Source organism: Dactylosporangium salmoneum (genome assembly GCF_039532525.1).
Taxonomy (GTDB): Bacteria; Actinomycetota; Actinomycetes; order Mycobacteriales; family Micromonosporaceae; genus Dactylosporangium; species Dactylosporangium salmoneum.
In genome coordinates this window covers 200,122-250,435 of record NZ_BAAARV010000025.1, presented here as the reverse complement: position 1 = coordinate 250,435, position 50,314 = coordinate 200,122, and the positions used below count along the sequence as shown (strand labels likewise).

81 protein-coding genes, 1 tRNA gene and 1 pseudogene (2 of these 83 running past the window's edge) are annotated in these 50,314 nt (G+C 70.1%); 12 read left to right on the top strand and 71 right to left on the bottom strand.

Going from position 1 to position 50,314, the window contains the following annotated elements; genetic code table 11:
* The 38 genes from ABD352_RS16995 to ABD352_RS16810 form a co-directional block, all read right to left on the bottom strand.
* Positions 1-349: the beginning of a hypothetical protein gene (locus tag ABD352_RS16995; RefSeq protein WP_344613339.1), read on the bottom strand. It extends 1,538 nt beyond the left edge of the window; 349 of the gene's 1,887 nt are visible here — the first part of the coding sequence; it begins with the start codon at positions 347-349; its stop codon lies beyond the left edge, outside the window.
* A gap of 21 nt (positions 350-370) precedes the next feature.
* Positions 371-2,878 carry a phage terminase large subunit gene (terL, locus tag ABD352_RS16990; RefSeq protein ID WP_344613338.1) on the bottom strand — a complete coding sequence of 836 codons (2,508 nt, stop codon included), beginning with the start codon at positions 2,876-2,878 and terminating at the stop codon, positions 371-373.
* 178 nt (positions 2,879-3,056) lie between these two features.
* Positions 3,057-3,386 carry a hypothetical protein gene (locus ABD352_RS16985; protein WP_344613337.1) on the bottom strand — a complete coding sequence of 110 codons (330 nt, stop codon included), beginning with the start codon at positions 3,384-3,386 and terminating at the stop codon, positions 3,057-3,059.
* Positions 3,387-3,702: 316 nt separating this feature from the next.
* A complete protein-coding gene (locus ABD352_RS16980; RefSeq protein WP_344613336.1) occupies positions 3,703-3,933 on the bottom strand; it encodes a hypothetical protein in 231 nt (76 codons plus the stop codon).
* Positions 3,930-4,742, bottom strand: coding sequence for a hypothetical protein (locus ABD352_RS16975; RefSeq protein ID WP_344613335.1), 813 nt, complete (start codon positions 4,740-4,742; stop codon positions 3,930-3,932). The genes ABD352_RS16980 and ABD352_RS16975 overlap by 4 nt, the downstream gene beginning before the upstream one ends.
* 162 nt (positions 4,743-4,904) lie before the next feature.
* Positions 4,905-5,126, bottom strand: a complete 222-nt coding sequence (locus tag ABD352_RS16970; RefSeq protein ID WP_344613334.1) for a hypothetical protein — start codon at positions 5,124-5,126, stop codon at positions 4,905-4,907.
* Positions 5,123-5,296, bottom strand: a complete 174-nt coding sequence (locus ABD352_RS16965) for a hypothetical protein (RefSeq protein WP_344613333.1) — start codon at positions 5,294-5,296, stop codon at positions 5,123-5,125. The genes ABD352_RS16970 and ABD352_RS16965 overlap by 4 nt, the downstream gene beginning before the upstream one ends.
* 56 nt (positions 5,297-5,352) lie before the next feature.
* Entirely contained in the window at positions 5,353-5,586 is a 234-nt protein-coding gene (locus tag ABD352_RS16960; protein ID WP_344613332.1) for a hypothetical protein, read from the bottom strand.
* Entirely contained in the window at positions 5,583-6,206 is a 624-nt protein-coding gene (locus ABD352_RS16955) for a hypothetical protein (protein ID WP_344613331.1), read from the bottom strand. The genes ABD352_RS16960 and ABD352_RS16955 overlap by 4 nt, the downstream gene beginning before the upstream one ends.
* On the bottom strand, positions 6,199-6,417 hold the full coding sequence (locus ABD352_RS16950; RefSeq protein ID WP_344613330.1) for a hypothetical protein: 219 nt from the start codon (positions 6,415-6,417) through the stop codon (positions 6,199-6,201). Before ABD352_RS16950 ends, ABD352_RS16955 begins: the two co-directional genes overlap by 8 nt.
* Positions 6,410-6,712, bottom strand: coding sequence for a hypothetical protein (locus ABD352_RS16945; protein ID WP_344613329.1), 303 nt, complete (start codon positions 6,710-6,712; stop codon positions 6,410-6,412). Before ABD352_RS16945 ends, ABD352_RS16950 begins: the two co-directional genes overlap by 8 nt.
* Positions 6,705-7,448, bottom strand: coding sequence for a hypothetical protein (locus ABD352_RS16940; RefSeq protein ID WP_344613328.1), 744 nt, complete (start codon positions 7,446-7,448; stop codon positions 6,705-6,707). The genes ABD352_RS16945 and ABD352_RS16940 overlap by 8 nt, the downstream gene beginning before the upstream one ends.
* A gap of 457 nt (positions 7,449-7,905) precedes the next feature.
* The gene (locus tag ABD352_RS16935; RefSeq protein ID WP_344613327.1) at positions 7,906-8,580 is read right to left on the bottom strand and encodes a hypothetical protein; all 675 of its coding nucleotides are present in this window, start codon (positions 8,578-8,580) and stop codon (positions 7,906-7,908) included.
* On the bottom strand, positions 8,577-9,380 hold the full coding sequence (locus tag ABD352_RS16930) for a hypothetical protein (protein WP_344613326.1): 804 nt from the start codon (positions 9,378-9,380) through the stop codon (positions 8,577-8,579). Before ABD352_RS16930 ends, ABD352_RS16935 begins: the two co-directional genes overlap by 4 nt.
* On the bottom strand, positions 9,377-9,748 hold the full coding sequence (locus ABD352_RS16925) for a hypothetical protein (RefSeq protein ID WP_344613325.1): 372 nt from the start codon (positions 9,746-9,748) through the stop codon (positions 9,377-9,379). Before ABD352_RS16925 ends, ABD352_RS16930 begins: the two co-directional genes overlap by 4 nt.
* Positions 9,745-9,984, bottom strand: a complete 240-nt coding sequence (locus ABD352_RS16920; protein ID WP_344613324.1) for a hypothetical protein — start codon at positions 9,982-9,984, stop codon at positions 9,745-9,747. Before ABD352_RS16920 ends, ABD352_RS16925 begins: the two co-directional genes overlap by 4 nt.
* The gene (locus ABD352_RS16915; RefSeq protein ID WP_344613323.1) at positions 9,984-10,991 is read right to left on the bottom strand and encodes a DnaB-like helicase C-terminal domain-containing protein; all 1,008 of its coding nucleotides are present in this window, start codon (positions 10,989-10,991) and stop codon (positions 9,984-9,986) included. The genes ABD352_RS16920 and ABD352_RS16915 overlap by 1 nt, the downstream gene beginning before the upstream one ends.
* On the bottom strand, positions 10,988-11,638 hold the full coding sequence (locus tag ABD352_RS16910) for an ATP-binding protein (protein ID WP_344613322.1): 651 nt from the start codon (positions 11,636-11,638) through the stop codon (positions 10,988-10,990). The genes ABD352_RS16915 and ABD352_RS16910 overlap by 4 nt, the downstream gene beginning before the upstream one ends.
* Positions 11,628-12,641, bottom strand: coding sequence for a hypothetical protein (locus tag ABD352_RS16905; protein WP_344613321.1), 1,014 nt, complete (start codon positions 12,639-12,641; stop codon positions 11,628-11,630). Before ABD352_RS16905 ends, ABD352_RS16910 begins: the two co-directional genes overlap by 11 nt.
* Entirely contained in the window at positions 12,641-13,165 is a 525-nt protein-coding gene (locus ABD352_RS16900; RefSeq protein WP_344613320.1) for a hypothetical protein, read from the bottom strand. Before ABD352_RS16900 ends, ABD352_RS16905 begins: the two co-directional genes overlap by 1 nt.
* Complete coding sequence (locus ABD352_RS16895; RefSeq protein WP_344613319.1) at positions 13,162-13,428, bottom strand: hypothetical protein; 267 nt, start codon at positions 13,426-13,428, stop codon at positions 13,162-13,164. The genes ABD352_RS16900 and ABD352_RS16895 overlap by 4 nt, the downstream gene beginning before the upstream one ends.
* Complete coding sequence (locus ABD352_RS16890; RefSeq protein ID WP_344613318.1) at positions 13,425-14,015, bottom strand: hypothetical protein; 591 nt, start codon at positions 14,013-14,015, stop codon at positions 13,425-13,427. Before ABD352_RS16890 ends, ABD352_RS16895 begins: the two co-directional genes overlap by 4 nt.
* A 139-nt stretch (positions 14,016-14,154) precedes the next feature.
* Positions 14,155-14,406, bottom strand: a complete 252-nt coding sequence (locus ABD352_RS16885; protein WP_344613317.1) for a hypothetical protein — start codon at positions 14,404-14,406, stop codon at positions 14,155-14,157.
* 614 nt (positions 14,407-15,020) lie between these two features.
* A complete protein-coding gene (gene dcd / locus ABD352_RS16880; RefSeq protein ID WP_344613316.1) occupies positions 15,021-15,524 on the bottom strand; it encodes a dCTP deaminase in 504 nt (167 codons plus the stop codon).
* A complete protein-coding gene (gene thyX, locus ABD352_RS16875) occupies positions 15,521-16,282 on the bottom strand; it encodes an FAD-dependent thymidylate synthase (protein WP_344613315.1) in 762 nt (253 codons plus the stop codon). The genes dcd and thyX overlap by 4 nt, the downstream gene beginning before the upstream one ends.
* A complete protein-coding gene (locus ABD352_RS16870; protein WP_344613314.1) occupies positions 16,279-16,833 on the bottom strand; it encodes a WhiB family transcriptional regulator in 555 nt (184 codons plus the stop codon). Before ABD352_RS16870 ends, thyX begins: the two co-directional genes overlap by 4 nt.
* Before the next feature lie 71 nt (positions 16,834-16,904).
* A complete protein-coding gene (gene ssb / locus ABD352_RS16865; RefSeq protein WP_344613313.1) occupies positions 16,905-17,387 on the bottom strand; it encodes a single-stranded DNA-binding protein in 483 nt (160 codons plus the stop codon).
* Positions 17,384-17,974, bottom strand: a complete 591-nt coding sequence (locus ABD352_RS16860) for an HNH endonuclease signature motif containing protein (protein ID WP_344613312.1) — start codon at positions 17,972-17,974, stop codon at positions 17,384-17,386. Before ABD352_RS16860 ends, ssb begins: the two co-directional genes overlap by 4 nt.
* 7 nt (positions 17,975-17,981) lie before the next feature.
* Positions 17,982-18,461, bottom strand: a complete 480-nt coding sequence (locus ABD352_RS16855) for a hypothetical protein (RefSeq protein ID WP_344613311.1) — start codon at positions 18,459-18,461, stop codon at positions 17,982-17,984.
* Entirely contained in the window at positions 18,458-18,763 is a 306-nt protein-coding gene (locus ABD352_RS16850) for a DUF4326 domain-containing protein (protein WP_344613310.1), read from the bottom strand. Before ABD352_RS16850 ends, ABD352_RS16855 begins: the two co-directional genes overlap by 4 nt.
* On the bottom strand, positions 18,763-19,050 hold the full coding sequence (locus tag ABD352_RS16845; RefSeq protein WP_344613309.1) for a hypothetical protein: 288 nt from the start codon (positions 19,048-19,050) through the stop codon (positions 18,763-18,765). The genes ABD352_RS16850 and ABD352_RS16845 overlap by 1 nt, the downstream gene beginning before the upstream one ends.
* Complete coding sequence (locus ABD352_RS16840) at positions 19,047-19,556, bottom strand: ASCH domain-containing protein (protein ID WP_344613308.1); 510 nt, start codon at positions 19,554-19,556, stop codon at positions 19,047-19,049. Before ABD352_RS16840 ends, ABD352_RS16845 begins: the two co-directional genes overlap by 4 nt.
* A complete protein-coding gene (locus tag ABD352_RS16835) occupies positions 19,553-19,807 on the bottom strand; it encodes a hypothetical protein (RefSeq protein WP_344613307.1) in 255 nt (84 codons plus the stop codon). The genes ABD352_RS16840 and ABD352_RS16835 overlap by 4 nt, the downstream gene beginning before the upstream one ends.
* On the bottom strand, positions 19,804-20,751 hold the full coding sequence (locus ABD352_RS16830) for a DUF5131 family protein (protein WP_344613306.1): 948 nt from the start codon (positions 20,749-20,751) through the stop codon (positions 19,804-19,806). The genes ABD352_RS16835 and ABD352_RS16830 overlap by 4 nt, the downstream gene beginning before the upstream one ends.
* Positions 20,752-20,764: 13 nt before the next feature.
* Complete coding sequence (locus ABD352_RS16825; protein WP_344613305.1) at positions 20,765-21,865, bottom strand: DNA polymerase III subunit beta; 1,101 nt, start codon at positions 21,863-21,865, stop codon at positions 20,765-20,767.
* Positions 21,862-22,500, bottom strand: a complete 639-nt coding sequence (locus ABD352_RS16820) for a hypothetical protein (RefSeq protein WP_344613304.1) — start codon at positions 22,498-22,500, stop codon at positions 21,862-21,864. The genes ABD352_RS16825 and ABD352_RS16820 overlap by 4 nt, the downstream gene beginning before the upstream one ends.
* Complete coding sequence (locus ABD352_RS16815; protein ID WP_344613303.1) at positions 22,497-22,955, bottom strand: hypothetical protein; 459 nt, start codon at positions 22,953-22,955, stop codon at positions 22,497-22,499. Before ABD352_RS16815 ends, ABD352_RS16820 begins: the two co-directional genes overlap by 4 nt.
* A gap of 43 nt (positions 22,956-22,998) precedes the next feature.
* Positions 22,999-23,622 carry an endonuclease domain-containing protein gene (locus tag ABD352_RS16810; RefSeq protein ID WP_344613302.1) on the bottom strand — a complete coding sequence of 208 codons (624 nt, stop codon included), beginning with the start codon at positions 23,620-23,622 and terminating at the stop codon, positions 22,999-23,001.
* Between the two features lie 72 nt (positions 23,623-23,694).
* Between ABD352_RS16810 and ABD352_RS16805 the strand changes: the two genes are divergently transcribed.
* Positions 23,695-23,964, top strand: coding sequence for a helix-turn-helix transcriptional regulator (locus ABD352_RS16805; protein ID WP_344613301.1), 270 nt, complete (start codon positions 23,695-23,697; stop codon positions 23,962-23,964).
* A gap of 5 nt (positions 23,965-23,969) precedes the next feature.
* On the opposite strand, the gene ABD352_RS16800 is transcribed toward ABD352_RS16805, so the two are convergent.
* The 26 genes from ABD352_RS16800 to ABD352_RS16675 form a co-directional block, all read right to left on the bottom strand.
* Positions 23,970-24,173 (bottom strand): helix-turn-helix domain-containing protein, encoded by a 204-nt coding sequence (locus ABD352_RS16800; RefSeq protein ID WP_344613300.1) that lies wholly within the window; start codon positions 24,171-24,173, stop codon positions 23,970-23,972.
* Entirely contained in the window at positions 24,170-24,559 is a 390-nt protein-coding gene (locus tag ABD352_RS16795) for a response regulator transcription factor (protein ID WP_344613299.1), read from the bottom strand. Before ABD352_RS16795 ends, ABD352_RS16800 begins: the two co-directional genes overlap by 4 nt.
* Entirely contained in the window at positions 24,556-25,035 is a 480-nt protein-coding gene (locus tag ABD352_RS16790) for a protein-tyrosine phosphatase family protein (RefSeq protein WP_344613298.1), read from the bottom strand. The genes ABD352_RS16795 and ABD352_RS16790 overlap by 4 nt, the downstream gene beginning before the upstream one ends.
* A complete protein-coding gene (locus tag ABD352_RS16785) occupies positions 25,035-25,634 on the bottom strand; it encodes a hypothetical protein (RefSeq protein ID WP_344613297.1) in 600 nt (199 codons plus the stop codon). The genes ABD352_RS16790 and ABD352_RS16785 overlap by 1 nt, the downstream gene beginning before the upstream one ends.
* A complete protein-coding gene (locus tag ABD352_RS16780) occupies positions 25,631-25,945 on the bottom strand; it encodes a hypothetical protein (protein WP_344613296.1) in 315 nt (104 codons plus the stop codon). Before ABD352_RS16780 ends, ABD352_RS16785 begins: the two co-directional genes overlap by 4 nt.
* Entirely contained in the window at positions 25,942-26,070 is a 129-nt protein-coding gene (locus tag ABD352_RS16775; protein WP_344613295.1) for a hypothetical protein, read from the bottom strand. The genes ABD352_RS16780 and ABD352_RS16775 overlap by 4 nt, the downstream gene beginning before the upstream one ends.
* Positions 26,067-26,516: a hypothetical protein gene (locus ABD352_RS16770; RefSeq protein WP_344613294.1), complete on the bottom strand. Its 450-nt coding sequence runs from the start codon at positions 26,514-26,516 to the stop codon at positions 26,067-26,069. Before ABD352_RS16770 ends, ABD352_RS16775 begins: the two co-directional genes overlap by 4 nt.
* Positions 26,513-27,040, bottom strand: coding sequence for a hypothetical protein (locus tag ABD352_RS16765; protein ID WP_344613293.1), 528 nt, complete (start codon positions 27,038-27,040; stop codon positions 26,513-26,515). The genes ABD352_RS16770 and ABD352_RS16765 overlap by 4 nt, the downstream gene beginning before the upstream one ends.
* Positions 27,040-27,495 (bottom strand): hypothetical protein, encoded by a 456-nt coding sequence (locus tag ABD352_RS16760; protein ID WP_344613292.1) that lies wholly within the window; start codon positions 27,493-27,495, stop codon positions 27,040-27,042. Before ABD352_RS16760 ends, ABD352_RS16765 begins: the two co-directional genes overlap by 1 nt.
* Positions 27,492-28,442 (bottom strand): hypothetical protein, encoded by a 951-nt coding sequence (locus ABD352_RS16755; RefSeq protein ID WP_344613291.1) that lies wholly within the window; start codon positions 28,440-28,442, stop codon positions 27,492-27,494. Before ABD352_RS16755 ends, ABD352_RS16760 begins: the two co-directional genes overlap by 4 nt.
* 38 nt (positions 28,443-28,480) lie before the next feature.
* Positions 28,481-29,317, bottom strand: a complete 837-nt coding sequence (locus ABD352_RS16750) for a PD-(D/E)XK nuclease-like domain-containing protein (protein ID WP_344613290.1) — start codon at positions 29,315-29,317, stop codon at positions 28,481-28,483.
* The gene (locus ABD352_RS16745; RefSeq protein WP_344613289.1) at positions 29,314-29,472 is read right to left on the bottom strand and encodes a hypothetical protein; all 159 of its coding nucleotides are present in this window, start codon (positions 29,470-29,472) and stop codon (positions 29,314-29,316) included. The genes ABD352_RS16750 and ABD352_RS16745 overlap by 4 nt, the downstream gene beginning before the upstream one ends.
* Positions 29,469-29,843, bottom strand: coding sequence for a hypothetical protein (locus ABD352_RS16740; protein WP_344613288.1), 375 nt, complete (start codon positions 29,841-29,843; stop codon positions 29,469-29,471). The genes ABD352_RS16745 and ABD352_RS16740 overlap by 4 nt, the downstream gene beginning before the upstream one ends.
* A complete protein-coding gene (locus tag ABD352_RS16735; RefSeq protein ID WP_344613287.1) occupies positions 29,840-30,127 on the bottom strand; it encodes a hypothetical protein in 288 nt (95 codons plus the stop codon). The genes ABD352_RS16740 and ABD352_RS16735 overlap by 4 nt, the downstream gene beginning before the upstream one ends.
* Entirely contained in the window at positions 30,124-30,378 is a 255-nt protein-coding gene (locus tag ABD352_RS16730) for a hypothetical protein (RefSeq protein ID WP_344613286.1), read from the bottom strand. The genes ABD352_RS16735 and ABD352_RS16730 overlap by 4 nt, the downstream gene beginning before the upstream one ends.
* Positions 30,378-30,587: a hypothetical protein gene (locus tag ABD352_RS16725; protein WP_344613285.1), complete on the bottom strand. Its 210-nt coding sequence runs from the start codon at positions 30,585-30,587 to the stop codon at positions 30,378-30,380. The genes ABD352_RS16730 and ABD352_RS16725 overlap by 1 nt, the downstream gene beginning before the upstream one ends.
* Entirely contained in the window at positions 30,584-30,889 is a 306-nt protein-coding gene (locus ABD352_RS16720; protein ID WP_344613284.1) for a hypothetical protein, read from the bottom strand. Before ABD352_RS16720 ends, ABD352_RS16725 begins: the two co-directional genes overlap by 4 nt.
* Positions 30,886-31,311: a hypothetical protein gene (locus ABD352_RS16715; RefSeq protein ID WP_344613283.1), complete on the bottom strand. Its 426-nt coding sequence runs from the start codon at positions 31,309-31,311 to the stop codon at positions 30,886-30,888. The genes ABD352_RS16720 and ABD352_RS16715 overlap by 4 nt, the downstream gene beginning before the upstream one ends.
* A complete protein-coding gene (locus tag ABD352_RS16710; protein ID WP_344613282.1) occupies positions 31,308-31,607 on the bottom strand; it encodes a hypothetical protein in 300 nt (99 codons plus the stop codon). Before ABD352_RS16710 ends, ABD352_RS16715 begins: the two co-directional genes overlap by 4 nt.
* Positions 31,604-31,972: an SsgA family sporulation/cell division regulator gene (locus ABD352_RS16705; RefSeq protein WP_344613281.1), complete on the bottom strand. Its 369-nt coding sequence runs from the start codon at positions 31,970-31,972 to the stop codon at positions 31,604-31,606. The genes ABD352_RS16710 and ABD352_RS16705 overlap by 4 nt, the downstream gene beginning before the upstream one ends.
* Positions 31,969-32,301 (bottom strand): helix-turn-helix domain-containing protein, encoded by a 333-nt coding sequence (locus tag ABD352_RS16700; protein ID WP_344613280.1) that lies wholly within the window; start codon positions 32,299-32,301, stop codon positions 31,969-31,971. The genes ABD352_RS16705 and ABD352_RS16700 overlap by 4 nt, the downstream gene beginning before the upstream one ends.
* Positions 32,298-32,675 carry a hypothetical protein gene (locus ABD352_RS16695; RefSeq protein WP_344613279.1) on the bottom strand — a complete coding sequence of 126 codons (378 nt, stop codon included), beginning with the start codon at positions 32,673-32,675 and terminating at the stop codon, positions 32,298-32,300. Before ABD352_RS16695 ends, ABD352_RS16700 begins: the two co-directional genes overlap by 4 nt.
* Positions 32,672-32,869 (bottom strand): hypothetical protein, encoded by a 198-nt coding sequence (locus tag ABD352_RS16690; protein WP_344613278.1) that lies wholly within the window; start codon positions 32,867-32,869, stop codon positions 32,672-32,674. The genes ABD352_RS16695 and ABD352_RS16690 overlap by 4 nt, the downstream gene beginning before the upstream one ends.
* A 71-nt stretch (positions 32,870-32,940) precedes the next feature.
* Positions 32,941-33,183, bottom strand: a complete 243-nt coding sequence (locus tag ABD352_RS16685) for a helix-turn-helix domain-containing protein (RefSeq protein ID WP_344613277.1) — start codon at positions 33,181-33,183, stop codon at positions 32,941-32,943.
* Positions 33,183-33,368: a hypothetical protein gene (locus ABD352_RS16680; protein WP_344613276.1), complete on the bottom strand. Its 186-nt coding sequence runs from the start codon at positions 33,366-33,368 to the stop codon at positions 33,183-33,185. Before ABD352_RS16680 ends, ABD352_RS16685 begins: the two co-directional genes overlap by 1 nt.
* Positions 33,343-33,696, bottom strand: a complete 354-nt coding sequence (locus ABD352_RS16675) for a hypothetical protein (protein ID WP_344613275.1) — start codon at positions 33,694-33,696, stop codon at positions 33,343-33,345. The genes ABD352_RS16680 and ABD352_RS16675 overlap by 26 nt, the downstream gene beginning before the upstream one ends.
* A gap of 100 nt (positions 33,697-33,796) precedes the next feature.
* On the opposite strand from ABD352_RS16675, the gene ABD352_RS16670 reads away from it, so the two are divergent.
* From ABD352_RS16670 to ABD352_RS16650, 5 genes are all read left to right on the top strand, one after another.
* Positions 33,797-34,342, top strand: coding sequence for a helix-turn-helix domain-containing protein (locus ABD352_RS16670; protein ID WP_344613274.1), 546 nt, complete (start codon positions 33,797-33,799; stop codon positions 34,340-34,342).
* Between the two features lie 173 nt (positions 34,343-34,515).
* Positions 34,516-34,821: a hypothetical protein gene (locus ABD352_RS16665; protein WP_344613273.1), complete on the top strand. Its 306-nt coding sequence runs from the start codon at positions 34,516-34,518 to the stop codon at positions 34,819-34,821.
* Positions 34,821-36,302: a recombinase family protein gene (locus ABD352_RS16660; RefSeq protein ID WP_344613272.1), complete on the top strand. Its 1,482-nt coding sequence runs from the start codon at positions 34,821-34,823 to the stop codon at positions 36,300-36,302. Before ABD352_RS16665 ends, ABD352_RS16660 begins: the two co-directional genes overlap by 1 nt.
* 52 nt (positions 36,303-36,354) lie before the next feature.
* Complete coding sequence (locus tag ABD352_RS16655; protein ID WP_344613271.1) at positions 36,355-37,089, top strand: single-stranded DNA-binding protein; 735 nt, start codon at positions 36,355-36,357, stop codon at positions 37,087-37,089.
* 155 nt (positions 37,090-37,244) lie between these two features.
* Positions 37,245-37,320 (top strand) — tRNA-Arg (locus tag ABD352_RS16650).
* Positions 37,321-37,717: 397 nt separating this feature from the next.
* On the opposite strand, the gene ABD352_RS16645 is transcribed toward ABD352_RS16650, so the two are convergent.
* From ABD352_RS16645 to pdhA, 3 genes are read right to left on the bottom strand one after another with little or no spacing between them, the layout of a single operon-like run.
* Positions 37,718-38,956: a dihydrolipoamide acetyltransferase family protein gene (locus ABD352_RS16645; protein ID WP_344613270.1), complete on the bottom strand. Its 1,239-nt coding sequence runs from the start codon at positions 38,954-38,956 to the stop codon at positions 37,718-37,720.
* An 18-nt stretch (positions 38,957-38,974) separates the two neighbouring features.
* On the bottom strand, positions 38,975-39,967 hold the full coding sequence (locus ABD352_RS16640) for an alpha-ketoacid dehydrogenase subunit beta (protein WP_344613269.1): 993 nt from the start codon (positions 39,965-39,967) through the stop codon (positions 38,975-38,977).
* Complete coding sequence (pdhA, locus tag ABD352_RS16635; protein ID WP_344613268.1) at positions 39,964-41,064, bottom strand: pyruvate dehydrogenase (acetyl-transferring) E1 component subunit alpha; 1,101 nt, start codon at positions 41,062-41,064, stop codon at positions 39,964-39,966. Before pdhA ends, ABD352_RS16640 begins: the two co-directional genes overlap by 4 nt.
* Here pdhA and ABD352_RS16630 point away from each other — a divergent pair, their 5' ends adjacent.
* On the top strand, positions 41,065-41,853 hold the full coding sequence (locus tag ABD352_RS16630; RefSeq protein ID WP_344613267.1) for a TetR/AcrR family transcriptional regulator: 789 nt from the start codon (positions 41,065-41,067) through the stop codon (positions 41,851-41,853). It abuts the gene before it with no gap.
* Positions 41,850-42,521, top strand: a complete 672-nt coding sequence (gene thiE / locus ABD352_RS16625; RefSeq protein WP_344613266.1) for a thiamine phosphate synthase — start codon at positions 41,850-41,852, stop codon at positions 42,519-42,521. The genes ABD352_RS16630 and thiE overlap by 4 nt, the downstream gene beginning before the upstream one ends.
* On the opposite strand, the gene ABD352_RS16620 is transcribed toward thiE, so the two are convergent.
* From ABD352_RS16620 to ABD352_RS16610, 3 genes are read right to left on the bottom strand one after another with little or no spacing between them, the layout of a single operon-like run.
* Positions 42,501-44,015: an FtsX-like permease family protein gene (locus ABD352_RS16620; RefSeq protein ID WP_344613265.1), complete on the bottom strand. Its 1,515-nt coding sequence runs from the start codon at positions 44,013-44,015 to the stop codon at positions 42,501-42,503. The genes thiE and ABD352_RS16620 overlap by 21 nt on opposite strands.
* A gap of 11 nt (positions 44,016-44,026) precedes the next feature.
* Positions 44,027-44,716 (bottom strand): ABC transporter ATP-binding protein, encoded by a 690-nt coding sequence (locus ABD352_RS16615; protein WP_344613556.1) that lies wholly within the window; start codon positions 44,714-44,716, stop codon positions 44,027-44,029.
* Positions 44,717-44,727: 11 nt separating this feature from the next.
* Entirely contained in the window at positions 44,728-45,270 is a 543-nt protein-coding gene (locus tag ABD352_RS16610) for a PadR family transcriptional regulator (protein WP_344613264.1), read from the bottom strand.
* 211 nt (positions 45,271-45,481) lie between these two features.
* Between ABD352_RS16610 and ABD352_RS16605 the strand changes: the two are divergent.
* A pseudogene (locus ABD352_RS16605) lies at positions 45,482-45,805 on the top strand (SDR family oxidoreductase); the annotation flags it as partial.
* 130 nt (positions 45,806-45,935) lie between these two features.
* Here the strand turns inward: ABD352_RS16605 and ABD352_RS16600 are convergent.
* Entirely contained in the window at positions 45,936-46,952 is a 1,017-nt protein-coding gene (locus ABD352_RS16600) for an NAD(P)H-dependent flavin oxidoreductase (protein ID WP_344613263.1), read from the bottom strand.
* A 101-nt stretch (positions 46,953-47,053) separates the two neighbouring features.
* Here ABD352_RS16600 and ABD352_RS16595 point away from each other — a divergent pair, with 101 nt between their 5' ends.
* The 3 genes in view from ABD352_RS16595 to ABD352_RS16585 are tightly spaced (at most 57 nt apart) and all read left to right on the top strand, a layout consistent with a single transcriptional unit that may run on beyond the window.
* Positions 47,054-47,974, top strand: a complete 921-nt coding sequence (locus ABD352_RS16595) for an AraC-like ligand-binding domain-containing protein (protein WP_344613262.1) — start codon at positions 47,054-47,056, stop codon at positions 47,972-47,974.
* A 57-nt stretch (positions 47,975-48,031) separates the two neighbouring features.
* Positions 48,032-49,561 (top strand): alkaline phosphatase D family protein, encoded by a 1,530-nt coding sequence (locus tag ABD352_RS16590; protein ID WP_344613261.1) that lies wholly within the window; start codon positions 48,032-48,034, stop codon positions 49,559-49,561.
* 11 nt (positions 49,562-49,572) lie between these two features.
* On the top strand, positions 49,573-50,314 hold the 5' portion of the coding sequence (locus ABD352_RS16585) for a hypothetical protein (RefSeq protein WP_344613260.1). Its footprint extends 473 nt past the window's final position; only the first 742 of its 1,215 coding nucleotides appear in the window; its start codon is at positions 49,573-49,575; its stop codon lies beyond the right edge, outside the window.

The following is a 50,314-nucleotide window of genomic DNA, read 5'->3' as shown; positions in this document are numbered from 1 at the left end:
CGTGGCCCTTCCCGTTGGCGCGGGCGGTCCGCTGCATGCCCTTGCCGTGCACGTAGGCAGACCGAAGACCGACCCCGCGTTTCAGTAGGGGATTGGCGATCGTCGATAGACGGCATACGGCGCGCATCTGCCTCAGGCCGGCGTCGGTGAACTCCTGCTCGGTGAGCGCAACAAACCGCCGCCAGCCCGGGTCGAACAGCCGCTGCTCAAGCTCGGTCACCGACTCGCGGAGTGGCGCGCTGTCGAGCGCGCGACGTTCAGCCAGCTCAAGGTTGTTGAGGGCCACCTGCAGATCACTGCGCGACGGGCCCGACTCGGAGACAGTGACCTTGCGGCGGGAGCGGCCCACGTACGGCACCCCCGGACGGCGTCACCAGGGGCTGATACTGCCCTCTGCCTCGTATTGGTCGGGGTCTTCAATGATCTCGTCGTCGGCAAGCAGCGGCGACAGTAACAGCCGGTTGAGTCCTTGACTCATGGCATCCACGCGGTCATCGTGGGCCGCTCGCGGAAAGGTCTTTACCTCTTCGACGAGGTCGTCTACCCACGGCGCCATCTCGGGTGCCGGAAGGATGACGTTCCCGGCCTCGACGAACGGGGATACTGCAGCGGCGCGCGCCACCTTGGAACCCTGCGGTGTCTCGGCAACGAGGCCGTTTACCTTATGCGCGAGCGCCGACAAGACGGCCGGGCCGTTGGCTTTGTCCTCGACGAGCTTCAGGATCGCCTGCGGCCATTTCGCAGCGAGCATTCGTACGGCGAGGCAGGTCTCGACGAACGTCATCCGGTCGTGAACCTGGTCCAGGAGGAACACTTCGACACCACGGCGGCCCCACACCTGGCCGCACACGTAGTCGGTGCCGTCGGTGTCCTTGAACGTCATGTCCCACGAGGCGATGACCTCATCGAACGAGACCGCCCAGCGGGAGCCATCAGGCCGCTCAACCCACTGCGGCTGGTCGTAGTAGCGGAACCACGACGCGTGGAAGATATTGCCGGACGCTGGCGCCGGGCGGCCCTGGAAGAGCGCGTTCCAGGTGCGGGAACCGACTTCGATCTGGCGGCGTTCCCACTCTTCGACGGTGCGCCCGCGGGCGGATTCGAGGTATTCGCCGGGCTCGCGGCCGAGCGGGTCGACCTCGCCCTTGTTGGGATCGTGGTCGGCTTGGGCGGGAATGTTGATGACCCGCCAATGACCATCGGTGTCCTCGGCTTTGAGCCAGCCGGACAGGTCGTCGTCGCGCCAGCGGGTCTGGACGATGATGACGATGGCGCCGGGGCCGAGCCGGGGAACGGCGACTTCGGTCCAGAAGTCGCGGACGACTTCCTGCCAGGCTTCGGAGTCGGCTTGTTCGCCGTTTTTGTAGGGGTCGTCGATGATCAGCACGTCGACGGGTCTCGAGGTCAGGCTGCCGGCGATGCCGGTGGCGTACACCTCGCCGGCGTGTCCGGCGATGGCCCATTCGTTCGCGGCGGACGAGGTGGGGCTGACGGCGATGCCGAGCGGGCCGGAGTGCAGGGTGATGTCGTCGCGGATGGAGCGGGCGAGACGCCGGGCGACGCCGTGGGCGTAGGAGATGATCGCGATGCGCAGGTTGGGGTTGCGCATGAGCAGGAACTCGGGGAAGCGCCGCGAAACGCGAACACTGTTGTGCGTCGGGAGCAGCGACCGACCCGCCAGGAAGGTGTGATCGGGGCTGTCGACCTCGATGCACCGAGTCGGAACGCTCGGCACCTGCCGCGCCCACACGTACCGTGTCCGTGCAGTCTTCGCATCCTTGCACCGCTCGGCCTTGCGCGGCAGGTGCGCCGCATCGGCGAGATAAAACCGGACCCGGTACTTGGGCCCGCAGTCCTTCCCGTCGACCTCGGCCCTGCCTTCGATCAGCGTGGCCTTCGCGCCGAGGGTAAACACGAGGTGCTGAACCGCCAGGGCAAGCGCCTCGTTCGTCGAGCAGAATTCGACCTGACCCCGCGGACAGACGTAACCGTCCGTGTCGACCAGTCCTTGCAGGAGCGCCAGCCGCTGCTTGGTCGAGCTGCGCAGGTAGGCGACCGGAACATGCTTGTTGCCCCACACGCCGAGTTGTTGCAGAACCCGGCGGAACGGACTCGGGTTGTTCCGGGCCACGGGCCACCCGGGAGGGACCAGACTCCAGCCGTACTTCGTGCCGGTGTCGCGACGGACCGGCCAGCCCGAGTCGCGGATGCGCTCGATGATGGCTTCGTCCGAGTCCTGGCAGGTCAGGCGCGCAGCGAGGGAGTGCCCATCGCCGAGCCAGACGCCCAGAACGTACGGATCGAGCGGAAGGTCTGCGTCGGGCAGATTGAGGTCGGCAGGCCCGGTAATCTGGGCGTTCTTCGATCGAGGCACCGCAAGGTCTGTGGTCTCAACTCGACGTTCCGGTCCGCCGGCCCAGCGCACGACGTTCCATTCGTGCGCCGCATCTGCGACGATCCGATCGTCGTCGCCAGTGGTGACCTCGTAGCAGGGCCGGTCAGTCCAGGTTGGTGAAACCCAGGTGACGGTGCAGGGATCTCCATGCCGGTCGAATACCTGGTCGCCGACTTGCAGCGCACCCATGGTGGTCCAGCCGGACGGCGTTGCGATCGGGGTGTCGAGCGCGAGGGCCTTGCCCTCCTGAGGGGGCAAGGAGATCATCAGCCGATCGCATCGGCCCTCAGCCGCGTCCACGAGCGCCGAGTCGATCAGGTCAAGCGCTGCGGTCTGCACCGTCTTGGGGTCCAGCATCTTCGCCAGCTCACCTGGCGTCCGCGCATCCCTGACGGAGCGCTGCTCCTCGGTGAATCGCTTTACGGTTGCGCTGAGAATCGCCCGCTCAAATGAAGTGAGGGCAGGCTGAGTACTATTCGACATGTCGACTCCACAGGTCGGCCGGTCCCGGGGTGTTAGCCGCACCGCCGGGACACCTTATGTAGCAACGATTCTACCTGAATCGATCAACCAAAACCCTTACGCCCCAAGGATTCTGGCCGTTTATGGTCGGGCCCTGCCGGGTCTCGCGTGGGGGGAGGGTCGGCAGGGCCCGCCCGTTTCAGACGCCCGGCTGCTCCGGCTCGGCCGGCTCCCCGGTCGCGGGCTGCTCCGGGTCGGAGGCCTCGGCGCGGTCGTCGATGCCCTGCGCGATCGTCTTCAGCTCGGCGACGGCCTCGGAGACGGCGGTCAGGTCGTTGTTGGCGAGCGCCTGGTCGAGCTTGTCGGCGACCCGGCTGACGTCCTTGCCGGTTTCGACGAGGAGGGTCTTGACGTCGGCGATCTGGGCGAGGACCTCGTCCTTGCTGGTCATGATCTGCTCCTTGAGCTTGGCGTAGGCGATCCAGCAGGCGCCGGCGGCGGCGACCGCGGTGAGCAGGGTGCGGAGCATCGGGGCGCTCCTTCACGGGTTGGTGGCGGACCCGGCCCGACTTGCACGGGCGGCACTCGCGGGGCGTCACCGGTCGCTCCCTGGCGGCCGGGCCTGACCCGAGGTTTGGCGGGCCCACGACGTTGGGGTTGGCGGCCCGGCCACCCCTCAGAGCCGGGCCGCCGTCCGGGCGCATCAAGGCACGACGTCCCGAACCCCCGAGCGGGTACGGCGGCGGCGCTCCGGAGCACAAAAAAGAGCCCCGGTGTACACCGAGGCTTTGCTGACCGACACTGCGATCAGGATGACCAAGGTGTACGCCATAAAGGCCTCAACGTCAAGGCCCGTCACTCGTGCGGCGTGTCCGACGGTGCGGCGCCCGGGCCCGCACCGGGCGCATCACCTCCTCGGACATCTCCAGGTCGTACAGCTGCACCCCGGTCGCGGGGTCCACGGATTCGACCTGGCAGTGGTGGCGGATCGTCTGAATGGCGTAGCTGCGGCCGAAGTGCACGAACAGGGCGGCAGCGTCGACGAGGGTCCTGTCGTGCTGCACCCGGATGATCACGCGGCGGCCTGCAGCATGCGCCGGCCGAGCTTGAGCCACTGCGTCGACGGCCACTGGTGTTGCTCGTCGTGGTTGCACATGATCTGCGGTGGGAGTCGGTCACCGTCGCGGCGCATGATCGTCCACAGGTTGCCGGGGCAGGGCTCGTCACCGTTGTCGCCGGGCACGGTTTCGGGGCAGGCGAGGAAACGTTCACCGTCAAGGCCGGGCAATTCGAAGACGCGGGTGCCGGTGGGGAACGCGGTCCGGAACGCCTGCCGGGCGAGCTCGCCGAGCGCGGTCGAGTACTCGGCGGCCTGCTGGTGGGCGGCGAGCCAGTCGGCGGACCGGGCGACGAGCCTGGCGAGAGGCGGAACCCGGTAGGTGTGCCGGGTCCGGGTCGTGGCGGGCATGGGCCCGATGAACCCGTACGGCCGTTCGGCGACGCTGGTCAGGGTATCGGTGGGCCAGGCGAACCCGCGCTGGGAGCAGATGAGCCGGGCTAGCCGGTTGAGCAGGGCTTCGATGTCGCGGCGGACGGCGGCGGCGCGCAGGTTGAGGCTGATGTTGGGGTTTTTGTCGCCGCCGGAGGTGCGTTCCCCGCCGGGCTGGCCGGTGCCGGCGAGGGCGAGGCCGAGCTGCCGGTGTCGGGCGGCGAGGGTGAGCACGTCGGGGCCGATGCGGCGGGCGTGGTGGGTGCACAGGTTGAGGCCGTCGGCGGCGAGGCCGGGAAGGCAGCCACCGCACTTGGCCCGGTCGTCGCAGGATTCGACGTGCCGGTTGGGGATGAAGCACGGGTCGACGGCGCACAAAGGACGGGGGTTTCGCATTATCGGCTCCGTTCGTGCAGCTCAAGGCTATGATCGTCTGCTACGGAGCACTGGGCGGGCGGGAATCTGGCCGGTGTAGACGGCCCTCGATTTAGCGGATCGGGGGCCGTCGTTGTCTCAGGTGGCGGTCAGCCTGAACTCGCAGCTGTCGTCACCGCAGGATCATCGGGGTGTCCTCTCGTTGTGGGCGGCCTCAAGTGACCGGCCGAAGCACACGGCGCCGCCGAACGCCGCCAGCCCGGCAACGATCGACCCGCCAACCCACGGGCCGGACATGTCGAGCCGGAATCCCACGCCCGCGACGACGAGGGCGCCGGCGAGGACGGCGACGGCGAGCGCGGACCGGTTGGCGAACGTGCGGGACCGGGCGGTCACGTCGGTCACAGCGAGCTCGAAAACGCGGAGACGGTCACCAGGTCCCGCTCGTCCGGGTCGAACAGGCGGCGGATCACGCTGTCGAGGGTCGTCGGCGGCGTCCCCGGGGCGGGCTCAGCCAGCATCTGGTCGAGCCGCACCTGGGCGAGGTCGAGCAGCGGGTTGTCAACGTCGGGCATGGCGGCCGGCTCCTTCTGGTCGGTAGCGGTTGGGGCGGGCTGGCGAAGGTCAGCGGTCACGGCGCGCCTCCGGCGTCGTCGGTGAAGGTGCGGGCTGGGTACAGCCACCACGTCCGGCGCTGCCACGCCCACCCTGGGTCGGGCATGCGGCGGCGCATCACGGCGAGCCCGTAGCCCTGGTCGTCGCACACGTGGGCCTTGGCCGAACCGGCGGCTTCTCCCCAGTGGCCAGTCTTGATCCAGTACCGCTCGTGGGCGCGGCAGCGGCGCAGGCGGCGTGCGTGGCTCATGCCTCGGGCTCGCCGTACTGGTCGGGCTCTTCCATGCGCTGTGGCTTGAGTCCGGCCACGAATGCCTCGCACGACGGGCAGCCGGGCTGGTAGCTGTGCTGCGGCATGTTGGGCGGGCAGGTGCAGCCGATCGCCCGCGCGGGCTGGGGCTGCTCGGCGGGCTCCCACGGGCCGACGAGGCGGGAGACGGTTGCGCCGCCCTGGCTGTACCGCGTCACGTCACGAGCTGCCTTCTCGCTGCGCGCCGGATATGCCCATCCGTCGCCGACGGTGCCCCACTCGCGTTCCCAGCCCTCTGTGGCCTGGCTGTGGCCGTCGCCGAGGCCGTCCGCGTAGGCGCCCCGGGTCAGGGCGTCGATCTCGTCGGCGCGCAGGCGGCGGCCCTCGGCGATGCCCCGGGCGTGGATCTGCTCGGCGATGGCGTCGACGACCAGCGTCGCCGCCTGTTCGGCGGTCAACGGCAGGTGCCCGGCCGGGTCGGTGGCAGCGAAGCGCAGCAGGATGCGACGGGCGGCGTCGATGTCGGCGAGGCGCCCCCAGTCGATGACGTCCTGCAGCATGCCCTCGGCGTCGTCGGTGGGCGTGAACTGCGAGCGTTCGGGCGGAGTCGGGTCAGGCATGAACAGTCTCCTCACGGTCGTGCGGGTCCGAACGGTGCTGCTCGCAGGCGGTCCGGCCGCAGCCGCACACGTACCGGGTCCGGTCGTCGCGGCAGCCGCAGTCGAGACGCCGCCCGGCGTCGACCGCGTCGGCGAACTCGGTGAGCCAGCGGAGGGCGTGACGGAGGCGGGCGACGGGGGCGCCGCAACGGCAGGACGGGCGGTCAGGCATCGGCGAGCGCCTTGATTGCCTGCCGAACCAGCCGGTCAACCGCCTCGCCGTCGACCTCGTCGACGTAGCCGTCTTCGTCGAGCTGACCGGCCACCCACCCGGCTTCGATGAATGCCTTGTCGAAGTCGCCCTGCCAGCCGCTATTGCCGAACGGGCGCTTCCCCGAGAACCCCTCACCGTCATGCCAGATGGCAGCGAGTAGCGCGACGAGGTAGCCCCTGACGGTGTCAGCGCCAGAGTCGTTGTCGGGGTCGAGGCGCAGGTTGAGAATCTGCTGCGGGGTCGGGTCAGACATCGATGTTCTCCTTGTGGTTGCTGGGGCTGAATTCCTCGTCGAACACGACGCCGGCGCCGGTCAGGTGCCGCTCCCCGGGATGCCCGCCGGGCTGGGTGCACACCTCGGGCCGCCCATGGTTGATCCGGACGGCCGGGCACGGCGGCAGGTGGATGCCCGGTGGAATCCAGCGCATCTGACGGGTCAGCTGCGGGTCGCCGATCGCGGTGCCACCGGCGAGCAAGTCGAAGCGGGCCGAGTCCAGGTCGCCGCAGTGGCGGCAGGGCTCGGCGGCTTTGAGGTTGCTGGCGCCGCTGTCACTGGCCCCAAAGCCGGGACCGAAGCCGGGCTGGGCTTCGACCTTCGGCGGCGGCCCGTCAACCACAACGAACGCGCGACGGACCGCGATGTTGTTGTAGCGGTGCGGCTCGTCGGGGTCCTCGACGTAAGCGGTCACCATCTCAACAACGACATGGCCGGGTCGGGGCGGCCCTTCGAGGAGCGCCACCGGTTCAACGTTCGAACGGCAGCCACTCCACAGGCCGGGCACCTGAAGGCGGGCAGCGAACGCGGCCAGGTCCGGGGCGGGCCAGCCGTACGCGACAGCCCACTCGGCCATCGCCGGGGTGTCGCACCGCATCTCGAACCCGCTGCCGCCGAGTGGCACCCACGTCCCGGGCTCGGCGTAGTCAAGGCGTCCGGTCTCGCCTCGTGCGGCGCCGGCGGTGATCACCGCGCGGATGGTGTCGACGTTCACCGACCCTCCTCCCGTAGTTCGATCCGGCCCGGCCCCGCGCACGGTGCGACACCCCGCGGGCTGGCGCACCCGTGGTGGGCAACGAACCGGCAGCAGACCTTGCACGTCGTGTGGCCGGGCAGCAGTTCGGCGCCGGACTCTTCCGGCTGGTGGCTTGGGTGAACGGCGGGCTTCGGCGGATAGCCGTCGATTGCGGCGAACACGCGGCGCAGACCGTCCACGAGTTGCTCGTCGGTCCACCCGTCGACAGAGCCCGCGCAGGCGCCGGAGGACCACCCGCCGAAGGAGGCGTCCTCGTCGCCGCCCTCGACGCGAAGACGCTGACCGCCGCCTGCGCCACTCAGAGCCCTTGAATCAACCGGGGGGTCACTCGGGTATGCACCCGGCCCGTTTGTGGATCCTGAGACGGCGGCGGGCGCCTCAAATGACGTGTCCCGTCCGGTTGAGGTTCCCCCGGTCACGCCGCCACCCCCTCGATCACCGGACGGGCACCCGCGAACGCCGCGATCCGCGCCACCATCCGCGCCCGGAACACCACCGCAAGATCCGCACCCGGCTGCTCCGCCGCCAACGCCGCACACTCGCCCATCAACGCGTCCAACTCCACCTGCAGCCGCGACGCAAACCGGGTCGCCAACGCGTCCCCGGCCGTCTCCAGCCCGATCCGCACAATGTCGACACCCAACTTGGCGTACTCCCGCTGAACCCGGTCGAACTGCTCCAGCAGCGCATTCGGGCCCGCCTTCGACTTCCGCTCAAACTCGGCCGCCGCCCCCGTCCGCAGCCGCTCCCCGTCGACGTCCTCGTCCGGGTTGCGCCGATCCGTCTCCGACTCAACACCCCAAAACAGCGCCTCCTCCGGCAGCTCATTCACCTTCGCCTCCAGCCAGGCGACCTGGCCGGCGTAGCGGTGGTACTGCTCCAGCAGCCCCTCAACGGGGTGCACCTCGCGGGGCACCGAGTAGCGGGCCGCAGTCTCGGCGGCCATGCGACGCTCAGCGGCGAGCAGGTGTGTCGGCGTCATTCCGCCGTGCAGGCGGCAGCGGCCCGTCTTGTTCGGGGTACCCCAGCCTGCCGGCTTGCCACAGGTGCCGCCGCCAGACTTCTTGGCACCACAGGTTTCGCCGCTCATGACGCCTCCACGGCGGCGAGCGCCTCGAGCGCTTCGAGCGACCCATCAGCGCGCAGTGCCCGCTCGATGGTGGCCCAGTGCTTCGCGCTTAGCCACGCTGCCTTGCGGCGGTTGCTGATCTGCTCGCTCGGAGTGGCCCATCGGCAGTTCTCGGGCGTGTAGTCGCCGTCCACGTCGATCCGATCGAGGGTCTTACCCTCGGGCCTCACGCCCATGTCCTCAAGGAACGCCGCAAAGCTGCTGCGCCAGCGCTCGCACACCTGAATGCCTCGGCCGCCAAAGCTCTTGTAGCCGTTCGTCGAGGGGCGGTAGCACCGATCGTTCATCGCCTGCCACGAGTTGTAGGTCGGCGTGGCTACCGGGCGGCGGTGGCCATGACCTCGCTCGCGGTTCGCCTCCCCGACTGCCCTCCATCGCGCCGCCGACTGGCACCCACAGTGGTCCCAGCCCATCCCCTTGTTTTCAAGCACCCAGATGGTCAACACCTTCGTGCCGCCACAGTCACAGGTGGCCTGCACGCGGGCATTGCCGCTGCGCTCTTGCGGAGGAGCCCCGCCGGTGACGGTGAGCATGCCGAACTTCCGGCCCAGAAGCGGGGCTATCTTGGCGGCGTACTGCTCAGCCCTGGCGTCGATTCCGTGGCGCTTGATCGCGCGGTGAACCGAGCTTGATCCGCATCCGATCAAGGCGCCGATCTCGCGGACGCCGCGGCGCCCGACCTCCCGACGCAGCCATTCACTGTCATCGAGGTAATCACGCCATGTCCGAATTGCGGTACCTTCCGTGGCCATGGTCGTCACGCCCCGCCCCCGAGATCCAGCCGCCCGGCATCCTCAGCCCGTCGCTGCCGCCGCGCCTGCTCCCGCTCACGCAGCGACGCCGCAACTGCCCCCGGCTTCAGCAGGCCCAGCTCGGCCACCAGCTCGTCGTTGCGGCGCCGCCGCTCGTCCGCCTGCTCGCGGGCGATCCGCGCCACCTCCTCAGCCCGGCGACCCGGACACACGTCCGCCGGGTGCGACTGGCGCATCGTCTTGATTCCCGTGTGCTGTCTGCACGGCCCCCCGACCGCTTGCAGGCCGACTACAAGCCCGCACGGCGCCTTCGGGCACGGGCAGCCGTCCTCGATCTCCGTACCGGACCAGGCCCGGCCGATGTGCCACGCGCTCATCGGCCCGCCTCCTTGCCGGTCGTCTGCGCCGGCCACGTCTCGTGCCGGTCGGCGTTGAACGCCCGCTTGCAGGCGTCGGTGTGGGTCCAGCCGTGGCAGGTCAGGCCGCAGCCGTGGCGCTCGCAGTCGGGGCGGGGGGCTCGGGGGTCGGGCACGATCGGGTCTCCTTCGGGTTGGTGCCAGGCTTTGGTGGCGTAGACGGCGATGAGGGCGCCGAGGCGCTGAGGTTCGCCCATCACCGCCTCCGGCTGCACTGGCCGCATTTGGTTCCGGCCTGGCCGGGATGCGGGGCGTAGCAGGAGACGCAGGCGGTGAGCTCTTCAACGTCGAACTCGCGGAACCGCTGAAAGTGCATCTGCGCCGCGACCGTGACCGTGCCCTTCGGGCCGCCACGGTTCTTCTCGACAATGAAGTCCGCCTCGCCCTTCCGCTCCGACTTCGGGTCGTCGTAGTCGGGCCGGTGCACCAGGATCGCGATGTCCGCCTCGTGCTCGAGGGCCGCGGACTCGCGCATGTCGGAGAGCTTCGGCACGCCGCCGGTGCGCTTGTTCGCCTCCCGGTTGAGCTGCGCCCCGACCACCATCGGGATCTTGGCTTTGCGGCCGATCTCCTTCAGCCCGACCGCAATCTCGGCGACCTCACGCTCGCGGGTGCCAGCCTTGTGCCGGACGATCTGCGCGTAGTCGACGATCACCGACTGCCAGCCGTGCTGCTCGACGCCGGTCATGACGAGCGCGTCAACCTCGGCGAGGGTCATGCGCGGCTTGTCGCACACCCACGACGGGGCATCGTCGGTGTCACCAACCCAGCGGGCGAGCTTCGTCCAGTCGCTGTCGTCGAGCTGCCCGCCCTTGAGGCGTTTGTGGTCGATGCTGCACGCGGCGGACGCCTGCCGCAGCCACACCTCGTCGCGGGTCATTTCGAGCGTGACGAGCGACGACGGGATTTTGAGGGTCATCCAGGTGCGGAACAGGTCGCCGAGGAGCACCGACTTCCCGGCGCCGGTGAGCCCGCCGACAACAACGAACTGGCCGGGCCGCAGCCCTTGGAGCATGTCGTCGAGGGCGACGAACCCGGTGGGGAGCCCGCCGAGGCCCTGCTGCTCCCCGGCGGCTTCGAGCGCGGCGAGGTTGGTTTCGGCGAGGGTGTTCCAGCGGACGCAGGACGGGTCGAGGCCGAGGGTGCTGAGGTCGTCGGGGATGGGTTCGTCGAGTTCGGGCCAGTCGTGTTCGTAGTCGCTCATGCCGTCCACCGCCGGTCGGTGCCGGTGAGGGTGACGCGGGTGGTGTCGCCGAGCCGGGAGTACACCCGGTCGCCGACGGCGGCTCGGAGCTGGTCGGGCGGCAGGTTGGTGGTGTAGATGGTGGCCATGCGGCGGGTCCAGCGCCGGTCGACGAGACGTTGGACGCAGTCGGTCATCCACGGTGTGGTCATGCCGGCGCCGAGGTCGTCGAGGAGGAGTAGGTCGGCGTTGAGGTACCGGTCGAGGGCGTGTTCGTGGCTGTCGTCGCTGCGTGGCCGCAGTTCGTCGCCGAGGTCGGGGTGGGTGGTGGCCGCCCACGTGTAGGGGCCGCCGAACCGGCTGGAGGCGATGACACGGGCGGCGGCGACGGCTTGGTGGGTTTTGCCGGAGCCGGTGGTGCCGCTGAGGAACAGCGCCGGGTGGCCGGTGGGGTTGGCGAGGTGCTGGCCGATCCAGGTGTTGACGCGGGGTTCGGGTTGGGCGTGGTCGTAGCGCCCGGCCCACCGTTCGTGGATGACGGCGGCGAGTTGTTCGGTTTGGAAGGCGCGCCGGGTGAGGGGCTCCCACGGGAGCCGTTCGGCGGGCTGGATGCCGCGTTCGGCGCAGACGCGCTGGATGGTGGCGTGGAGGCTGGTGTCACGCAGCATCGGGGCCGCCTTTCATCTCGTAGCCGGCGTAGGCGTCGGGGGTGTCGGGGTTGCGGTAGATGTGGCTTCTGCCCGGCTGGGATGCCTGGGGGCGGCTGGGTTCGTCGAGCCATCGGTCGGCGTTGAGCCAGCTGGCCGGGTGTGCGGTGTAGGCGGGGTCCTGCCCGGCACGCTCGGCCGCGTACCGGGTGGCACCGGCGGTGATCTCCGCGGGGCTGGCCCGCTTGATCGCCTTGGTCCAGGCGGTAAGGGCGCGGGCTCGTCCGACCCGCTTCGGGTAGGCGGCGTAGAAGGCGTCGAAGTCGGGGTCGCCGGTCGTCTTGTTCGCGGCCTTGGCCGCGGGCTTGCGCTGTACGGTGCGCGCCTGTTCGGTCGACCGAGCAATATGTACTTCCTTTCCCTTCCCTTCCTTTCCCTTCCCTTCAGGCGCGAGTGTTCGCGAGCCCTCGCGAGGATCGTCAGCGAACAGCGGCAGAACGGCACCTCCCTGATCGTTGGAGTCTCCTGACCAGGGCTTTTCCAGCCATTCGTCTGTCGCCATCTCTCGCGAGCGCTCGCGAGGGTTTTCGTGTTCGGTGTTCGGTACACATCTGCAAGTTGCAGATGTGTACGGTTGTTCGGTTGTACCGAAAACACCCTCGCGAGGACTTCCCGAGGGGTCGTGAGGATCGAACGGACGGAGCGCACGCGCATCGAACCGGGCCCGCGCGGCATGGTCGACACGCTGGTGCCGGCCCCAGTTGGTGACGTGCAGGACCGGGCCGATCGGGGACTGGTACGCCCGGATCAGGCCGTGCTTGAGCAGCTCGTCGATGAGCGGTTCCACGTCGGTGACGTCACCGGGGAACACCTGCATCTTGATCCGCTTGGGCGCGTAGTCGATGAACCCCTGGTCGTCGGCGAAGTTCCACATGCCGATGAACAGCAGGCGTGCCCACGGGTCAAGCTCGACGACCTTCTCGTCGACCCAGAACTCCGGTTTGATCGTTCTGATGCGCGCCATCAGGCGGCCCCTTCAACGACGGTGAGCGACTGGCGCCGCTTCCACGCCTCAACGGTCTCGACGGGGTAGCCCGTTTCCCAGTCGACGGCCCCCGAGCCGCCGCGGGATTGTCCGAGGTACACCCAGTCGGGGTGTCGGCCTGCGGCGATGTTCCGCTGGCGGTTGGCGAACAGGGCGCGTTCTTCGTCGGCGGCCCGCTGCTGGCGCCGCCGTTCCGCGGCAGTGTCGATGGAGCGTTCCCGCCAGCCGTCGCCGAGCAGGTCGAGCTCGCCGAGGTTCCCGGCGGCCCGCTGAAGGGTCTCGAGCTTGCCGCGCGTGTAGCCACGGGCCTCGGCCTGCTGGATCAGCTTGGTGATGGGCAGCGGCAGGTAGCCGGTGGCCTCGGCCCTGATCGCCTCGTCGATCCCGATGGGCCAGCGGACGCCGACCCGGATACCCCGCAGCTGTGGCCGGCCGGGGTCGATGTGCCGGCGGACGGTGACCCGTTCGACGCGGCGAGTGCGACGGATGGCAGGGGCGGTCATGTGCTCACCGCCCTCAAGTGCCGACGGCGCGACGGGTGCGGTTCGCATTCGGGGTGGGTGCCGAGCCCGGTGTGGACGGGGTCGAGGTGCGTGCGGCAGATTCGGCAGGCCAGGACGACCGCCGCGACCTGTTCCATCTCTGACGGCTCGGGCTCGTTGTGGACGCATTGCCAGCCGCCTGGGGTCAGGCGGGCCGACTGGCCGTGGACGCAGACGCCGACGGTGCGCGGGTTGCGCAGCGGGATGGCGGTGGCGCGCTTCACCCGCGCTCCTCGGTCCACACGCCGGTGCCGAGCATCTCGGTCAGGGTCACCATGCTGTCGCGGAAGGCGATCTGTACCTCATCGAGCGTCGCCCAGAGTGCCCGGTCGGCCGGCTCCGGGTCGAGAGCGGCGGCGACTGCGGCGAGCCGGTGCCGGTGGATGGCGACGGCCAGGAGGCGGACGGCGTTGCGAGCTTCCCTCGCGTTGCGTTCCTGTAGTTCGATGTGCGCGTCCCGGGGAGACTTCGCCTGGGAGCCTCTTGCCTGCTTAAGGCGCAGCTCGATGGCGTCCCAGCGTCGCCGTTCGACGTTCAGGGCGCCCTGGTTGCGGCTCTTCTTCGCGGCAGTCAGGTTGGCCTCGGTGGCGCGCTTCGCCTCGATGAGCGCCTCGTAGGTTCGCTTGACGACGTCGGGGTGAAACAGGCATTGCCAGTCGGGTTCCTTCTCGACTGGCCCGACCGCGTAGAAGAGCGCGTCGGAGATGACGCCGGCGAAGTCGTCGTTGTCGAGGTCGAGGAGCGCTTCGATGTCGTCTTCGAGCGTTGCGTCGTGCTCGGCGATGCCGTCGGGGGTGATGACTGTGGTCATAGGGTGCTCCCGCTGATCAGCGGCAGCCTGGCATTTACGTAGATCACTAGGATCGGGTACGATCCTGCCAGGACTTACCGGGCTGGTGGTCTGCTGGGGGCGGCTGTCGGGGCCGCCCTTCGCCATTTCTGGCGGGAGTTCAGGCAGCGGCGTGCGCCGAGTGCAGCTTGGCGATCTCGTCACGCAGGGCGCGGAGTTCGGCGAGCTGGTCGAGGACGAGGTTGCCGAGAACGTCGACCTTGGTGTTGATGTCGGCGACGGTGGCGGGAACCCCGGCGCGGGCGGCGGTGGCGTTCGCGGTGTTCTGCTTCCGCTGCACGGGTGTTGCTACGTCGTGCCGGCGCTGGGCGAGTTCGCGGCCGGTTTCGCTGGTGAAGAGCTGTGTGGGCATCCGGTCTCCTCGATCGCTGTGATCGAGCGTCTACGCGGAGCGCTGGCCTGCGTTCGGCTGCTGCCCGGCCGGGTGTCTTGATCCGGGGGCGCGACTCTGGAACGCTGGCGTGACCGGGTGCTGTTCGCAGCAGACACCTGGTTGACGCTTCGTGCTTCGGCTCGAGGTGGTCATCCGGCCGGCGGGCGCCTATCTCTCTGGACAGAGCCCGCCGGCCTTCTTTGTCGGCACGTGGCGTGCCAACGTTGCTGAGACGATATCACTCACCGTGAGTTGGCGCCAGTCTATGTCGCGTGTCGCATGTGAGTGTCTGTAGTGGACTCGGACTCACTTGTTCCGTTGCCTGGCAACGCTACAAGTAGGTTGTGACAAGGAGATCCGGCCCGACCGGGTGACTTTCAGGTTCGCCGGACCGACTCGATTCCAATGCTGTTTATCGATGTACGGCTTGCCTCTCAACCCGGTTGAGAGTCACTCTCCGTATAGAAAACCGGGCCACGTATTCGTGATCTTCCCTGTTACTGGAGTGACTGGTGTGACGCCATGTCTCCTAATGCGTCTTAATGTGCCTTAATGCAGGGACGACCCCGCCGACCCGCAGACGCAAGCTCGGCTCACCCTCCGCGACCGTCCTGGGCGAAGTTCCCAGGTCGGGCCGGTGTCGGCCCCGTCTGCCCCTGGTACTTCGACCGCAGCCCCCGCGTGCCGTAGGGCCGCGCCGCCCGCTGGTCCAAGCGCATGAACGCGATCTGGCAGATCGGCTGCTCCGGCTCCAGGCGGATCGGATGCCGGGTGGCGTTGAACAGCTCGAGGGTGATCTGCCCCGAGAATCCGGGATCGATCCACCCTGCCTGCTCCACGGTCAGCCCAGCCCTGGCCAGGCTCGACTTGCCGGACACCATGGCAACCACGTCGGCGGGGACGGTGACCAGCTCGAGGGTTGAGGCCAGCCGGAACTCGCCGGGCTGCAGCAGCCACGGGCTGGTGCCGACTGTCGGCGTGGCCATCTCGCCGAGGAGCAGGTCGACGGAGGCGGGCTGGATCTGCCAGTCGTGCGGCATCGGCTCGATCAGGCCGCCGGCGAGCAGCTTCCGGATGGAGACGTCGGAGAGCATCATGAGCGCTCCGCGTACGGGCTGGCCGCGGCCTCGGTGCCGTCGTCCAGCGTCGAGATGGCGAAATCCCCGAACACGCTGGGCGCGATGCGCTGCAGTTCCCGCAGGCAGGCGACGGCCACCTCGCGGATCTCCACGTCGGCCCCCTCGCTCGCGCGCATGGTCACGAAGTGCCGCCAGGCCCGGTAGTTCCCGGTCACCACGATCCGCGTCTCGGCCGCGTTCGGCAGTACCGCCCGCGCCGCCTGCCGCGCCTGCTTGCGCCGCAGCGTGGGGCTGGCCACGTCGGCGAACTTGGCCTCGAGCCCCTCGAGCAGCTCGTTGTACGCCTTGAGCGCCGCCTCGCTCGCTTCCACGAACGTCTTGTGCAGCGCCGGGTCCTCGGCGATCACGGCCGGCTCGACCATCGCCGCATCCTGCCCCGGCACGTATCGCTGCGACAGCTGCGAGTAGGAGAAGTGCCGGTGCCGCACGAGCTCGTGCGTGAACGAGCGCGACACCCCGGTCATGTAGAACGTGACGGTCCCGTGCTCGAGCACGGAGAGGTGCCCGACCTCGAGGATGTGCCTGAGGTACCCCGCGTTCGTGGCCGTGGCCGGGTTCGGCTTGGACCACGACTGGTAGCAGGCGCGGCCGGCGAACTCGGCGAGGGCCTGGCCGCCGTCGGCGTCCGTTTCCCACCCGCCGGACTCTTCCCGGGCGGCGTCGGCGTCGAAGTGCGTCCAGGCCAGGGCCCGGACGTGCAGGGATGCGGTCTTCAAGCGGCTTCCTTCGTTGTCGCGTTTTGTAGGTCGGCGCGTCGGCTGATTGCTCTCGCACCGACGCGAAGTTCCAGACGGATTCGATAGGCCGTAGCGCCGGCGGCGAGCATCGCGTCGATCCGCGCGTCACGGGCTGCGAGTTGCTCGGCCCGTGCTGCGGCCCGTTCGGCCCGCTCGCTGGCGCCACCGTCAAGCAGGTCGCGCCGGACCCGGTTGGCGGGCACGCCGAGCCGGGCGGCGATCACAGCGGGGGCGAGGTTTTGTGCCGCGAGCTTCGCGACCTCGCACCGGCGGGCGGCTGCAGCCTGGCGGACCGGAACGTGGGCGGGGACCTTCTTGTGTGGGTTCATCTCCCGGCGGCGGGCTTCGGTAAGCCCACCCCAGACGCCGAATTCCTCACGGTTGGCCAATGCGCGGCCGGCGCACTGCTCTTTGATCGGGCAGCGGTCGCAGACGGCGACCGCCGCGGCGATGGCGGGCTTGTCGTCGGGGTCGGGGTACATGTCGACGCCCGCGGTGGCACAGGCGGGGCCGAGGTGTCGGCTGGTCATGGCATGCTCCAGGCAGGTGGTTCGGAACGGACGGGGCGGGCGCCGCAACGCGATGCGGCACCCGCTACGTGTTAAAACGGCGGCTCGTCGCCAAAGCTCGAGGGCTTGCTGCCGCCGGCGGGCGCCGAGTTAGCCCACGGGTCGTCGCCGCCGCCACCGAACCCGGTGCCGCCCGTCGACTGGCCACCGGACCGCTGCATCTTGGTGACCTTGACGGTGGCGTACTTGAGCGTCGGCCCGATCGCGTCGATATCCAGCTCGGTCACCGACCGCTTCTCACCCTCGCGGGTCTCGTACTTGCGGGTCTTGAGCCGGCCGGACACGAACACCTCGTGGCCCTTGTCCAAGGACTCGGCCACCGCCTCGGCCTCCTGGCCCCAGACGGTGCCGTCGACGTAGTACACATCCGCGTCTTCCCATTGGTCGGTCTGGGGGTTCTTGCGGCGGGAGTTGAACGCAAGGCGGACCTTGCACATGGCCTTTCCGGACGGGATGAAACGGAGCTCGGGCGCGTCGATCAAGCGTCCGACGCCGGACAGGGTGGGGAGACTCATGCTGCTTCCTCTCGCTTCGATTTCGGGTGCGCGGAACCTCGGACATGCTGGCCATGCCGTCCGCGTCGATCGCCAATGGCTATCGGTCCACCGGCGTTGCGCCACGTCTTGCCGCGGAGAATGTCGTTGATGGCGCCTGACGTGATGCCATATCTCGCGGCGAGCTGCTTCGGAGTTACGTCGCCGTGGGCGAACGCAGTGCGAATCTCCACCACGCCCTCCTCGGTGAGTACGGCATGACTGTTGGCCGACCCCACCGCGCCAGCAAGACCGGCTCTACCTCTCCGGTACATGTCGGCGGTGTTGTCCTTCGGCGTGCCCGCGTACAGATGGCAGGGATTGACACACGACGGGTTGTCGCAGTGATGGCAGACGAATCGGCCTTCAGGGAGCGGGCCTATCGCGTACTCGTACACGCATCGGTGTGCACTGAAATGCCGTCCGCCGTAGCTGACGTGTCCGTAGCCGGAGCCGTTACGTGCACCGTTCCACGTCCAGCAGTTGCCGAGCATGTCGATCTTCGCCCAGAACGAGGACCGGCTGGCAACCTCTGCGGGGTGAGAGAGCCGTGAAGCGAGGAGAGTCATTGTGCTTCTATGCAGCCTTTCCTGCGGTGATCTTGTTGGCGCGGACGCTGACGCGTTGCAGCGCGGACCGGCACGCGTTGGTGGTGATACCGGCGACCGCGGCGAGTTCCCGGCAGTCGGCGTCGGGCCGCTCGACGCGCAGTTCGGCTACACGCCGGTCGACCGGTGCGAGCGGCCGGCCAGCGTCGAGAACTTCCCGGGCCGCGGTGTAGCTGCGCCGGGCGGCCCGCCGGGCGCGGCCATTGTTGGCGCTGCGGAACCCGACCATCTGGGCGGTCGGCCGCGGCTCGGGGTCGACGTCGACGGGCTTCGGGTCTGCGCCGCAGGTGTGCCGCCGCCATCCGCCGTCGAGGTCGACAACGATCCGGCCGCCGCCCAAATGCCGGAACCAGCCGTCGGGTTGGGGCTGGCTGTCGAGCCACACGTCGTGGCCGTCGAGGTCGGCGCAGACGATGTCGACCCCGCAGGCGCAGGTGCGGCGGTTCACGGCTCACCGCCGGCGGCTATGCGGAGCAGGACGTCGGCGTGGCATGGGTCCGATTCACGGCACCAGCAGACGAGGTCGCGACCGGCCAGATCCCGACGGGCCATGGCCTGAAAGGCGGGCGAGCTTGCGACGAGTGCGCGGTACAGCTCGACTGCGTGCGCCGCGTCGGTGGCCGCGCGGTAGCCGGGCAGGGGAGTGCCGACCCGGTACGGGTTGCCGTAGCCGGTCGGACGCCCGACGTAGATGGCGCCTTCCGGCATGCGCCAGCCGCGTGCGCGCCGACGCTGGATTCGGGCCGGCATCACGCCATCACCACCGTGACAGGGAACGCCCCCGGCTTGTCGGCGGCGACGTTCCACTGCAGCCACCACGGCGCGTCGTCTTCGGACGGGACGATGACCGCCCACGTCTCGTCGTACGGGCAGTTCTTGGTGTCCTCGTCGAACGCCTGCAGGCTGCCGCGCACCCTGTACTCGTCGTGGTGGCCGAGGATGACGATGTCGCCGTCCTCACCCATCCAGCTCACGTACAGGTCATCGGCCTCGACGAAGCAGGTGCCGGCGGCGGTCAAGACCGCGGGGAACGTCACGACGCCACCGCCGCGAGCTGCGCTTGGATGGCCGCCTCGACGTCGGCGGGCAGCGCCCACAGCTGCTGGGCGCCGCGGCACGGCACCGCCTCGGGCACCTTCCGGACCTTGTCGAACCGCCAGTGCGCCTGGCCGGCGAACGCCCACGGCCCGCAGTCGCACCGCAGAATGTTGCTGTTCAGCGACGCCGTGCAGATGCCGATGAGCTCAGCGACGGCGACGACGCCGCCCGGGTGGTCGGCGGGGTTGCCGGACAGGATCGGTTCGTCGGTGGCGAGGCACACCCGCACGTCACCGACGTAGTAGTACGGGTCGGTGTTCTTCCAGATCTTCTCGGCGAGGTAGAGGGCTTCGTCGTCCCACGCCTTCCCGCCGTGCAGGTAGACGTCGCCGCGGTAGGTCGTCACCCATGACCTGTTCTCGATGCGCTTCGCGGCCGGCTCGGGGATGTCGGTGAAGCACGTCGTCCACGGACGCCAGAGAGTCAGGGCCGGAACGCGCTTCACGACGCCACCTCGGTTCGGTGCGGGCACGGCGCCTTGCCGGACAGCTGGTCGTAGACGCCGGCGCGGCTGTAGTCGTCCCACGCCTCGCGGGTCACGGTCACGCCGCGGGCGATGGCGGCGCGCTTCTCGGCGGCGGTGTATTCCATGGACCGCCACGCCTGGTCCTCGGTGGTGACGCCGCGGCGGACATCGGTCAGGCCGAACGCGCACCCGCACCGCTCGCGGAAGATGAAGGAGTCGCCGCGGCTCACGGTGCCACCGCCTCACTCACCGCCGGGTACTCGCGAATCCGGAGCTCGTCCGGCCAGAACTTCCAGTCGCCGCCCTTCTTGTCGGTCTTCGACACCAGCTGGCCACCCCAGCACATCTCGCTCGCCCAGACGGCACCCAACTGCTTCACGAACACGGCCGTACCGGCGGACCGAGCCTTGCCGATGAGCTCCCGGAACCAGCCGATGTCGACGGGCCGCGAGCTGGGCCCGGACTCGCCGCCGAGGATGAGCCAGTCGATGCCGGTCAGGTCCAGCGACGGCAGCGGCCCAAGCAGCGGCTCAGCGGAGATGAAGCGGACCGCGGCGGGGGTGTTCCGCAGGGCGTCGGCGCGGCCGGTGTGCTTGTCCAGCTCGATCGACGTGCCCAGCCAGACGTTCGGGAGCGGCCACGGCGCCGAGTGGTACGTCGACTTGACGCCCGGCACGTACGTCGGGCTGTGCGGGGTGGCGTGCCAGTCCATCGCCGACCGGAAGTGCACCCCGTCCACGTGCCCGCCCGACTTGCACTCGCACCGGTCCGTGAGGATGCGGGCCATCCGCTCCGGCCGCTTCGTCAGGATCTGGTAGGTGTGCTGCGGCGTGTCCGCCATGACCGCCCAGAACCGCTGGATGAACTCGCGCGGCACGCGGGCGTGGAACAGGTCCGACATGCTGTTGACGAATACAGTCCGCGGGCTGCGCCACCGCAGCGGCTCGGTCAGGACGTCCTCGTGAACAGTGACGCCGAAGCCGGGCCCGGAGGTTCGCGGGTCGCCGTCGTTCTGGTACTTGGCCTGGCCCATGCCCTTGAGCCGCTTCGCCATGGTCAGGGCGTAGCAGTTGTCGCAGCCGGCCGAGATCTTGTCGCAGCCCGTCGTCGGGTTGAGGGTCGCCGCGACCGTGCCGGGCTGGTGGGTCCACTCGATGCTGGTGTTCGTTGCCATCAGATAGCCGCCTCTACTGCTTCCGGATCGGCACGATCAGGTGCCGGTAGCCGTCAGCCTCGGCAGGCTGCACATGCACCGGCTTCGTCACCCCGCTCATGCGCAGCACGACCCGGGACGTGCCAACCGCCTTGATCGCAGCCGTCAGATAGTCGGGGTTGATGCGGATCTCGATCGGGTCGCCGTCGATGTCGCAGAACATCTCGGCGTCGGCGCCGGTGGAGTCCTCGCCCGTCGCCCGGATCGCCACCCCGCCGTTGGCGAAGTCGAGAATGATCGGCGTCGCCTTCTCATGGACTTTCGCCGCGCGGCCGACGTGCCCGGCGAACTCGGCGGCGTTCAGTTCGACAGCGATGCTCGTCGGCCCGTCGAAGAAGCGGCGCAGCTGCTCGGCCGGGAATTCCGTGAACTGGGCGGTGACGAGGGTCAGGCCGCCGTCGGACAGGCCGAACAGGGTGTCGCTGGCGTGGACGGCCACCTGCCCCGACAGCAGCGGCGCCATGTCGGCGATGAGGTGCGCTGCCGGGCAGGCGTGACCGCCCCCGGTCGGCTGCCACGGCATGACGCCGGCGGCAGCCCGGTACCGGTCGCTGGCCAGTAGGGTGAGCTGCTCGCCGAAGCCCATCCACAGGCCGGTGATGAACGCCGGCTCGACGCCGGGGTGGGTGGCTGCGGCGACCCGGCGGACGGCCCGCGCGAACTCGGCGGCGTCGACGGTGCCGACGGCGGGCGGCAGTTCGGGCAGCTGCGGGTATTCGTCGACGGGCAGGGTGGGGAAGGTCAGTTTGACGGTGCCGCAGGTGAGCTTCAGGCGGCTGTCGTCGAACTCGAGGTGGACGGGCTTGCCAGGCAGGGTGTCGACGAGCGCGGACAGAAGCCGCCCGGAGACGAGCGCCTGCCCGTCGCCGCGGCCGTCGACGCTGAGGGTGGCCGTGGCCGAGGTGTCGTAGTCGAAGGCGGCGATGCTGAGCCGGTTGCCGTCGACGGTGAGCTTCAGGCAGGCCAGGGTGGGGATGGCGGGCCGGGACGGCAGGCGTTTGGCGACGGCGCCGACGGCGGCTTTGAGGGCGGCCTGGTCGACGGTGCAGGCCAGCTGGGTGAGGACGGCGGTCATGCGGCAACCTTCTGGGGTGCGTCGAAGTCGAGGCACAGCTGCTCGTGGTCGTAGATCGGGGCGTCCGGCACCACGGCGGGCATCTTGGCCTCCGGATGGTTGTGGCGGTCCAAGAACCTGTGCAGCGCCTTGCGAATGTCGTCAGCGCTGATCTGGCCCGCCTTGTCGATGTCGAAAATGAGCGACACGCAAGCCAGTCGGAAGTTCTCCAGCGCGTCCCGTTCGCCCTGCAGGCGTGCCCAGTGCCGCGACTGCTCTTCGGCGACCTTGACCAGGTCGACGGTGCGCAGTTCGGCCGGGATGAGCGCCAGAGCTGCGTCGATCTCGCGTGCAGCGTCGGTGCGGGCGCGGTCCCGTTCGATCTGGTACCGGACGGCGATGTCGCGGAAGTGGTCGATGACGTCCGCCGTCGATTCGCCGTCCTCCTGCCGCACGCCCTCCCAGCCGCGCTCGAGCCAGACGTCCAGCCAGTTCCGCAGTTCGGCGGCGCGGGCGCGGGTGAGCAGGACAGACTTGTCGCTTCCGCTGTGGTAGCCGATGGTCAGTACGGCATCGTCGGAGATGGGTGTTTTGTGGCGCGGGCCGAGCCGCAGCCGGCACTGAACTTCGGCGATCTCCAGTGCCTTGGGGTTCACGCTGCGTCCTGCGGGGCGGCGCCGTCGACCTCTTCCGGCCCGGTGAGCACCAGCCGGCGCACGTTGACGCCGTTCTGGTTGGTGTACCGCTCGTAGCGGGCGGTGTAGTCGCGGGCCTTCCCGCCGAGGCGCTGTTCGGCGTCGGTGAGGGCGATCGGGTCGGACTGGTCCAAGGTGGTCATGCGGTCGGGTCCTTTCGTGTGAACGATGCCGCCGTGCTGGGCGGCCCAGCGGTCGGCGTCGTCGAGCAGGTCGAACAGGTGCAGTGCGAGCTGGTTGTCGACGTTGCGGCCGATGTGGGTCCAGTGGCCGCCGTTGCGGTCGGTCCACGTCCACGGGCCGGGCTGGTCGAGGTAGACGGGCCGGCCGTCGCTGTCGCGCAAACCCCAGCGGGTGTCGAGGAGGCCGTCGGAGGTGCGGCGGATGGTTGCGACCTGGGCGTAGAAGGCGCGCATCAGGCGTTCACTTCGGCGCCGGTGCAGAACGAACCGAAGGTGGTCATGACGAGGCCCGCCCGGCGATGTGCTCGGCCAGCGACATACCGCCCGGCACGTTGACGCTCGTATCGGCGATGTCGAGGTTCGGCAGCCCCCAGTAGGCGTACGACCACAGCAGCCGCATAACCGGACGCGTGTCACCCCCGGCGAGGCATGCGGCAATGCCGGGGTGCTCGAAAACGGGAGAAGCGCGCAGAATCCAGTGGGCGTTGACGTAGACGGCCGACAGTCGGTGAAGCTCGCGCTGGTCGGCGTTGCTCAGCTGACTCACTGAGACGTGGACCTTCGGGTGATAGCTGAGCGACTTGCCGTGGCGCCGCAGATACCAGGGGTTGATCAGGTACCGCATGGTCGTTTCGTCGATTGGTCGCTCGCCCCAGTCGATGCGGCGCATGTGACCGGCATTGCACCTGGCGCACAGGTAGCCACGGACTGCGTGGTCGCCGAGATTGTGGTCGTGGTCAATGTTCATCCATGGGCTTCGGTGCCTACAGATGCCGCAGCGGTCATCGGAGGCCGCCTGGAGCTCTCGATATTCGGCGCAGGTGAGCCTGTATGACTCATGCGTCTGGCAAGACGGGTGGTAGTACGGCGCGAGCCGGTAGTCGAACTTAGAGCTAGTCACTTGACTACTTGTCACATGACTAGTCTTACTAGAGGTTGCCCCTCTAGTCAAGTGCCTAGTAGTCTGCTGACTATGTTGCTGACCATGGAAGAGGTGATGGGCGCCCACGAAATCGGCCAGATGCTCGGTGTATCCAGGCAACGCGTCCAGCAGATCACCGCGCGCCCTGACTTCCCCGCGCCCGCGTGGACCCTCGCCATGGGCAAGGCGTGGCTCGCTGTCGATGTGCGGGCGTGGGTCCGCGAGCATCGAACCGACCTTGCCGAACATCCCGAGGCGGCCCCGCGACGCCGTCCCGTCAAGCGCACGCCCCGTAAGGCCGGCCCCCCACCCGCCGAGTAGCCGCGTCACCGCACCCACCCAAGCGCCCGCGCCAGCTCCGCCCGCCGCCCGATTCCCAACGCCTTATAGATCCGCGACAGCGAACACCCCACCGCGTTCGCCGACATCCCGCCCAGCAGCCGCCCCAACGCGCGGTTGTCGAGCTCCGGATGGCGGGCCGCCAACTCGGCCACCACACGCTGCCGCTTCGACAGCACCGCGGCGGTCACGCCGCCTCACCGGCCGGCACATGCCCCGCAGCCTGCAGCGCCTGCTTCAGCTCCGCGCGCTCACGCACCCCGAGCAGCTGATACGCAGCCCTCAGCTGCGACTTCACCGTGTTCGGGGAGACATGCCGCTCCCGGGCGATCTGCGGCACCGACAGCCCCGACCAGGCGAACCGGCGCGCCACATCCATCTCGGCCCGCGACAGGGACGTCCGTGTCGGCCGCCTCCGCCGCAACCGGCTGAGCTCGGCGCGCAACCGATTGACGGTGCCGAGGTGCTCGTCGATGACCCGCAGCTGCTTGCCGACCTCGCGCAAGCTGAGGTCGATCACGTGCAACTGCTGGTCGATCGCATACTGCGCCTCGGCGACCGTCTGCGGTGCCGTCATGCGGCAACCTCCGCTGCCAGCCGCGCACCCTCGGCGTGGATCAGCTCCACGAAGTGCAGGTTGCACAGCGCGAACGGCGATCGCCGCTCCCGGATCAGGTCGATCGCCTCACCGGCGCCCATGCCGAGCCGCAGCAGGATGAACGCCGCCAGCAGACCCGACCGGTTGTAGCCGGCCTGACACCGCGACAGCACACGCAGCCCGTTGCGGACCGCCTCCGCACCGAGGTCCGCGAACCGCAGCACGATCGCCATGTCGTCGTCGTTGAGGATGCCGTCGGGGATGCGCCCGTACCGGCGCTGCACGCCGACGGCCGGGCCGCAGCCGTACCGCTCGTACAGGCTGAGCACCAGGTCGAACTCGTCGCCGACGACCACGTCCCGGATCGCACCGTCCGGGCCCATGACGTCGTGGCCGCCCATGAACAGGCCCGGCCGGATCTCCGACCACTCCTGGTCGCAGTAGGGAACACCCATCAGGCAGCACGCTCCAAAGGCTCGATCCCGCCCGGCCAGTCGATCCCGTCCAAGGCCGTCAGCTGCGCTTTCGGCAGGTCGACCATCGGCACGCCCAGCCAGGCGGCGCCGGCCGCGCAAAGCCACAGCGCATCGCACGCGTTGTTGTCGCCGTCGAACCACGGGAACCGGCGGGCCGCGGCCAGCACCATCGCGTCCTTCGCCGCGTTCCCGGAGCCGGTTGCGAACTTCTTCACCGACGCCGGCGGCGCCACCGCCACCGGGATACCGGCCTTCCACAGGGCGTGGGTGGCCATCCACCACAGCCCGGCCCGCTCGTGGTGCCCCGACTGGCGCTGCGCGCCCTGGTTGCCATACGAGGGGCCCTCGACAACGACCAGGTCTACGCCGCGGCAGTGGTCGGCGACCCGCTCGAGCAGCCACGCCATCCGGTCGTGGCCGCGGAGCTTCGCCGGCGGCTTCAGGGTGTCAGCCCAGCCGGTGTTCCCGGCGACGCCCGTGCTGGTCAGGCTGAAATCGAGCCCTCGGACGGTCGGGGCGGGGCCCGGCGTGACCGTGGTGGCCACGCCGGGCAGCGTCAGAGGCAGAGGGAGAGTCACGCCGCCGCCTCCGGAATTCCGCCGTAGGCGCGCAGGATGCGCACCGTGTGCGCGACCCCCAGGTGGGCGCCGCGCAGCTCACCGTCGGTGGTGTTGGCCACGAACGACCCGGACCGGTAGCGGCGGACGAAGTCCTCGCCGGGCCCCGGCAGGTAGCCGAGGTCGAACCGCACCCAATGCCGGCCGTCCTCGTCGTGCCGTTCGAACTGCACCGACCGGTTGTCGACCGGGCCGCTCACGTCGGCGAGCCGCCAGCCGAAACGGCGGGCGTCGCGTAGCAGGCGCAGCGCGGGCAGCATCTCGTGATTCACGCCGCCACCTCCCCGAACATGGGCGCGCCGACGGCCGCGTCGTCCCAGCCCTGCTCGCGCGCCTCGGCGGCGTCGTAGCGCATCTGCTCCAGGTCGCGGCGCAGCGCCGCCAGCAGGTCGCTCACGACGCCACCTCCGGGGCGATGATCTGGGTGGACACGACCAGGCGGGTGCCCTCCGGGAAGTCGTCGGCGTGCGCCGCGAATCCGGGACCGAAGGCGAACCCGCTCCCGGACGTTCCGCCCTCCGGCAGCCAGAACAGGCCGGACAGGAACTCGTCGGGCTTCCGCGCCCAGCCCGAGCCGTAAGCGACCGCAGCCTCATACCTGGCCAGGTCCCGCTCGTACCCGTAGCTGCGGACCCGCGACGCCACCAGTACGTGTGTGGTCGACGGGTTGTCGGGGCGCAGCACCTCGTCGGGCCGGTCGTGGCGGGTGCACTTCCACGGGTGCTTGCGCTGCCAGTCCATGATCTCGGCGTATTCGCGCTGCGAGCTGTACGCGGACAGCTTCGTCTCGCGGCAGCCGGCCTCGGCGCACCGAATCGACGTCGTCCTTTCACGGCGGCTCACCGGTCGAACTCCAATCCCTCGGCGCCACGCCAGACGAATGCGCGCCGGACGGCGCACCAGGCGGGGACTTCGATCTCGTCGTAGCCCGGAACAGGCGCCTCGTCCTCGGTCGGCACGCCGCAGACCGCGATGTCGCGGACGCCAGCCCGGCTCTCGGCCGTGTACGGCGTGCCGCAGCACAGGCAGCGGTGGTCGTCGGTGGCGAGCGCGACGGCGGTGTCGAAGTCGTGCCAGTAGGCCCGCTCCCAGTCGGGGCCGTCGCCGCCGTGGGTCGACCAATGCCCGGTCGTGTTCAGGTAGCGGACCGGGCCCCGGACGGTCAGGTCGCGGACCGCCCACCGGCCCTTGACGCGTTCGATCAGCGTCAGCGTGCCGACCTGGAACCGGTCGGCACCGATCGGAGACGCATTGATCCGCTGTGGCGCGAGGTCCAGAATCTGCTGGTGGCGGGTCAGTGGGCCGGGCGGCAGGGCCGCGACGTTGAGCGCCGCGGCCACAGCCTTCTCGTCGAATGAAGCGCCCATCAGACCGGCGCCTCGTCCTGCTTGGCCGACTTGCTCGGCCGCCACTTGAGCCGCCACGGCCCGAGCTTCCGGAGCGCCTGGGCGGGGTCACGTTCGGCCCGATCTGCGAGGCGCACCAGCGACCCGCTCGACTCCGAAACCCAGCGGTCCCCGCTGCCGTCTTCCCACATGTCGCCGAGCTGCGGCGGCCAGTACCCCGGCAGCGCGGGCGCCTGCCGACGGGCGCCGCCGGGAACGGCGTCGCTGGCGACGAGCCGCGCCCAGTCGGTGACGTCCTGGCTGTCGCCGACGAACGGCGTCACCACGCCCAGCGCAACCGCCGCCGCAACGGCGAGGGTTGCCTCGACCTGCGCGACCGCGATCTGCTGGTCGACGGTCAGCGCCGTCTCCTTCGATGCCTTGTGGATCGCGCCCAGAGTGAGCAGCGTGTCGTGGTACCGGTCGGCGCCGCTCACTGCAGCTCACCGTCCACCGGCTCGGCCTGGTTCTGCTCGGCGATGTGCACCTCAAGCGCGACAATGACTCGCTCACCCTCGGCCGCACCGATCTCCTTGCTCGACCCGATCGGCCGGCCGACGATCTCGGAGATGAACGCCAGACGCTCGTCGCGCTCCTTGAACTCGGTGTCGTTGAACAGGGCGAACATGCGCTTCTGCCGGTTCTCCGGCATCGGGTCCGGGTTGACGACCACGGCGGGCGGCGACGAAACCGGCTTCGGCTCCTCGATGGCGCGCTGACCGACCTCGGCGGTGGCCTGCACCGGCGTCGCGTCGTCGGCGGCGTCGATGTCGTCGAGCGACACCCGCCGCGGCGCCTCACGCACCTCGCCGCCGTCGCCGTCCTGGATCTCCTCCGCCGTGTACGGCATGCCCATGATCGCGTCGGAGGCGACCCAGCGGCACACCTCGGCCGTCGCGCGGGCGATCAGCATCGCCTGCGGCTGGTTCTTCCACTGGTCCTTCGAGGTGAGACCCATCTTCTTGGCCCGCTCGATCGTCCACGTCGACCGCTGCCACTCCGTTTCACCGCGGCGCCGGGCCGCGACGACCGCGACCGTCTCGTCCGACTTCTCGATACGCACCTCGTGGCCGACGCCCTGCACGATCGCCCGCAACGTCATCGCCTTCGGGGCCGGCGTGCCTTGGATCGAGTCGAACGCGCGCAGCGACGCCATCGGCGACAGGCCCACCTCGGCGCCGGCAAGGATCGCCGCGGTCGCCTCCATCGGCTTGTTCTGGTAGGCGCGCGGCACGAAGCTCGTCTCGCACAGCCCCTTCGCGACCTGGTGGGCGGCCTGTGCGGCCTGCGCCCAGTCGGCGATCTGCGCGATCTGCTGGTTGCGGGCGTTGTGCTGCTCGGGCAGTTCGACGGCGTTGCTCTCGGAACGGGGAACAAGGGACATGCTGGTACTCCTCAGTTCAGGGGTTTCGGGGTTGCGGTTCAGATCTCTTCGAGTTCGCGGGCCACCCAGCGGGGCGGCTTCGACTCGTGGATGCCGGACACGTAGCCGGGCCATTCGTCGTTGGCGCGGCACTTCGCGTACAGGTCGATCGCTTTGCGGTTACGCCGCCAGCCGAGCTCACGCCAGTCGTCGTCGAGCTCGACGAGTGTCACCAGGTGCGGGGGTTCGACCTCGACGAACACGAAGAAGAACGACGGGTCGTCGTCGAGGCCGACGGCACGGACAGCCTCGCGGTAGGCGTCATCCTGCATGCAGTAGCCGAAGTTGCCGACGGCCTTGTCGATCGCGTCCGGGTGCGCCGAGTTGCACGTTTTGACATCGACGACGACGAGCCGGCCGCCGATGCGGCGCGACCAGTCGAGCTTGGCCCGCCGCCACACGCCGGTCTCGTCGTCGCGCCAGAACATCGCCTGCTCCGGGGTGCCGTGGTCGGGGTTGAGGAGCGTGTTCGCACGGCGGTGCGCCCGGATCGCCTCCGCCATCGCCTGAGCCCTGGCGTAGTCGGCGGTCAGGACCGGCACTTTCCCGACGGCGTAGGCGGCGTCGCGCTCCTCCTGCGCCTTCTTCGTCTTGAAGTCCTTGAAGTCGAGGACCGCGACCGAGGCGCCCTTGCCGAGGACGATCTTGTGCGCGACGTGGCCCAGGTCGAAGTGGCGCTTCGGCGGCTGCGGGTGCGTCTGCTGCCACCGGAACTTCGCCGGGCAGTCGAGCAGCACCTTCGCGCCCGAGGTCGACAGGGAACCGTCCGGCACCGGGTCGCGAAAGTAGACGTCGTCTGGGATGTCGTAGACGCCCGGCTCGGTTACGACGGTCATGCGGCCATCGCCGCCAGACGCTCCCCAGCGGTCGGCTTCCGCTCGACCGTCACGACGTACCCGCCGGGCAGGTTCGCGGCGAGCAGGTCCGCCTGGGCCTTGTTGTGGGTGGTGAGCGCGAGCTTGCAGCGGCTGTACACCTTGTAGGTGGTCACCGGGCACCGCCCCGAACCAGCGCGGGTTTCCTGTCCAGGGCGAGCCACGCCCACGAGGGGCGACGGTGCGCGCCGACGCCAACCATCCGGCGTGCCCGGCTTTTGCGCTCCTCGCGGCGGGTCGTCCGGCCGTCGCCGCGGTGCCTGGCCTCGAGTCGGCCGGCGCCGGTGGTACGGCGGTCGAGGTCCAGCCAGCCGCGGGCATGCGACTTCACGTCAATGCTTCGCCGGACTGGGGCGACACCGACCGCGCGGGCGACAACCACCCGCAGCAGCCGCGGTGCCCGGCCCATCCGGAACGGGCGGGCCCCGAAGTATGCGGCGCCGATGACGAGGACAGCACCGGCCGCGCTGGCTGCGGCGGGGATCACCGCACACCCGCCTTGTCCCGGCCGGCACGCCGGACACCCTGGTAGGTGTAGGCGCGGACCGTGCTGTGCAGGGCCCGCTTCAAACGCCGCCTGCCCGGCTGCCGGGCCAGCAGCGCCGGGCCGGTCAGCACCACCGTGTCGTCGGCGTCGGTCAGCAGGTGCTGCAGCGCCTGCGGCACGTGCGGCTGGTGCAGGGTTTCCCGGCCGTGCTCCCACGGGTCCGTGTCCTGCCCGGACCAGGCGGCGCGGAGCTTCGCCACGGCCGCCAGCCACGCCCGCTTCACAGCCGCACCTGCGCAGCGTTCGCGACCCGGATGATCTGGTCGTCCCGGTCGGCCTGCCGGTTCGGGTGCAACGCGGCGGCGACAAGCCGGTCCATCTTCCGGCCCTCGGCCCGCCAGCACCACACCGCGCCAGCGGCGAGCACCCAGGCGGCCAGCGCCACGATCAGCGTCCCCCCGTTGACCGACCCCACGTAAGCGGCCTCGGCCAGGACGCCAGCAGCGGCGGTGCCACCGATCAGGCATGCGCGCATCAGCGACCTCCAACAAAATAGGCGAAAACGGTGAAAATCGCGGCGGCGGCAGCGACGATAACCACACCGGCGACAAAGCCGGTGAACATCACCTCGCCCGCGTCCAGCAGGCGCGCCACCAGCCAGGCAGAGAAGTCCCAGCCGAAATCACCACGCCGGCGATGCCGGCCGATTACCGGCCGGAAAGCGGGGGACTCGGCAGACGTCACGCCGTCACCTGCGCCTTCAGCTCCCGCAGGTGGGCGAACGCACCCAGCACGATCAGGCCGTCGTGCACGGCGTCGCCGGTCTTCCACGCCTCCTCGCCCGGCCCCAGCCCGGTCCGGAGCCGCTGCAGGGCATGCGTCAGCCGACGCGCCACATACCGCTCCGCGAACGGCATGCTGATCGCCGCGTTCTGGTCCACGACGTCGATCTCGGTGTCGTCGCGGACCGGTGACGGGTCCGCGCAGTGGCGGGCGAGCTCGTCGGTGAGCAGGTCGGCGATGATCGACAGGTTGACGGCCGTCACGACGCACCGCCCTCAGCCCGGCGGCGCGGCAACGTCCAGTCATGCTCGGCATCCGTGGACGGCGACAGCAGGCGGGACAGGGAGATGTCGACGAGGAACTCGCCGACCTTCTCCGCGTCCAGCCACACCTGCGAGCCGCCGCCGTTAGTGTCGATGTCGACGACGACCCACAGATAGCCGCAGTCGTTCGCCGACGGGGAGATCGTGATCCGGCCGGACGGCTCGACGTGCCCACGGGCCAGGCCTTCGGCCAAACCGTGGACGGTGACACCGAAGTTGAACGTCGTGCCGACGATCCGGGCAATACACGGCCGTTCCGGGCGGTGCACGAGGGCGACCGTGTGCCCGTCGAAGCGGAGGGCGCTGTGGGGGACGACGCGGGCGCCGAACGTCAGGAAAGCCGGGACACTCGCAACGATCATCGGACACCCGCCCATCCCGGCGGCGGCCCGACCAGGGCCAGCACATCGTCGAAAACCGCGGTCACCGCGTCCGTGGCGGCGCCGAGGCGGGCCAGTTCGGTGTCGGCGGCGTCAGCGGCCAGGTGCAGTGCGGCGGCAACCCGCAGGTCTTCGCCCGTCTCGGCCGTCTCGGCGTGCACCTGGGCGAACATGCGCCGGTCGGCGACATGCTGCCTGGCGGCGGCCGGCGAGACAGTCCACAGCTGCCGGACCTGCGCGGGCGCGGCGGCGATCTCGGCGCGGGTTCGGGCCTTCACGCGGCACCGTCCAGCAGCTGCGCCAGCTTCCGGTCGATGTCGAGGAACTCGAGGCCCGCCGGGACCAGGAAAGCCATCTCCGCCACGAACATCCGCACGTCGGCGGCCCGGCACTGCAGCGTCGCCCGTCCCTCCGACAAGGTCAGGTCGATGAAGAACCGGCTGTGGTCCGACCAGCAGCGCACGTTGCCCAGTCCGGCCGTGCCGCGCAGCCCGTCGACCAGCAACTGTCGGGCGAACACCCACACGACGTCCGGGTCGAACAGCAGACGCACCGCGAACGGCTCGGCGGTGTCGTAGACGAACGTGCCCCGGTGGCATTCGCTGCCGAGGCGGAACAGTGCGGTGCGGTCGATCGTCGTCATGCGGCCACCGCCCGCAGCTGCGCCGGCCGGTCCAGCCGGTCAGCCACATCCCGCAACAGCCGTGCAGCGTCCACCGCAGCCTCCTGCAGCGACGCCGGGGTGCCCGCCGGGACCGCGACCAGGTCGTGGCCGTACCGGGCGAAAATCTGGGCGAGGGTCGGCGCGGGCGGGACGCGGTCGCCCCGCCCGTAGGCAGCGAGGGTTTGTGCGCTCACACCGGCAAGCTCGGCGGCGCCGTTGATCGACAGGCGCAGGGTGCGCTTCCGCAGGTCGACCATCTGGGCGCGCAGCGGCGAGGCGAACCACTCCTGCGCCTTCGTGCCGGTCACCGGGTCACCGCCGCGAACAGCGCTTCGGGCACCCCGTCGTGCGGCATCTCTTCGGTGGCGTCACCGAAGCCGGCGAAGACCGCCCGGTCGTACCGCATGCCGAGCGTCTGCGCCGACGTCGCCCAAAGGCACGCGAGCTTCCACACCGCGTCCCGGTCCGTACCGGAGGCCAGGTCGAACGGCTTGTCGACGGTTCCGGCGCGCGGCACCGCGAACGCCACCCAGCGGTCGCCGAGCTGGCGCACCTTTACCGACCAGGAGCCGCCGTCATGGCGGACGCAGACGACCTGCCCGTCGGCGAGGCGGTAGACGTAGCGCGGGTTGACGTCGAGGGCGTGGATTGCCTGCGGGTCGACGGCGCGAATGAGGGTCATGCGGCACGCCCCAGCTCGGCGGCGGGCGTGGTCGTGCATCGGCGGTGACTCGACTCGGGGCAGCGGCGGTAGTGCTCGGCCCGGCCGTACGCCGTGTCACGCCATGAGCCGTTGTAGGTGCGGAGCCAGTCCTCTTCGGGGACGACCGCGGTGGCGGACGCCGGGGGACTGGTCGTACGATGCGTGGAAAGCATGTCGACCCCTTTCGCTTGGTTTGGGTTGATGCGGGCCTCGGCGGGTGCCACCGTCCGGGGCCCGAAGCCGTTTAGGCGGTCTTGCGCAGCGGGACGACGTTCTCCGGCAGCACCTGGGGCAGGGGCTGTCCGCCGCCGACGTAGAAGGCCTCGAGGTCGGCGCGCCAGATTCGGCGGGTGCGGGGACCGAGGGGGATGGCCCTCAGCAGGCCTTCGTCGATGAGCGCATCCACGGTGCGGACGTCGACGTCCATGAGGCCGGCGACAGCCTTGGGGGTCAGCAGTTGCAGCGGGTCGACGACGACGGGGGTCATCAGGCGGCCCTGCGCTTCGGCTGCCGCTTCGTGGTGGCGTGTACTGCGACAACTGCAGCGGCCTCCCGTTCGCGGCGGCGCTGGCGGACCGCGGGCCGGACTTCGGCGAGGAACGCGGTCAGGGCTTCGGCGGCGGCGAGACCTTCGGGGGTGTCCGGGTCAAGCGGCACGATTGGCACGCGCATTGGCCGGCACCTTCCGCTCACCCATGGCGGGGCCGTCGATGAACAGCTCCTCGTACTTCTTGTCGGGCCATCGGCGGCGGATTGCGGCGATGAGCGGCGACGGCGCGGGGAAGCCCTTCCACGCGCGGAAGAGGCTGGTGCTCGGGTAGCCGAGGGCGTCGGCCCGGGCGGCGTGCGTGGTGATTCCTTCGCCGCGGAACAGCTCGTCGATGGCGTTGACGTGCAGCAGGACGGCGTCCTGGCCTTTGTCGAACGTCTCGGTGACGTACCGCTGACGCTTGGCCGCCGTGTTGCGTGGGCGGTGCGTGGTGGCGGTTTTTCCTTCCATGGACGGAACGGTACACGGTGTGTTCCGTCGGCGGAAGTCGGACGGCATCGTTCCTTCGGTGGAATTCCGACGGCGGAAGGGTGGGTGTACTGTTCCGAACATGGCAGTGATCAGCGTGGATGCGTTCGGGTCGCCCCGGCGCGCCACCCCTCAGCGCAGGTCATTCCGCCAGCGGAATGCGGTAACGTCTTTCCACGTGGCGACCGACAAGCAGCCAACCGAATTCGGCTATGAGCTGCTCAAACTCATGGGCACAGCCGGGCTCCGACCGGCCGGACTCGCCCGCGCCGCCAACACCAGCGGCTCCACCATCACGCGCCTCATCTATGGAGGCGTCGAGCGGCCCGACAGCAACACCCTCCACCGAATCGCCCGGGCGCTCATCGAAGCCACAAGCCCGCCAGGCCTTCCGTCGGCGGAAGCCGAGGAAGCCGTCAACGAACTCCACAACAACCTGCTACACGCCGCCGGCTACCGCATTGGCGCAGCCCCACCCCCGGCGCCGGTGCATCGCCTCGCCGTCGAACTCAACCAGATGATCGGCGCCGGGACCCCACTGACGGCCGAGGAAGTCAAGTTTCTGGAGTTCATGGCTGACCAGTTGATGGAGCCGTACCGGGCCAAGCTGCGCAAGAGGGCGAGCTGAAGATCGACCGTTCGGGTGGATCACGCCCGCCGATCATGCACATAGCGCGATTGTTCCGTCACCGGAACACAGCACCGTGATAGGTCTTTTAGCCAGCCGCAAGCAATCGGGGGTCAGCCGAACGCGAGACGGACACACCGCCTCGCCCTGACCCCCGAAAGGACCAGCCCCCCATGGACCGCGCTCGCATCCCCGCCCTCGTCTGCGCAGCCGTGCTCAGCGCCATCACCGGCATCGCCGAACTCGAACGCTGGCACAGCGAAGAACTCCTCGCCACCGCCGCCCTCGGCGCCTGGATCATCTGGGCTGCCGCCGCCGCCACCGAACGCATCCTCGCCGACATCGCCAACCTCCGCGCCGAAGTCGCCGTACTCCGCACCGACATCGAAACCTACGGCGACCAGCGGCACGGCGACGGCGTCATCGACGGATACCACCGCGCCGCCCCCGCAAAGCCGCATCTCAGTAGGGTCTACTGATGCCACGGCGCCGCTCCAGCACCCCCAGGTCCAACGCCGGCCGGGTCATCCTCTACGTCCGCGTCTCCGCCCTCATGGGCCGCGGCGGCGACGACTTCCACAGCCCCGACGTCCAGGCCGACGGCATGCGCAACCTCATCGCCCGTGAAAACCTGCGCGAGGTCGGCGTCATCGACGATGACATCGACGAATCCGGCCGCTCCCTCGACCGGCCCGGCATCCGGCGCATCCGCGGCATGGTCGAAGCCCGCCAGGTCGACGTCGTCGCCGTCTACACGCTGTCCCGCGTCGGGCGGAACCTCGCCGAGTCCCTCGAGTTCATCAAGTGGCTCCGCAAGCACGGCGTCTCGATCATCTCCGCAACCGAGAAGATCGACGACACGCCCGAAGGCCAGTTCATGGTCGGCATGTGGCTCAACATGGCCGAACTCCAGAGCAACCAGATCGGCCAAGCCTGGGCGAGGGTCATCGAACGCCGCGCCCGTCTCGGCCGGCCACACGGCCACGCCCCGCAGGGCTACACCCGCACCGACGCCGGCTACATCGTTGATGAACGGCTTGGACCCGCCGTCCGGGAGATGTTCACCGCCTACGCCGCCGGCGCGCCCGTGGCGCAGATCGTTGCCGCCTACGGTGCCGCCCGGGGCACGCCGATCCAGAGAAGCACCGTCAAGGTCATGATGCGTAATCCGATCTACGTGGGCCGTATCGTCCTTGACTCATCCACCGGCGGCAAGATCGAAGTCCCTGGCCAGCATGAGCCGCTCGTCGACGAACTCACCTGGGCGCGGGTGCAGCGCCGCATGGCCACCGACCGGCAAACCCCGCCCCGGCATCTCGCTGCCGCCTACTCGCTGACCAGCCTCGGCATGTGCCCACACTGCAAACGCAACCTCCAGATATGGCACTCCACGGAGCACGGCAAGGACAACCAAACCCGGCGGATCAAGTGCACGCGCCGGAACCAGATTCCGGACGCCGACTGTCCAGGGATCGGCACACCCCTGTATGCCCCGATCGAACGGGAGGTGCTGCGCGCCGTCGAGGAGTACGCGGCGAAGCTGCGCGGTGACCCGGGGGCGCGCGAGGCGCAACTAGCACGTGTCGTGCAGGCCGGCCGGAACGTCAAGGGCCTGGAGCGGGAGCTGAACCGGACCAAGGATGCTCTGATCCGGCTCACGGAGGGCTGGGCGCGTGGCGACGTGCCGGATGTCGCCTACGAGGCGGCGCGGCAGCGGTTCGCCGATGCGGAGGCAAAGCTGGCTGCGCAGCTCGAGCACGCCCGGGAGGTGGCGGACGCGCCGCCGCCGGCTCAGGTGGTGCAGCTGGTCGACGAAGTGCTGGACCTGTGGGGCGACATGACGGAGGCGGAGCGGAACCGGGGCTTGAAGACGGTGCTGGTGAAGTTCACGGTGCGTCGCGGCGTGTGGCCGCGGGAGCCGATCGAAGATCGGGTTGGCGGGTTCGTCTGGCGCTGGTAAGCAATGCGAGTGCCGAGTAGTGCTGTTGACCTGCGGAAACGTCGTTTAATGTTTGCGAACACTCACGATCGTCGGAAACGTGCTCAACGCGCCGGACTGTCGGCGGATCGTGGACAGCCAGGCGCTCGTGGCGCACTTCAAGGTGGCGTCGACGTCGCGGCGGTTCGACCGGGCCGGGGAGCGATGGGTCGACGGTGACAGCTTGCGGGTGCGGGTGAACTGCTGGCGGCAGCTGGCCGAGAACGTCGCGCGCAGCGTGCAGGTCGGGGATCCGGTGATCGTGACCGGGCGGCTGTACAGCCGGGACTGGGAGACGGAGGACCACGTGCGGCGCGTGAGCTACGAGCTCGACGCGCAGTCGGTGGGCCACGACCTGTCGCGCGGCCGGGCGAAGTTCGCGCGGGTCAAGCCGCACACGCTGACGAGCGCGATCGACGACGAGCTGGCGGAGGCCCGCATCGGGGAGACCCCGACCGCGCCGGCGGACGAGATCAACGGCCTGCCGCGGCGGCGGGCGTACGACGAGGATCTCGGCGGGTACGTGACGATCGTCGAGGAGGACGACCCGTTCGCCGGCGACGTGCTGGCCGCGCTGGACGAGGCGGGGGCCGAGTTCGAGCGCACCGACGAGGAGCTGGCGGCCGAGCTCGAGGCCCTGGCCGCCGGGCAGGAAGAGGACGAGCCGGAGGAGGCCGAGGACTCCTCGGACCCCGCGGAGGAGGAGGGAACCGTGCACCCTCCGCGCGGCCGCAAGGGGCCGCGTAGCCGCGTCCCCGCGGGCGTCTGAGGACGGCGGCGGGCCGGCCGTACGGGGCGATCAACGGCCGCCCGCCGCCAACCCTGTTGCCTGCCCACCCTGCGGCGTGCTGTCCTTCATCACGGCAATCCGGCTCCCCGCAACCAATTCGGCCCGGGATGGCGGTAGCCTGTGCGACGACGTGCGCGCTCGTAGCTCAGTGGATAGAGCAGGGGACTTCTAATCCCAAGGTCGTAGGTTCGAGTCCTACCGGGCGCACCAAATTCGGCGCTGCTCAGGCGCTCGTACAGCCTGAGCACCGATCGGGCGCTCCGCGGCCGCCAACCCGATCTTGGTTGGGCTGTGTCCGAGGGATCTTGGTCGAGGCGGCCCGACGCCAGGAGGGACGCCGCGCAGGCCGGCCGCCTCCAGCCACGGTTTTGTCCGCGGCAGCGTTGTCGGAGGGTCAGCGTGTTCGCCGCTTCCGCCCCGGGGTGCAGGCCGACGGTCAGCGCGCACCCGTACAGGGCTTCGAGCCGATGCCCTTCGGCCAGCAGACATTTCGCCTCGCTCGCCGTTCGACCTGGTGCATCGAGGGCGGTGCGGATCAGCGTCGGCGTCGGTTCCTGACCCAAGATGGACCGCAGCGGCGGCCCGCAACGCAGGCCGCCGCTGGGCGTCAGATGAGGATTCGTAGCGGGCTCTCGAGCAGCCCGGTGAGGGTGGAGAGAAATTGGGCGGCGAGGGCGCCGTCGATGATGCGGTGGTCGGCGGTGAGTGTGTACCGGAGCCGCTTGCGGGCCACGACCTTCTCGTCGATGAGGGTGAGTTCGTCGCGGGCGGCCCCGATCGCGAGGATCGCGCCCTGGGGCGGGTTGATGATCGCGGTGAAGTGCTCGACGCCGTACATGCCGAGATTGCTGATCGTGAAGGTCCCTCCGCTCATCTCCGGGGCTGTGAGTTTCCGGTCCGCCGCCTTCGCGACGAGTTCCCGCGTCGTCGTGGCGATCGCGGTGACGGCGGCGCGGTCCGCGTCGCGGATGACCGGGACGACGAGGCCGGCCGGTGAGGCGACGGCGATGCCGACATGGACCCGTCGGTGCAGGAGCGTCTGCCCACGCGCGTCGGGCGAGTACGACGCGTTCACGCCGGGGTGTGCGCGCAGTGCGAGCGCGACCGCCCGGACGAGGAGGTCGTTGACGCTGACCTTCGCTCTGTCCCCGGCATGGGTCTGGTTGATCCGCGCCCGCAGGGCGAGCAGCTCATCGACGTCCGCCGAGGCGGTCGCGGTGAAGGTGGGGATGGTGGTGCCGCTCTCGGTCAGCCGTGCGGCGATCGACTGGCGGATCGCGTCGAACGGCACCGGCTGGGATTCCCGCCCATCCGGGTCCGCCGCCTCCTCCAGGGCCCGTGGCGTCGTCACTTCCGAGGAGAGAGCGGAGGGAACGGACGGCGTCTCAGGCCTCCCTGGGAGGAGGGCGTCGAGGTCGGCGCGCACGATCCGGCCGCCCGGGCCGGTTCCGGTGACGCTGGCGAGGTCGATGCCGCGCTCCCGTGCGGTCCGGCGCACGAGCGGTGTCGCCGCAGGACGCTTCGGCCGCTCAGGCGAGGCCACCGATGGCACCGCGGTCCCGCTCATAGTCTCGGCCTCGACCAGGGTCTGCGCGGCAGGCTCAGCAGCGCTGCCGGTGTTGAGGCGGGCGATGGGGGTGCCGATGGGGACGCTCTCGCCTTCGGCGACGAGGATCTCGGCCAGGGTGCCGGCGTCGTACGCCTCCTGCTCCATCAGCGCCTTGTCGGTCTCGATGTCGACGAGCACGTCGCCAGGGCGCACTGTGTCTCCCGGCTTCTTGTGCCAGGCCGCGATCGCCCCTTCGGTCATGGTGTCGGACAGGCGGGGCATGAGGATATCGATCATGGTGTCTTTTCTGTCTGCTCAGCGGCGCCGCGCGACGGCGTCGAGCGTTTCGCGGATGGCGGTGATCACGTCGTCGGCCGAGGGCAGGGCCGCGGTCTCCAGGGACTTCGCGTAGGGCAACGGGACTTCGGCCATGGCGACCCGGCGGACCGGGGCGTCGAGCCAGTCGAAGGCGCCGTCGCTGATGGTCGCGGCAATCTCGGCGCCGATTCCATACGTGAGCCAGTCGTCCTCGAGTACGACCGCACAGTTCGTCTTCTGCACCGACGCGATGACCGTCTGCCTGTCCAGCGGGCGGAGGCTGCGCAGGTCGACGACCTCGATGTCGATCCCCTCGCCGGCGAGGCGCTCGGCGACCTGGAGGGCGACGGCGGCCATCCGCGAGTAGGCGACGACGGTGATGTCGGCGCCTTCGCGGGTGACGGCCGCCTTGCCGATCTCTGCGGCCTGGATGGCATCGGGGACTTCGCCGGTGGTGTTGTAGAGGGCGAGATTCTCGAGTACCAGCACGGGGTCGTCGTCGCGGATCGCGGCGAGCATGAGCGCCTTCGCATCGGCCGGACTGGACGGTGCGACGACCTTCATCCCGGGAACGAACGAGTAGTAGAGCTCGATGTTCTGCGAGTGGGTGGCGCCGAGCTGCTGCCCTCCGCCGCCCGGCGTGCGGATCACGATCGGGACGCGGGCCTGGCCGCCGAACATGCCGTAGATCTTCGCCGCGTGGTTGACGATCTGATCCAGGGCGAGGAGGGAGAAGTTGATCGTCATGATCTCCACGACCGGCCGCAGCCCCAGCATGGCGGCGCCGATCGCGGCCCCGGTGAAGCCTTCCTCGGCGATCGGGGTGTCACGGACCCTGTTCGGGCCGAACTCGTCGAGCATCCCAGCGGTGATCTTGTAGGAACCTTCGAACCGGCCGATTTCTTCGCCGATCAGGAACACGTCCTTGTCGCGCAGCATCTCCTCGCGCAGGGCGTCGTGCAGGGCCTGGCGGTACGTGATCACGCTCACGCCGGCACCCCCTCGATCGAGGCCGGCCGTGGAGGCGCGGGGAACAACGCCTCGCCAGGCAGGCGCCGGGAGTCGTTCGGCACGGGTGTGGCGTAGGTGTAGTCGAAGAGTGTGGACACGTCCGGATGCGGGCTCGCATCGGCGAAACTGACGGCCGCCGCGACCGCGGCCACCGCATCGGCGTCGATCTGGGCGATGAGCTCGTCCGTGAGCAGCCCCTGCCCGTGCAGTCGCACGGCGTACGCGGCGACGGGGTCCGCGGCCTTGAGGGCTTCGGCCTCCGCTCTGCTGCGATAACGCGCCGGATCGACCACCGAGTGCCCTTTGAGCCGGCCCGAGACGGTCTCCAGCAGGAACGGCTTGCCCGAGCGCGCGCCGTCCAGCGCGACCCGCGCGGCCTCGAACACGGCGGCCGGGTCGTTGCCGTCGACGCGGGCAGAGGCCATACGGTAGGCGGCCGCGCGCTTGTACAGTTCGGGCTCGGCGGAGGCCTGCTCGACCGTGGTGCCCATGCCGAGCCCGTTGTTGACGACCACGTACGCGATGGGCAGCCCCCACAGCGCGGCGATGTTCAGCGACTCGTGGAACGCGCCGATGTTCGTCGTCCCGTCGCCCATCAGGCACACCACCGCCTCGGCGCCGCCGCGGTAGCGGATCGCCAGGGCCGCGCCGGTGGCCAGCGGGACCTGGCCGCCGACGATCCCGTAGCCGCCCATGAACCGGTGGGCGACGTCGAACATGTGCATCGACCCGCCCCACCCCTTCGAGACCCCGTCCGATCGGCCGTAGAGCTCGGCCATGATGCGCTCCGGTGCGATGCCCCGCGCGAGCGCGTACCCGTGCTCGCGGTAGTTCGTGAACACGTAGTCGTCCGGCGTCATCGCGGCCATGAGCCCGGCGACGGTGGCCTCCTCGCCGAGGTTCAGATGGCAGTAGCCGCCCACCTTCGCCTCCGTGTACGCGCGGGCCGCACGCTCCTCGAACCGCCGCACCAGCACCATCTGCCGGTAGAACGCGAGCAGTTGGTCACCCGACAGGGAAGCGGGCGTCCTGCCTGCCGGGCTCTTGGGCGCGTGGGCCTTGGTAGTCGGGGGCATATGGGGGTCTCCTTCTCGCCCGGACGAACCGCACCTGCGAACCGGCCGGCGGCCTGTAATGAAACGAATCTCGGTTCATTATATGATCGTGGTGCAGGCGCTGTCGACCAAGGAGGAGAGGCCGAGATGGCTGCGAATGGGGCAGAGGGACCCGCCACGCCGCAGACGCCACGCAAGCGCGGGCGCCCGACCGACGCCGAGCGCGCACAGCGCCGCGACGACATCCTCGACGCGGCCGTCCGCCTGTTCGTCGCCGGCGGATTCGAGCAGGTCACGCTCGATGACATCGTTGCCGAGGCCCACGTGACCAAACGCACCATCTACGCCTACTTCGGGGACCGCACCGAGATCTTCCTCGCCGCCGTCGGACGCCTCCGTGAGCGAACCCTCGAACCGCCCGCGCAGGAGGACGACCTCGCCGAGCTCGCGGCCAAGATCGTCTTCGCCCTGCACTCGGATGAGGCCGTCGGCCTGCACCGACTGATGATCACCGAAGCCCACCGCTTCCCGGACCTCGCGCGCCGTTTCTATGAAGACGGACCACGGGGGTACATCGCCGCGCTCAACGGCCGCCTCGCCCAGCCCGACATCGACTGGGCCGAAGCGCTGTTCACGCTCCTGCTCGGAGAACCCCACCGGCAGCGGCTCCTCGGGTTGACTCCGGCGCCGACCCGGCCGGCGGCGGCTGCCCACGCAAGAAACGTGCTCAACAGCCTCGCGCCACGTGCGACACCGAAGCGCGGCGGCCGGCCCGGTGAGCCACCCGAAGTTGAAGGGAGCGACGAATGAGCCTCGACCTGTCGCTGTACCTGGTCACCGATTCGCGCCTGGCCGCGCGATGCGGTCACGACCTTGCGGACCTGGTGCTGGCAGCCGCGGAGAGCGGCGTGACGGCGGTTCAGGTGCGGGAAAAGGATGCCCCTTCCCGGGCGTTCCTCGACGCCGTGCTCCGCCTCGCGGAGGTGCTCCCGGAGCACGTGACGTTGATCGTGAACGATCGAATCGACGTGTTCCTCGCGGCCCGGTCCACGGGAGCACGAGTGTCCGGCGTACACGTCGGGCAGTTGGATCTGCCCGTCGTGGCGGTGCGCGGCATGATCGGGGCGGACGCGATCCTCGGACTCAGCGCCTCCACCGAGGAGCAACTGCGAAGTGCCGAATCCAGCCCGGCGCACGTGGACTACGTGGGCATCGGCGCGCTGCACTCGACGCCGACGAAGCCGGACGCACCCCCGCCGCTCGGCCACGGTGGTTTCGCACGGCTGGCGGCGGCAACCAGCCTGCCGGCCGTCGCGATCGGCGGGGTGAAGCATGCGGACCTGCCGCAGTTGCGCGCCGCGGGTGCGGCCGGCGCCGCGATCGTCTCGGCGATCTGCGCGGCCGCGGACCCCGGCGCGGTCACCCACGAACTGCGGACGACGTGGGAAGCCGGTGCTTCAGTCGGCACGCAGTTCTGACGGGTTGGTGCTCGATCGCTGCAACAGCAGGCTTGCCCCGATCACCGTCAGGACGACCAGGAGCGCCGCCGCGGCCAGTGCGGCGACGTCGGCCCACGGCAGCGGTACCGGAAAGACCAGGGTGACGTCGTGCCACACGGAGTGCGCGGAGCGAAACGCCGGATCGGCGCATTCCGTGGCGGTTCCGTCGCAGACGTCTCGACCCCAGCCGCCGGTCGCGGTGCCGGTGAACGAGCGCATGGCGAGCATTCCGGCCAGGCTGGCCAGGGCGATGCCCGGCAGCGTCGGGATGAGGACGTGCCAGCACTGGGCACGGGCGAGCACCGCGCGCGGGGTGCCGGCCGCTACGAGCGCGGCGAGGGTACGGCGCCGGGCGACGCCCGACTCGACCAGCACGACCAGGAGCGCGAAGGCGGCGAGCCCGAGCAGGCCGAGCAGGACCCCGTTGACGAGCTCGAAGACACCCGAACGGAAGGCGGCGGTGCCAGCGGGATCCCAAGCGGTCCCGCCGTAGCGCAGCGCCGTCTCCCGCGATGCGGCGCCCCGGACGGCGGCGTCGGTGACCAGCCAGGCGTGCAGCATCATCGCGGCGCCCCCGAACGTCATCACCACCTGTATGACGACGTACGTACGGGTGACGTCGTACGGGTCAGCGAGGATCCGGCGGGCGGCAATGAGCGCGCTCGGGCGTTTGGTCAGACGCAGCAGCAGGCGCGCGGCAACGTGCCCGATCCATGCCGTGCCAAGCATCAGCCCGAGCACGAGCAGTACGGTGCAGATCAGTATCGCGCCCATCCGGACCCAGGTCTCGCCGGTTCCGAGCCGGCCCCGCTGGACGAACTCCGTGCGGGACGCCGCCTCCAGCGCGGTGAAGCCGAGGAGGCCCACCAGGCCGAGCAGCCCGGGCCACGCCCGTACCCGCCGATGTTGCGATGCGCGGACCAGCCCGAACGGTGTGATCGCCACGCGACGCAACAGCCCGATGGTGAGCGCTGTCGCCAGCAGCGGAACGCCGATCGCGATGCCGGCGATTGCCGAGGTGGCCGGCAGGACGTCGGTGGGCAGCCCCCGGGTGCCGTCCGGGCCGGGGTCGTCCAGCAGCACGCGACCGGTGAGGAAGGCGACGGTGCCCAGAAGTGCGCCGGCCGAGGCGGCCACGCCGGTCTCGGCCGCGGCCACCCAGACCACCTGCGCGGGAGAGGCGCCGGCCAGCCGGAAGGCCGCCAGTCGCCGGTCACGTGCGGGTGCACCCAGCCGGGCGCACTGCCCGACGAAGAACAGCGCCGGCACGGTGAACAGGATCATCGCGAACGCCAGGTTCGACAGCAGGGTGTCCGCGCTGAACATCCGGCTGTGGTACCGGCCGGAGTCCGGCTGCACGGCCAGCACGGTGGCGGCACACAGCAGTATCAGCACCGCCGTCGCAGCGCCGAATGCGGTGATCGCCACGCGGGCGCGGTCGGCGCGGGTTCCGGCGAAGGCCAACCGGAGCATGCCGCCCGGTCTCACCGGACCTCCTCGACGGTGATCCGGCCACCGAACTCCACCTGACCATCGCGCATGGTGATCTCCCGATCGGCGTACGCGGCCACCTGGGCATCGTGCGTCACGAGCAGCACGGCGGTGCCCTGCTCGCGGGCCAGCCGGACCAGTCCGGCAAGGACCTGCTCGCCGGCGAGGCTGTCCAGCGCCCCGGTCGGCTCGTCGGCGAACAACACGTCCGGCTCGGTCACCAGCGCGCGGGCAAGCGCGACCCGCTGCTGCTGCCCACCCGACATCTCACCCGGGCGCTTGTCGGACAGCTCGCCGATGCCGAGCTGCTCCAGCCGCCGCCGGGCGATCGCGGCCGCATCCCGGTAGCGCCTACCGCCCAGTTGCAGCGGCAGGGCGACGTTCTCGATCGCGGTCAGCTCCGCCACCACCTGGCCGAACTGGAACAGCACGCCGAAGGCCGTCCGGCGCAGCCGCGAGCGGGCCTGCTCGCTCTCCGCCGCCAGGTTCCGGCCCTGGAACCACACCTCCCCCTGGTCCGGGCGAAGAATCCCGGACAGGCAGTGCAGCAGCGTGGACTTGCCGCAGCCGCTCGCCCCGGTCACGGCGACGATCTCGCCCCGGCCCAGGGACAACGAAACATCCCGGAGCGCGACGGTCTGCCCGTACGCCATGCCGATGTGCCGCGCGTCGATCGAGGTCACCGCCTGGCCGGTCACGCCATCACCTCCGCGCGCAACGCCGTGACCCGATCGAGCGTGGTCGCCATCCACCGCAGGTCGGCGTCCAGATGGTTGAGCAGGTAGTCGGCCGCGGCCAGTTCGGACGCCGACGCACCGGCGGCCGTCTTGACCTTCGTCAACCTACGCATCTCGGCCAGGTGACTGGCCCGCTGGGCGGCCAGCAACGATCGCGCGGCCATCTCGTCAGGCGTGGCCAGCAGGGCGATGACGACCTTGATGAACAGCTCGGCGGAGATCTGCGGGTTGGCCGGCACCACCTGGCGGAGCCAGATGTCCAGTTCGGATCGGCCGTGATCGGTGAGTTGAAAGGCGACCCGGTCCGGACCACCCACGCGCTGATGGGCGGCCTCGGCGATGCTGCCGTCGCGCTGCATCCGCTCGAGCGTCTTGTACATCTGTCCGAACGCGAGAGGCCGGACACCCGGGAGCCTGCGGTCGTACTCCCGCTTGAGCTCGTAACCGTGCCGGGCGCCCTGAGACGCAAGGAGCCCCAGGAGCGCGTGCGAGGTTGACATGACGGTAACTATTCTCAGGGGGAATAGCCGGTGTCAAGACCGACCGGGCATGCCGGAGCCATCCTCGGGCACAGAAGCCGAACGAGAAGGGGGTTGATCCCATGAGCGACACCCAGCGCGTTTCCGTCGTCACCGGCGGGTCCCGGGGAATGGGGGCGCCTGCGCCGCGCGGCTCGGGCGCGGCGGGCAGGCCGTCGTCGTCAACTACGCGTCCAACACATCCGAGGCCGAGAAGGCCGTCGCCGAGATCCGCGAGGCCGGGGGTGCCGCGGTCGCCGTGCCGGGCGACGTGGCCGACGAGGTGGCCATGGCGGCCGTGTTCGACCGGGCCGAGGCCGAGTTCGGCGGGGTGGACGTGCACCAGAAGGAGACGACGTCGCAGCTGACCGCCATCGGCGACGGCCCCGTCTACTGCACGATCCAATCCCTGTGGCTCGCCGCCGGCAGCGACGCCGTCGTCCCGGTCGCCTGCTTCACCAACGCGGGCGTCCCGGAGAAGAGCGACTTCAGCATCACGTTCGCCTCCAGCGTCTGACCCCGCACGACAGCGCCGCGGGCCGCGCGAGGTCCGCGGCGCTGGCAAATATTGAGAGCTACCGCGATGTCCGCCGTGGTCCGGACCGTAACTCCCGTGGCCTCACCCTCCGCCTGTGGTCGCGGTCCCCCTAGCGGGCCGCACCCGGCCCCGAAAGCGCCGGACTCAGCAGCTCCAAGGCCTCGCGGGTCATCGTCTCGACCACCTCGGCAGCGGGCAGGATCGACGTCACCAGGCCCACGCCCTGGCCGGCCAGCAGCGCCATCTCCTCCAGGTCGCCGGTGGTGGCCTCGCGCATCGGCACGATGTTGGAGAAGCGGTGCATCGGCACCCGCCAGCCGCCGAGCACGGTCTCGCCGACGACCGGCAGCGGGGAGTCCGGGATGTCGGCCTCGCGCCCGGCCCATTCCCGCACGACCCGGTTGCGCAGCACGCGCATCGGGTTGAACTGCGGCGTGTCCGGGCCGAAGAGCGACGTGCTGACCGTGTCCTCGGCGCCCGCCGCGACGAGGCGGTCCTTGTACCCCTGATGCGCCGCCGACTCGGCCGTTGCCACGAACCGGGTGCCGACCCAGACCCCGTCCGCGCCGAGCATCAGCGCGGCGGCCATGCCGCGGCCGTCGGCGATGCCGCCCGAGGCGAGCACGAGGGCCGGGGCGACCGCGTCGGCGACCAGCGGTACCAGGGCAGACAACGGAAGGGTCGAGGCGTTGTGGCCGCCGGCTTCCAGCCCCTGCGCCACCACGACGTCGACGCCGTCCTCGACCGCGCGGCGGGCCGCCTCGACGGAGTCCACCTGCTCGAAGACCTTGACGCCGGCCGAGTGCAGGCGCTCGATCCAGGCCCGCGGCGGGTGGCCCCAGTGGAACGAGGCGACCTCGACGCCGGCACCGCACACCGCGTCGATCTGCTCGTCGGTGGCGAAGATGGTGATGAAGTTGACGTTGAACGGCCGATCGGTGCCCGCGCGGACCGCGGCGATGGTCGCGGTGAGCGCGGGCGCTGGCATCAGCCCGACGCCGAGCGAGCCCAGGGCGCCGGCGTTGCTGACGGCGACGGCCAGGTCGGGGGTCATGCCGACGAACGCCATGCCGGCCTGGGCGATCGGCGTGGACAGGCCGAACGCGTCGGTGAAACGGGTCCTCATGCACCTCACGGTGTCGGAAGCCCGATGAAACCATGTTGCCCGTAGCGCACCCGGACGTTGCATTGCGCGCAAGGACGCGAAGCCGACAGAGGGGGTGGGCCGTGCACTGGTCGACGGGCGAGGCCGCGCCCGGGGAGCAGTTCGCGTACTGGCGGGAGCTGATCTGCGCCGCCTTCCTCGCGCTGACGCCGGAGTCGGACCTGCGCGGCGGCTTCGCCGGCGACGTGACCCAGTGGCCGCTCGGCGCGCTGCACCTGGCCCGGATCACCTCCCAGCGGCAGACCGTGCGCCGCACCCGGGCCGACATCGAGCGCTCCCCGGCGCGCGGCTACTACGCCAACCTGCAGGTGCGCGGCACCAGCCTGATGGCGCAGGGCGACCGGGTGACCCTGCTGCACCCGGGCGAGCTCGGCGTGGTCGGCACCGACGCGCCTTTCCGGTTCGAGTTCGGCGGGGACTTCCAGCAGCTGTCCTTCTTCGTGCCGGCGGACCTGCTGCCGGAGCCGGTGCCGACCGCCTCGGCGCTGGACACGCGGGCCGGGGTCGGGGCGGCGGTGCGCCTGGCGCTGGAGTCGGTGCCCACGGCCCGGCGTCCCGAGCGGCTCGCCTTCCACGCGGCGGGCATGCTGGGCGTGGCATTGGACCCGACGATCCTGGATCCAGTACGGGCACCAAGGACCCATCGGGCAGCACTGGAAGACATCGAAGGCCATCTCGCCGACGACGACCTGACGCCCGCGGCCACAGCGAGGAGGCTCGGCGTGTCCGTGCGCTTCCTGCACGGCCTCTTCGCCGGCCGCCCGGAGTCGTACGCGACCACCGTGCGCCGCCTGCGGCTGGCCAAGGCGGAGCGGGACCTGCGCGACCCGGCGCTGTCCCACCTGCGGGTCATCGACGTCGCGACCGACGCCGGGTTCGTGAACGTGGCGAGCTTCCATCGCGCGTTCCGGCGGGCGTTCGGCCGCACTCCGAACGAGGTGCGAAACCTCAACATATCCGCAAGAACACAAACACATCCGTAGACGTCTATAAAGAGCGCGGCCACGCTGTGTTCATGCACAAACCCGAAGGTATGCCCCATGAATAGGCTCAGCCGCCGCACGTTCGTCCTCGGTGGACTCGCCGCCACCGGGGCCGTGGCAGCCCCCTTGACCAGCGCCTCCGCCGCCGTACCGTTCCCGTTCCAGCTCGGCGTGGCCTCGGGCGAGCCCGACGCCGGCAGCGTCGTGCTGTGGACCCGCCTCGCCCCCTCGCCGCTCAACGCCGACGGCCAGGGCGGCATGGCCAATGCCGACGTCGCCGTCGACTGGCAGGTCTCGACCACCAGCACCTTCGCCACGCTCGTCACCTCCGGCACGGTCACCGCCCGCTACGCCGAGGCCCACTCGGTGCACGTGGTGGCCGGCGGGCTGCAGCCGGACGCGGAGTACTACTACCGCTTCCGCGCGCAGGGCCACATCTCGCCGGTCGGGCGCACCCGCACCGCCCCGGCGCTGGGCACCCTGGGCCGCGACTTCACCATGGCCTTCGCCTCGTGCGCGCACTACGAGTCGGGCTACTACAACGCGTACCGCAGCATGGCCAACGACGCGCCGGACCTGATCCTGCACCTCGGCGACTACATCTACGAGGGCGGCGCGACCTCCGGTGCGCTGCGCCAGCACGCCGGCGCCTCGGAGATCGTCTCGCTGGCCGACTACCGGCGGCGCTACGCGCAGTACAAGTCGGACCCGGACCTGCAGGCGGCGCACCAGATCGCGCCGTGGCTGGTCGTCCCGGACGACCACGAGGTCGAGAACAACTACGCCAACATGACGCGGGCCGACAGCAGCCCGGCGCTGACCACCGCCCAGTGGACGGCCCGGCGCACCGCGGCCTACCAGGCGTACTACGAGAACATGCCGCTGCGCCCGGAGAACAAGCCCAGCGGCAACAGCATCCCGCTGTACCGCCGGGTCCGCTGGGGCGGTCTGGCCACCTTCCACATGCTCGACACCCGCCAGTTCCGCAACGACCAGGCCTGCGGCGACGGCTGGAAGGTGTGCGCGGACGCCGATCTGGCCAGCCGCAGCCTGCCGGGCACCGCGCAGGAGGCCTGGCTGCTCGACGGACTGGGCCAGCACCTGGCCAACTGGGACATCATCGGCCAGCAGGTCTTCTTCGCCCGCCAGTTCGACGCCTCCGGCGCCGGCAACATGGACGCCTGGGACGGCTACCGGGCCTCGCGCTCGCGCATCCAGCAGGGCTGGGTCGACCGCAGCGTGCGCAACCCGCTGGTGCTCACCGGCGACGTGCACGCCTCGTGGGGCAACGACCTCAAGGCCGACTACGCCAACACCGGCTCGGCCGTCATCGGCAGCGAGCTGGTCTGCACCTCGATCACCTCGGGCGGCAACGGCTCCGCGGCCACGGCGATCCCCAACGGGGCGACCAACCCGCACATCAAATTCTACTCCAACCGCCGCGGCTACGTGCGCACCCGCATCACGCAGGCGCAGGTCACCGCGGACTTCCGCGGCGTGAGCTCGGTGACCGAGCACGGCGTCGCCGCCACCACCCTGAAGTCGTTCGCCATCCTCGACGGCCGGCCCGGCCTCCAGGCGCTGTAGGAGTAGACCGAGTGCCAGCCATCACCTCCGCCGCGCTCGCCGCGGCGCTCGCCGCCACGTCCATGACGTGGACCACCGCCAACAGCGTGGCGACCGGGGACCAGGACACGGCGTCCATCGCCACCAACCGCAACGGGCAGGTCGCCGTCGTGTGGGAGGACGACCGGGACACCACCGACCCCGACAACAACAGCCACTCGGACGTGTGGGTGCGCCTGTTCACCAACGGCACCGCCAAGTACGAGCTGAAGCTGTCGGCCGGCGGGACCAGCGGTACCAACTGGAGGCACCTCAGCCCCGACGTCGGGCTCGACGACAAGGGTAACGCCGTCGTGGTGTGGGCCGAGGACCCCGACGGCAACGGGTACTTCAACGTCGTCTACCGGGTGATCTCCCCGGCGGGCACGGTCACCGCGTCCGGGCGGGTCAACGCCAACGCCGACGGCGACCAGATCCTGCCGAAGGTCGCGGTCGACCCGGACGGCGCCCCGAACGGCGGCGCGGTCGCGTTCACCGTCGTCTGGGAGGACGTCCAGAACACCGTGTACACGGTGAAGGCGGCGGGGTACACCGGCCCGACCACCAAGGCCTACGAGGTCTTCGCGTCGCAGCAGACCGGCCAGCACCACCGGCCGGACGTGGCGGTCTCCGCCTCCGGCGACGCGCTGGTGGTGTGGGACGAGGACGCCGACGCCAACGGCTACTACAACATCGGGCTGGTCGGCCTGGCCAAGGCCAACGGCGCGGTCAACC

Excerpts from the sequence above, each read along its gene's own strand:
- ssb (WP_344613313.1), bottom strand. The coding sequence starts at position 17,387 with ATGAGTCTCCCCACCCTGTCCGGCGTCGGACGCTTGATCGACGCGCCC.
- ABD352_RS16965 (WP_344613333.1), bottom strand. The coding sequence starts at position 5,296 with ATGCCCGACGTTGACAACCCGCTGCTCGACCTCGCCCAGGTGCGGCTC.
- ABD352_RS16645 (WP_344613270.1), bottom strand. The coding sequence starts at position 38,956 with ATGATCGATATCCTCATGCCCCGCCTGTCCGACACCATGACCGAAGGG.
- ABD352_RS16945 (WP_344613329.1), bottom strand. The coding sequence starts at position 6,712 with ATGTCTGACCCGACCCCGCAGCAGATTCTCAACCTGCGCCTCGACCCC.
- ABD352_RS16680 (WP_344613276.1), bottom strand. The coding sequence starts at position 33,368 with ATGCGCGTGCCAATCGTGCCGCTTGACCCGGACACCCCCGAAGGTCTC.
- ABD352_RS16690 (WP_344613278.1), bottom strand. The coding sequence starts at position 32,869 with ATGCTTTCCACGCATCGTACGACCAGTCCCCCGGCGTCCGCCACCGCG.
- dcd (WP_344613316.1), bottom strand. The coding sequence starts at position 15,524 with ATGATGCTCTCCGACGTCTCCATCCGGAAGCTGCTCGCCGGCGGCCTG.
- ABD352_RS16920 (WP_344613324.1), bottom strand. The coding sequence starts at position 9,984 with ATGGGCGAACCTCAGCGCCTCGGCGCCCTCATCGCCGTCTACGCCACC.
- ABD352_RS16815 (WP_344613303.1), bottom strand. The coding sequence starts at position 22,955 with ATGCGCGCCTTCTACGCCCAGGTCGCAACCATCCGCCGCACCTCCGAC.
- ABD352_RS16660 (WP_344613272.1), top strand. The coding sequence starts at position 34,821 with ATGCCACGGCGCCGCTCCAGCACCCCCAGGTCCAACGCCGGCCGGGTC.
- ABD352_RS16955 (WP_344613331.1), bottom strand. The coding sequence starts at position 6,206 with ATGCCTGACCCGACTCCGCCCGAACGCTCGCAGTTCACGCCCACCGAC.
- ABD352_RS16590 (WP_344613261.1), top strand. The coding sequence starts at position 48,032 with ATGAATAGGCTCAGCCGCCGCACGTTCGTCCTCGGTGGACTCGCCGCC.
- ABD352_RS16805 (WP_344613301.1), top strand. The coding sequence starts at position 23,695 with ATGTTGCTGACCATGGAAGAGGTGATGGGCGCCCACGAAATCGGCCAG.
- ABD352_RS16715 (WP_344613283.1), bottom strand. The coding sequence starts at position 31,311 with ATGATCGTTGCGAGTGTCCCGGCTTTCCTGACGTTCGGCGCCCGCGTC.
- ABD352_RS16755 (WP_344613291.1), bottom strand. The coding sequence starts at position 28,442 with ATGTCCCTTGTTCCCCGTTCCGAGAGCAACGCCGTCGAACTGCCCGAG.
- ABD352_RS16705 (WP_344613281.1), bottom strand. The coding sequence starts at position 31,972 with ATGACGACGATCGACCGCACCGCACTGTTCCGCCTCGGCAGCGAATGC.
- ABD352_RS16750 (WP_344613290.1), bottom strand. The coding sequence starts at position 29,317 with ATGACCGTCGTAACCGAGCCGGGCGTCTACGACATCCCAGACGACGTC.
- ABD352_RS16695 (WP_344613279.1), bottom strand. The coding sequence starts at position 32,675 with ATGACCCTCATTCGCGCCGTCGACCCGCAGGCAATCCACGCCCTCGAC.
- ABD352_RS16670 (WP_344613274.1), top strand. The coding sequence starts at position 33,797 with ATGGCAGTGATCAGCGTGGATGCGTTCGGGTCGCCCCGGCGCGCCACC.
- ABD352_RS16915 (WP_344613323.1), bottom strand. The coding sequence starts at position 10,991 with ATGAGCGACTACGAACACGACTGGCCCGAACTCGACGAACCCATCCCC.
- ABD352_RS16830 (WP_344613306.1), bottom strand. The coding sequence starts at position 20,751 with ATGGCAACGAACACCAGCATCGAGTGGACCCACCAGCCCGGCACGGTC.
- ABD352_RS16910 (WP_344613322.1), bottom strand. The coding sequence starts at position 11,638 with ATGCTGCGTGACACCAGCCTCCACGCCACCATCCAGCGCGTCTGCGCC.
- ABD352_RS16685 (WP_344613277.1), bottom strand. The coding sequence starts at position 33,183 with ATGACCCCCGTCGTCGTCGACCCGCTGCAACTGCTGACCCCCAAGGCT.
- ABD352_RS16950 (WP_344613330.1), bottom strand. The coding sequence starts at position 6,417 with ATGCCTGACCGCCCGTCCTGCCGTTGCGGCGCCCCCGTCGCCCGCCTC.
- ABD352_RS16905 (WP_344613321.1), bottom strand. The coding sequence starts at position 12,641 with ATGGCGCGCATCAGAACGATCAAACCGGAGTTCTGGGTCGACGAGAAG.
- ABD352_RS16925 (WP_344613325.1), bottom strand. The coding sequence starts at position 9,748 with ATGAGCGCGTGGCACATCGGCCGGGCCTGGTCCGGTACGGAGATCGAG.
- ABD352_RS16730 (WP_344613286.1), bottom strand. The coding sequence starts at position 30,378 with ATGCGCGCATGCCTGATCGGTGGCACCGCCGCTGCTGGCGTCCTGGCC.
- ABD352_RS16675 (WP_344613275.1), bottom strand. The coding sequence starts at position 33,696 with ATGGAAGGAAAAACCGCCACCACGCACCGCCCACGCAACACGGCGGCC.
- ABD352_RS16825 (WP_344613305.1), bottom strand. The coding sequence starts at position 21,865 with ATGACCGCCGTCCTCACCCAGCTGGCCTGCACCGTCGACCAGGCCGCC.
- ABD352_RS16890 (WP_344613318.1), bottom strand. The coding sequence starts at position 14,015 with ATGACCACAGTCATCACCCCCGACGGCATCGCCGAGCACGACGCAACG.
- ABD352_RS16630 (WP_344613267.1), top strand. The coding sequence starts at position 41,065 with ATGGGGGTCTCCTTCTCGCCCGGACGAACCGCACCTGCGAACCGGCCG.
- ABD352_RS16610 (WP_344613264.1), bottom strand. The coding sequence starts at position 45,270 with ATGTCAACCTCGCACGCGCTCCTGGGGCTCCTTGCGTCTCAGGGCGCC.
- ABD352_RS16850 (WP_344613310.1), bottom strand. The coding sequence starts at position 18,763 with ATGCCGGCCCGAATCCAGCGTCGGCGCGCACGCGGCTGGCGCATGCCG.
- thiE (WP_344613266.1), top strand. The coding sequence starts at position 41,850 with ATGAGCCTCGACCTGTCGCTGTACCTGGTCACCGATTCGCGCCTGGCC.
- ABD352_RS16665 (WP_344613273.1), top strand. The coding sequence starts at position 34,516 with ATGGACCGCGCTCGCATCCCCGCCCTCGTCTGCGCAGCCGTGCTCAGC.
- ABD352_RS16790 (WP_344613298.1), bottom strand. The coding sequence starts at position 25,035 with ATGGGTGTTCCCTACTGCGACCAGGAGTGGTCGGAGATCCGGCCGGGC.
- ABD352_RS16795 (WP_344613299.1), bottom strand. The coding sequence starts at position 24,559 with ATGACGGCACCGCAGACGGTCGCCGAGGCGCAGTATGCGATCGACCAG.
- ABD352_RS16935 (WP_344613327.1), bottom strand. The coding sequence starts at position 8,580 with ATGAGCGGCGAAACCTGTGGTGCCAAGAAGTCTGGCGGCGGCACCTGT.
- ABD352_RS16765 (WP_344613293.1), bottom strand. The coding sequence starts at position 27,040 with ATGGGCGCTTCATTCGACGAGAAGGCTGTGGCCGCGGCGCTCAACGTC.
- terL (WP_344613338.1), bottom strand. The coding sequence starts at position 2,878 with ATGTCGAATAGTACTCAGCCTGCCCTCACTTCATTTGAGCGGGCGATT.
- ABD352_RS16860 (WP_344613312.1), bottom strand. The coding sequence starts at position 17,974 with ATGACTCTCCTCGCTTCACGGCTCTCTCACCCCGCAGAGGTTGCCAGC.
- ABD352_RS16870 (WP_344613314.1), bottom strand. The coding sequence starts at position 16,833 with ATGACCAGCCGACACCTCGGCCCCGCCTGTGCCACCGCGGGCGTCGAC.
- pdhA (WP_344613268.1), bottom strand. The coding sequence starts at position 41,064 with ATGCCCCCGACTACCAAGGCCCACGCGCCCAAGAGCCCGGCAGGCAGG.
- ABD352_RS16985 (WP_344613337.1), bottom strand. The coding sequence starts at position 3,386 with ATGCTCCGCACCCTGCTCACCGCGGTCGCCGCCGCCGGCGCCTGCTGG.
- ABD352_RS16600 (WP_344613263.1), bottom strand. The coding sequence starts at position 46,952 with ATGAGGACCCGTTTCACCGACGCGTTCGGCCTGTCCACGCCGATCGCC.
- ABD352_RS16885 (WP_344613317.1), bottom strand. The coding sequence starts at position 14,406 with ATGCCCACACAGCTCTTCACCAGCGAAACCGGCCGCGAACTCGCCCAG.
- ABD352_RS16900 (WP_344613320.1), bottom strand. The coding sequence starts at position 13,165 with ATGACCGCCCCTGCCATCCGTCGCACTCGCCGCGTCGAACGGGTCACC.
- ABD352_RS16975 (WP_344613335.1), bottom strand. The coding sequence starts at position 4,742 with ATGCGAAACCCCCGTCCTTTGTGCGCCGTCGACCCGTGCTTCATCCCC.
- ABD352_RS16960 (WP_344613332.1), bottom strand. The coding sequence starts at position 5,586 with ATGAGCCACGCACGCCGCCTGCGCCGCTGCCGCGCCCACGAGCGGTAC.
- ABD352_RS16620 (WP_344613265.1), bottom strand. The coding sequence starts at position 44,015 with ATGCTCCGGTTGGCCTTCGCCGGAACCCGCGCCGACCGCGCCCGCGTG.